We start from the raw sequence: 57,671 nt of genomic DNA on the forward strand, positions 1-57,671 counted from the left end.
CCGACGACGGCAGCACGCCGGTGGCGCGCGACCGCTATTTCGCCACCCACGGGCTGGCCAGCTTCGAGGAGCTGCTTGGGGCCTGCGTGGCGCTGGGGGCGACGGTGATGGCCTGCGAAATGGGGATCCGCGCGTTGGGCCTGCCGTCCGGCGTGTCCTTGCGCCCCGACGTGCCGGTGAAGACGGGCGGCGTCGTCACCTTCCTCAACGAGGCGCCGAAGGGCGGCGCCATGCTGTTTGTGTGACGATCCATGACGACGCTTCCGGTGGATGACACCCGCGCGATTCTCGACCTCGCCAACCAATTCGAGGCCATCGCGGCGGAGGGGTTTGAGGGACGGCCCTACCGCGACGACCTGACCGCGCTCGCCCAGCGGGTGACGGCCCAACCGGGGCTGGCCCCGCGCGTCGCCCACGCGCTGGGCATCATGATCGGCCTGATTGGCGAGAGCGACCGATCCGGGCGCTTCGCCGCCAAGATCGCCATCCTGCGCGAAGGGGCGGCGTTGCTGGAGGGATGACGCGACGAGGGCGCAACCCTGCCATGCGTCACGTTTCCGGGGGCCATCCCGTCTTGAGGGCGATCGCAACGCTTGAAGGACCGGACGCCATCATGGAAACCCGTTTCACCATCCTCGCCGACGCCCCCGCTCTCTACAAGGCGCTGGGCGCCGTCACCGCCGCGCTGGGCGCGTCGGCGCTGCCCGCCGGGTTGAAGCATTTGATCGACCTGCGGGTGTCGCAAATCAACGGCTGCGTCTTCTGCATCGGCAAGCACAGCGATGAGGCCCTGCGCGACGGCGACCGCGCCGACCGCGTGGCTGCCTTGCCCAACTGGGCCGACTCCAGCCTGTTCACCCCGGACGAGCGCGCCGCTTTGGCCTGGGCGGAAGCCCTGACCCGCAGCGAAAGCGGGCGCGTCGATGATCTGCTCCCGGAGTTGGGGCGCCATTTCAGCCGCGAGCAGATCGCCGCCCTGACCATGGCGGTGGCGACGATCAACGCTTGGAACCGCGTCGGCATCGCCCAGTTTCGCGAAGCCGTTTCGGCGGCGGCGTGACCGGGCCGATTGACGCCCTGGGCCAAACCCCGCTTGCGGTTTTCGCCGTGGAGCGGGGGCGGCTCCGCGCGCTGGCCTATCGGTTGCTGGGGTCGGTGGCCGAGGCGGACGACGTGTTGCAAGACGCGTGGCTGCGCTGGAGCGTGGTCGATTCGACCTCCGTCGGATCGGTCCCGGCGCTGTTGACCACCATCGTCACCCGGCTGGCGCTGGACCGGCTGCGCGCGGCGCGCGCGGTTCGGGAACGCTATTACGGGCTGTGGCTGCCCGAACCGCAAGTCACCGCGTGGGAGGCGGAACCGGACGAGGCCGACTCGGTTCCCATCGCGATGATGCTGCTGTTGGAACGGCTGGGGCCGGACCAGCGCGCCGTCTTCGTGCTGCGCGAAGCGATGGATCTCGATTACGCCGAGATCGCCGCCATTCTGGGAAAATCGGTGGAGGCCTGCCGCCAGATCATGCGGCGCGCCCGCGACCGGATGAGCGACTCCGCCGAGTCGGCCGCCGATCCCGCCGCCGGGCGCAAGCTGGCCGCCGCCTTCGCCGAGGCCAGCCAGCGGCGCGACTATGCGGGCATCGTCGCCCTGCTGGCCGACGACGCGTTGTGGCTGAGCGACGGCGGCGGCCTGGTGCTGACGGCGCTGAACCCGCTGCGCGGCCCCGACCGCATCGCCCGCTTCATCCTGGGCGTTCAGCGCAAGCGCGCCAAAAGCTACGGCTTCACGCCGGTGCGGGTGAATGGCGGGCCGGGCTTTCTCGTCACCTTCGGCGAGCGGTTCCACGCGGTGTGGGGGATGGAGATCGCCGAGGGGCGCATCGTCCGGCTCTATCAGGTCTCCAACCCGCACAAGCTGGGGCATGTGACTGGGCGGGAGGCGCTGGCGCAAGCGGTCAGACGGCCAGCGCGTCCAGGCAGCGGTCGAGTTGGTCGAGGTTGATTGGGCGGCGCAGGACGGGGAACGGCCCATCCTCCAACGCGCCGTCGTTGGGCGCGTCCGCGTTGGCGGTGACGATGATTTGGGTGTGCGGGTAGAGCATGGCCGCCAGCGCGGCGGCGCGCTCCCCCGAATCGTCGTTCGGGGCGCGTTGCAGCAGGGCGAAGCGGGGCGCTTCGGTCCCAATGATGGTCAACGCGTCCATGCCGTCGCGGGCCTGGGAGACGCGGTAGCCCCGTTGCGTCAAATGCCGGGTCAACGCGTCGCGCTGGGCGGGGTCGTCGTCGGCGACTAGGGCGCGGCGTCCGCCGGTGTCGGGCGCGTGGATGTCGGCGTCGATGCTGAACACCGCGCGTCTCCCTCTGGCTTTGGTTTCCGAAGGCCGCTCATCAGGCTTTGATGATAGGGGGGCGGGTTATGGTTGTAAATCAGACGAGCGTCGGCGCCGACCTCGGCCAATCGTCACCACCTCGCCTTGCTGCATCAGCGCCAGCATGGGAAGGTCGCTGGGCCGGTTGCCATAGCCCCAGGTGGTTCCAATCGGGCCATGCTGGTCCAGCCAAGCGCGCACCCGGTCGGCCTTGTCGCGCCGCACGCAATTGCCGGTCCTGAGCCGCCCGGTCAGCAAACCGTCTTCCGCCTCCATGCCCGTGGCCAGCAGATCATCCACCTCCAGCCCGCGCAGCAGGGCGGGCATGTAAAGGTCGAGCGCCCCGGTGGCGACGACGATTCGGCGGCCATGGCGGCGGTGGGTTTTCAGAATCTCCACCAGCGGCGCGTGCCAGCGGATGCGGGGGATCATCCGCTCGGCGGCGGCCAATGCGTCGGCCAGCGGCACGCCGCGCAGGGTGCGTTTCAGATAGACCGCCTTGACCGATCCGGGAAAATCAACGCCCGGCCCACGCCCGCGCGCATGGCGGTGCAGACAGGAACGGATGGCGTCGGCCAACGCCAGCGCGGCGCGGCGCTGGCCGATCACCTCGCCGACGAACATCGGCAGGCTGTCGCCGTGAATCAGCGTGCCGTCGAAATCGAAAAACGCCACGCCGGGCGCGTCATGGTCGATGCCGGACGGCGGGGTGGTGGGGATTGGCGCGGCGGTGGTCTGCATGGCCCGGTTATCACGCTGGGCGACGGATCAGGGCAAGCGGTTTCGCGCTCACGCCCCGCCGCTCGGCTCGCCGCGCCGGTTGCGCGGGACGCCGTACAATTCCAGACGGTGGCCGATCAGGTCATAACCCAGCTCGCGGGCGATGGCCTCCTTCAGCCGTTCCATCTCCTCGTTGGTGAATTCGATCACCTCGCCGGAATCGACGTCGATCAGATGGTGGTGGTGGTCGGTGCGGGTGCCTTCGTAACGCGCCCGCCCGTCGCCGAAATCCAGCCGGTCGATGACGTGGGCCTCCTCGAACAGCCGCATCGTCCGGTAGACCGTGGCGATGGAGATGCGGTGGTCGATGGCGGCGGCGCGGCGGTGCACCTCCTCCACATCGGGGTGGTCGGCGGCGTTCGACAGCACGCGTGAAATCACGCGGCGCTGGTCGGTCATCTTCAACCCCTTTTGAACGCACAGATCTTCAAGGCGCGACGGCATGACAATCCCCTGTGATGGTCGGCGGCGGCGGCCTTGACGCCCGCGCCATCGTCCGAATACCCGACCATCATACTGTGTTTCGTTCCAATTCTCAAACCTGGACCGTGGTCGGCAGCAGGGGAGGGGAAGCCCTTATTGGGGTTTGGCGGGGTGGTTGGGTATAGTTCGACTGACACACAGTTTGAAACCAATTGCTCATAATCGGCTGCTACCGTTTCCGACAGGCTCCAACGCCGGGATGACCGGCCCGGCGCCGTCAACGATGTTCGGGAGGCAAAGACCGCCGTGACGCCACCCCCTTCGATCAGCCGCGCCCCGATCCAGGGCGACGAGGAGGCGGTCTACACGGCTGCCGGGCTGGCCGTGCCGGTGGCTCCGCTTGCGGTTGGCGGCTCCTGCGCCGAAGCCTGCGACCGTTTTTCCCGCAAGGCGGATCTGTGGGCGCTGGCGGTGGTGGAGCGCGATGGCCGCCCGGTCGGGTTGGTCGAGCGCCACAATGTGATGGGGCGTTGCGCCGCGTCGGCGGAGACGGCGGCGCTGCCGCTCGCCCAGGTGATGGATCCGGCTCCCCTGCTGATTGAGGCCAGCGTCGGCTTGAGCGAGATCGGGCGGCGGCTGGCCCGGCTGAAGCCGCCGACGCCGCAAAGCAGCTTCATCGTGGTGGAGGATGGGCGCTATCGCGGGTTGGGCGCGGTGGCCGACCTGATGCTGCTGTCCATTGAGCAGTCCGACCTGCGCGCCCGCCAGTTGGAAGCGGCCAAACGGCAGGCCGACCAAGCCAACCGGGCCAAGAGCGCCTTTCTCGCCAACATGAGCCACGAGATCCGCACGCCGTTGAACGCGATGATGGGCTTCGCCGAAATCCTGGAGCAAGAGGTGCTCGGCGCCCACGCCATTCCGTTGTATGGCGAATACGCCCGCGACATCGCCGACAGCGGGCGGCATCTGATGGATCTCATCAACGATCTTCTGGATCTGTCGAAGGCCGAGGCGATGCGGCTGGAGCTGAGCGAGGTTCTGATCGACGTGTCGCGGGTCGTGTCGAGCGGCGCGCGGCTGCTGTCCGAACGGGCGTCGCGCAACGGCGTGCGCATCATCAGCGCGGTGCCGCCCAGCTTGCCGCCGCTGCGGGCGGACGAACGCAAGCTGCGGCAGATGCTGCTGAACCTGCTGTCCAACGCGGTGAAATTCACCCCGTCCGACGGGGTGGTGACGGTGGGCGGTCACGTCGCCGGAAACGGCGCCCTGTGGCTGTCGGTGCACGACACCGGCATCGGCATGTCGGGGGAGGATTTGGCCAAGGCGATGGAGCCATGGGGCCAGATCGACAACGCGCTGGGCCGGGGCCATGTCGGCACCGGGCTTGGTCTGCCGTTGACCAAATGCCTGATCGAACTGCATGGCGGGCGTCTGGACGTGGTCAGCACGCCCGACCGTGGCACGACGATGGCCCTGGTTTTCCCGGCGGCGCGGGTGGAGCCAAGGTAAAGCAAGAAACCAGCGGGACGGCGGCGTTGTATCCGCCGCCCCGCCTGCGCTGGGTTACGCCAGCCCCTTTTCCATCGCGCTCGCCAGACGGCGGGCGAAGGCGGCGGGGTCGGGCAGGCTTTCGCCTTCGACGATGCGGGCCTGGTCGAGCAGCAGCCACGCCGCGTCTTCCAGCGCCGTCGCCGCGCCCTCAATTTTCGCCCGGTCGGCCAGACGCTTGATGAGCGGGTGGGACGGGTTGATTTCCAGAATGCGCCTGGCCCCGGCGGCGTCGGCCCCAAGCTGCTTGTGCTGCTTGAGCAGGCGTTCCAGATGCATGTCCATGTCGTTGTCGTCGGACACCAGACAGACCGCGCTGTTGGTCAGCCGTTCGGATTTGCGGACGTCCTTCACCGCCTCGCCCAGCGTCAGCTTCAGCAGGGCCAGCAGATCGACCAACTCGCCTTCCGGCGCCTTTTCCTCGGGCTTGTCTTCGCCGCCCTGGATCTTGCCGAGATCGGCGCCGCCGCGCGTCACCGACTTGAAGGGCTTGGTCTCGTAGACGCCGACCGACGGCACCCAGAATTCATCCACCGGGTCGGTCAGCAGCAGAACCTCGACGCCCTTGGCCTTGAAGCCTTCCAACTGCGGGCTGCGCAGCAGGCTGTCCACATCGTCGCCGGAGATGGTGAAGATGGTGTCCTGGCCCTCTTTCATCCGCGCGACATACTCGTCGAGCGAGACCAGACCGTCACCGGCGGTGGTGCGGAAGCGCAGCAGCTTCAGCAACTCGTCGCGGTGCTCGTAATCCTCGTACAGGCCTTCCTTCAGGACGGCGCCGAAATTCTCCCAGAAGGTCGCGTATTCGGCGGCGTTCTCGGTGTCCTTGGCCTTCTTGTTCAGCTCCGACAGGATGCGGCGGGTCAGACCGGCGCGGATCTTGGCCAGCATCGGGTTGTGCTGGAGCATCTCGCGGCTGATGTTCAGCGGCAGATCCTCGCTGTCCACCACGCCGCGCACGAAGCGCAGATAGGGCGGGATCAAGCCTTCCGCCGCGTCGGTGATGAACACGCGCTTGACGTACAGCTTCACCCGGTGGGCGCGCTTGGGATCGAACAGATCGAACGGCTTGGCCGAGGGCACGAACAGCAGGTTGGTGTATTCCAACGCGCCTTCCGCCCGCCAATGCAGGGTCAGCCACGGATCATCGAAGGCGTGGCCGACATGGTGGTAGAATTCCTTGTACTGGTCCGCCGTGATCTCGTTTTTCGAGCGGGTCCACAGGGCCGACGCGCTGTTCAGCGATTTGGCGTCTTCGCCGTCGCCAAAGAGGATCGGGATGGCGATGTGGTCGGAGTATTTGCGGACGATGGCGCCCAGGCGGTTCTCTTCGAGATACTCGTCATCCCCCTCGCGCAGATGCAGGATGATCTTGGCGCCGCGCGGCAGGTTGTCGACCTGGCTGATGGTGAACTCGCCCTTGCCGTCGGACAGCCAGCGCCAGCCCTGGCTTTCCCCGGCCTTGCGGGTCAGAACCTCCACCCGGTCGGCGGCCATGAAGGCGGAATAGAAGCCGACGCCGAACTGGCCGATCAGGTTGACGTCCTTCTTGCCCTCGCCGCTTTCGGTCTTGAGGGAATTCATGAAGGCGGCGGTGCCCGACCGCGCGATGGTGCCGAGATTTTCGACCAGATCCTCGCGGTTCATGCCGATGCCGTTGTCGACGACGGTCAGGGTCCGCGCCTCTTTGTCGGTCAGCAGGCGGACCTTCAGATCGGGGTCGTCGGACGAGAGTTCGGGCTGGGTCAGCGCGGCGTAGCGCAGACGGTCGCAAGAGTCGGACGCGTTCGACACCAGTTCGCGCAGGAAAACTTCCTTCTCGCTGTAGAGCGAGTGGGCGACGATGTCGAGCAGACGGCTGACCTCGGCCTGAAAACTGAGCCGTTCCTCGGTCATGTTGGCACCTTCATCCGTATCATGTGGTGGGTGGTTTGGTGGAACGGCGGAGATATGTGAAAGCGGCCCCGCCATTCAAGAGGCAAGCGCGCAAAGACACGCCGGATTGAGGGGGGATCCTCAACCCGGCGTGGTCACGAGCGGTGATGGAAAAGCTTACTTCTTGGGCTTCTTGCCCGCGTCGGCGGGCGGAGCCGCCGGTTCGCCGCCGCCGCCCAGCAGCGGGGCCATGTCGGCGCCGTTCAGCAAAAGCTGGCCGCTGTCGGTCATCTCGATCTTGTAGCTGCGGATTTCGGCGCCGCTCTCGTCCTTGCTGATTTGGCCCATCGCCTGAAGCATGCCGATCATGCCCAGCGCGTCCTGGGCGTCCTTGTCCGGTTTCGCGCCGGGGGCGGGCTGCATCGCCTTGGCCGCCGCGTCCAGACCCTTCAGCAGAATGGTGGTGGCGCCGGTGACGCCGAAGGCCGATTGCGCGGCGACCCGCATCGCCCCGGTGGCGGTGGCGGTGGTGGCCGGAGCCTCCACCTTCAGCGCGTCGAGCCGCAACTCGGCTCCGGCCTCGACCAGGGCCGCCATCGTCTTGGCGATGATCGCGTCGGGGGTGGCCAGCGGGGTCGCGGGCGCCGGAGCGGCCTTGGCCTTGCTGTCCTTCTTGGCGGATTTGGCGGCCTTGGCCTTTTCCTCGGCTTCGGTGGCGAGCGCCAGATCGCTCAGACCCTGCCACAGCGCGGCGTTCGGCAGCTTGGCCACCGACAGGCCGAATTCAACCGTTTTCGGCGTGAAGGCCGTCGGCGCGACCGAGGGGGTGATGGCGAAATCACGGGCCGCCATGCCAAGGCTGATGGTCGAAAAATCCTGATCGAGGTCGGTGACGCCGCCGGTGACGGTCAGTTGGCCAAGATCGACCTTGGACCCGTCGGCGCTGTCGCTTCCGCTCAAGCCGGTCAGGCTCATGCGGGTGGTGAAGCCGCCGATGACGCCGCGCAGGGTCGGCAGAACATCCGCCACGCTGGGCGGTTTGCCGGTGGCGGTGACGCGCTGGGCCATCGCTTGCAGGGCGCTGATCTTGGTGAAATCGGCGCGGCTGTAGGCGTTCTCCACCGACAGCCCGGCGATCTTGAAGGCTTCACGCTTCTTCTCGTCCAGGGCGGCGACGTTGCTGATCGTGATGGCCGAGGGGCCGGACCAGGTGGTGGGGCCGTCGGCCTTCAGATCCTGTTTCAGCGTCACCGCCCCGATGGTGACGGCGCCCTTGCCGTCCGGGCTGGTGATGGCGATGTCGTTGAACGCGCCATCCATCGTCAGCAGGGTTTCCAGCGGGGCCGACCAGGTCCCGGTGAAGGTCTGGCGACCCAGCGCGATGGAGGCGGAGTCCTTGTAATCCTCCCCCTCGTCATCCAGGCTTTGGACGGCGATCTTGCCGGGCAGGGTGACGCTGACGCCGAACAGGCCGCCGTCGCGCGGGGTGACGCTGAGCAGCACGGTGCCGACCTCGATCCGCACGCCGTCGGCGCCTTCCGCCGCCAAACGGGGCAGGGCGATGTCGTAATGGTCGCCTGAGGCCTTGACCGTCGGTTCGCCGTCCCATTCAAAGCCGAAGCCTTCGCTGTCGTCGCTGGCGGGGGGCATCCAGCGGGTCAGACCGCTTTTCAACGTGGTGGCCAGCGCGCGGGCGCCCGCGTCATCGACCACAGGCACGTCGGCCCGCGCGGGCGACCACGCGGCGGCGACCAGCGCGAACAGGCCGCCAGCCAACAGGCCGGGCGCAACAGAACGGACAGACGGACGACGCATCGGGGTGTCTCCCTTTGGGAATGGTTTGAACCAGTTAAGCCTGATATTCGGCGCTGGTCCACCCCTGTCCGCTGGGCGCCGTCAGCGCGGCGGCGTTGGCGGTGGTTGGTCCGCCCTGTCTGCGTCGTCGGTCAGGTTGCGCGCGGCGCGGCGATTCAACAGGAAGACGTCGCGCGCCGGGCGGTGGCCGAATTCGATGTAGCGGTAGCTGAGCGCCGACAAAAAAAGCAAAAAGCCGAGATACACCGGCATCATGGAGAGAATATACGGCATGTGCTCCAGAGTCGGTTCGCGAAAAGGGGCTGAGGGACGAAACAGAACAAGCCGCTTCAACAGCACGATATGCCAAATATAGATGCTGTAGCTCATGGCGCCGATGATCCGCACCGGCCACAGCCGCAGCAGCGCGTTGAGCGGGTTGGGGTGGGTCAACAGGAATCCCACTCCGAACAGAAACCCCACGTCGAGCAGCAGAGGGGGAAAGGCTCCCGCCGAGATCGGCAGGGCCTTGATGAAGTAGAAATGCCACACGGCCATCCCGGCGAAGGCGCCGCCAACCCCCAGCACCAGGAAACTGACCGGATTGAACAGGCGGGAGCGGGCCAGCGCCAGATCAACAGCCAGCATGCCGAACAGGAAATCGGGCAGCCGACCAAGCAGGCCGTCACCCGCCCAATGCAACACCGAGTAGGCGGGCGGGGTCGCCACCCACAAGCGCACACCCACCGCGATCGCCACAGCGGCCAGCAACAGCGGAGTCCGGTGACGGGCGTAGAGCCACAGCAGCAGCGGGAACAGCAGGCTGAACGCGAACTCGACGCCCAGGGACCAGAGCACGTAATTGTGTCTTGGGACAAAGGTGAAGGGAGTCAGGGTGAAACTGGCGGTCAGAAAGGCCGCCACATTGAGCCAACTGCGCCACAAGGTGGGATCGAAGGGGATTGAAAGGCCAAAGGCCAAGGTGATGGCGCCGGACAGATAGTAGAGCGGCATCAACCGCCGCGCCCGACGGCGCAGGAACGCCCAGGCGTCGGTCCATCCCGCCATACGGCGCTCACCCCGCGCGTAGGGAAGATAGAGCACCAAACCGGACAGGAAAAACAACAGGTTGACGCCAAGCCAACCACTTTCCAGAACGAGACGCAGGGGCAACCACCAGTCGGCGATCGGCGAGTCAAGCGTGAACGGCGCCAGGGACGGCCATGTGCAATGCACAAAGACCACGCCGATGATGGCGAGCGCGCGCAAGCCGTCGATTTCTGGAATCTGGTGACGGCTGACGGTTGGGGGCGGGGACGGTCGGGGGGGAAGCACGGCGTCCGGGGATGTCTGGTTGGCTTGGGAAACGGACCGTTAGAAATCCAGATCGGCGTAATGGCGGGGCGGCGGGCAGCCGGTGATGTTGTCGGCCAGGATGGCGCGGAAGCTGGGGCGGGACTTGATGCGCGCGTACCAGTCTTTGGCCTCCGGGTTTTTGTCCCACGGCACGTTGTCGATGTAGTCCAGGCAGGAGAGCGAGGCCGCCGCCGCGATGTCGGCCAACGAGAAGGTCGGCCCGGCCAGCCAGGGGCGGCGTTCCGACAGAAAGGCGATGTAGTCGAGGTGATAGTGGATGTTGGCCAACCCGGCGCGAATCGCCGGGGCGAAAGGGTGGCCCTGGCCCGACAACCGCTTGATGAGCTTCTCGCCCACCAGATTTTCCGTCACCTCGCGCTCGAACTTGAACAGGAACCAGTCGGCGATCCGCCGCACCTCGGCCCGGCGGGCGACCTCGCGCGGCAGCAAGGGGGTGTCGGGGTAGGCCTCTTCCAGATACTCGATCAGCGCCAAGCCACCGGCGACGACGACTCCGTCTTCCTCCACCAGCACCGGGACGTCTCCGGCGGGGGTCAGGCGCATGAACGCGTCGCGCCGTTCCCACGGCTTTTCGATCACCGATTCGAAGGGGATGGCCTTCTCGGCGAGCATGACGCGGGCGACGCGCGACAGGGCGTGCAGGGGGTGATGGTGCAGGATCCTCATGGCGGCGCGACTTTAACGCAATGCAGCAGGGGAAAACAGCCCGCGCGTGAGGGATCGGCGTGACTTGTTTGGGAAATATTAACCGACCGGCTCCATCCGGTAGAGCACCAGCGGGTCAGGCGGATCGTATGGCCGGTGGACCGGAGTCCACCCCTTGTGCTCGTAAAAGGCGCGGGCCGCCGCGTTGCGCGCGGCGCAGGCCAGCAGGGCCGATCCGTGCAACCGCTCCACCGCAGCGCGCAGCAGGGCCGAGCCGATGCCCCGGTTGTGCCACGCCGCATCGATGAACAGATTGTGGATGAAGCCCGCCGTCGCGTCGATGGAGACGAAGCCCACGACGCCGTTCTGCGTTTCGGCCACCAGAACGGCGTCCTCTTGGACGCAGTCGTAATAGTCATCCAAACCGAAACGGTCGGCGGGGTGCCAGGAAAAGGCGTTGCGGCGGCCATGCAGGAAGATCTCGGCGCAACGCGGCGCGTCATCGGCGTCGGCGCTGCGGATCGCGATGCGAAAGCGGTCGCCTGTCGGCATGCGCCCTCCCGTCTCTTCGGAACCTGCGGTTCGTTTCTTTTCCGAACCCATGGTTCGGTGGCCGATGGAATGGCCGATGGATGGGCGGTCTGTCCGTCCAGGTTACGGTTTCAAGACTAATCTGGAATTTGGTCAGAGGGGAACGGTCCATTGGTCGCAAATTGGACGAATCGGCAAAAAGAAACGGCGGCCCGGTGTCTCTCCGGGCCGCCGTTCTTTGAACGAACGTTCAATCTTGCCTTATTCGGCGGGGATCGCCTTGGGCAGCGTCACCGGAACGGACAGACGGTTCAGCATCTCCTTCGGCACGATCTGCCAGAACTTGGCCAGCTCGCGTTCCCAATCATTGAGGATCTCGGCGGCGAAGCGGCTTTGCGTTTCGGCGACATGCTCCTCGATCAGGCCGCGAAGCTGGGCTTCGTAATGGCTGACCTCGACGCGCTGGAAGATGACGCTTTCATCGTTGATGTAGAGCGGCAACTGATCGTCGGCGTCGTAGATGTAGGCCATGCCCCCGGTCATGCCGGCGCCGAAATTGTCGCCGACCGTGCCCAGGATGACCGCCGTGCCGCCGGTCATGTACTCGCAGCCGTTGGAACCGCAACCCTCGACCACCACGGTGGCGCCGGAGTTGCGCACCGCGAAGCGTTCACCGGCCTGACCGGCGGCGAACAGCTTGCCCGCCGTTGCCCCGTACAGCACCGTGTTGCCGATGATCGTGTTCTTGTTCGACTCCAGCACGCTGTTGCTGGGCGGACGGACGACGATCATGCCGCCCGACAGGCCCTTGCCGACGTAATCGTTGGCGTCGCCCATCACCTCCAGCTTGATGCCCTGGACCGCGAAGGCGCCCAGCGACTGACCGGCGGTGCCGCGCAGACGGACGGTGATGTGGCCGGGCTGAAGCCCGAACATCCCGAACTTCCGGGTGATCATCGACGACAGCCGCGTGCCGATGGCGCGCTGCGTGTTCCGCGCGTTGTAGGCGAGCTGCATCTTCTCGCCCTCTTCGAACAGCGGGCGGGCGTCGGCGACGATGCGGGCGTCGAGCGTGTCCGGCACCTCGTTGCGACCCTGGAGCGTGCAGTAGCGGGCGTTTTCGCCGGGATCGACCTGGGCCAGCAGCGGGTTGAGGTCGAGATCGTCGAGATGCTCGGCGCCCCGGCTGACCTGATGCAGCAGATCGGTGCGGCCGATCACTTCGTTCAGGTTGCGGAAGCCCAGCTTGGCCAGGATTTCGCGGACCTCTTCGGCCAGGAAGGTGAAGAGGTTGACGACCTTCTCCGGCGAGCCGACGAACTTCTGACGCAGCGCCTCATCCTGCACGCAGACGCCGACCGGGCAGGTGTTGGAATGGCACTGGCGGACCATGATGCAGCCCATGGCGATCAGGCTGGCCGTTCCGATGCCGTATTCTTCCGCGCCCAGCATGGCGGCGATGACGATGTCGCGGCCCGTCTTCAGGCCGCCGTCGGTGCGCAGCCGCACGCGGTGGCGCAGACGGTTCAGCGTCAGCACCTGATGGACCTCCGACAGGCCCATTTCCCACGGCAGACCGGCGAACTTGATCGAGGTCTGCGGGCTGGCGCCGGTGCCGCCGGAATGGCCGGAAATCAGAATGATGTCGGCGTTGGCCTTGGCCACGCCCGCCGCAATCGTTCCGATACCGGAACGGCTGACCAGCTTCACGGTCACTTTCGCATCCGGATTGATCTGCTTCAGGTCATAGATGAGCTGGGCCAGATCCTCGATGGAATAGATGTCGTGGTGCGGCGGCGGGCTGATGAGCATCACGCCGGGGGTGGCGTGGCGCAGCTTGGCGATCATCTCCGTCACCTTGAAGCCGGGCAACTGCCCGCCCTCGCCGGGCTTGGCGCCCTGGGCGACCTTGATCTCCAGCTCGCGGCACTGGTTCAGATACTCGGCGGTGACGCCGAAGCGGCCCGAGGCCACCTGCTTGATGGCGGAGTTCCAGTTGTCGCCGTTCTTGTCGGGACGGAAGCGCGCCGGATCCTCGCCGCCCTCGCCCGAGTCGGACTTGGCGCCGATGCGGTTCATCGCAACGTTCAGCGTGCCGTGCGCCTCGGGCGACAGCGCGCCCATCGACATGCCCGGCGTGATGAAGCGCTTGCGGATCGCGGTGATGCTCTCGACCTCGTCCACCGGCACGGCGGCCTTGGTGGAGCGGAACTCCAGCAGGTCGCGCAACTGCATCGGCGGGCGGTTGTTCACCTGCTCCGAATATTTCTTGAAGGTCGTGTAGCTGTCGTTGGTGACGGCCTGTTGCAGGGTGTGGATGACGCCGCCTTCCCAGCCATGGCGGTCGCCCGACTTGCGGAAGCGGTAGAAGCCGCCGACCGGCAGGGCCACGACCTCGTTGTCATAGGCGACGCTGTGCTGCTCCAGCACCTTCTTCTGGATGCCGGTCAGGCCGATGCCGGAAATCCGGCTGACCATCGCCGGGAAATGCTCGGCGACCAGCGCGCGGGACAGGCCGATGGCCTCGAAATTGCCGCCGCCGCGATAGCTGCTGATGACCGAGATGCCCATCTTGGACATGATCTTCAGCAGCCCGTCGTCGATGGACTTCTTGAAGTTGCCCATCGCCTTTTCCAGCGGCAGCGACCCCAGCAGGCCGCGACGGTGACGCTCGGCCACCGCCTCTTGCGCCAGATAGGCGTTGACCGTGGTGGCGCCGACGCCGATCAGAACCGCGAAATAATGCGTGTCCAGGCACTCCGCCGAACGGACGTTCAGCGAGGTGAAGGTGCGCAGGTTGCTGCGGATCAGATGGGTGTGGACGGCGGCGGTGGCGAGGATCGCCGGGATGGCGGCGCGCTCCGGCCCCATCGCCTCGTCGGTCAGCACGACATGGCTGGCCCCGCCGCGCACGGCGTCTTCGGCCTCCAGACGGATGCGGCGCAGGGCGTCGCGCAGGGCGTCGGGTCCGCCATCCACCGGGAAGGTGGCGTCGATCTGCGCCAGCGTGTCGCCCATATAGGCGCGCATGGCGCGGAATTCGGCGGTGGTCAGAACCGGGCTGTCGAGCTGCAACAGGCGGGTCTGGGTTTCATCCTCGTCCAGGATGTTGCCGAGATTGCCAAGCCGCGTCTTCAGGCTCATCACGCGGCGTTCGCGCAAGCTGTCGATGGGCGGGTTCGTGACCTGGGAGAAGTTCTGACGGAAGAAGTGATGCAGGCCGCGATATTTGTCGGACAGAACGGCGATGGGGCTGTCGTCGCCCATCGAGCCGATGGCCTCCTTGCCGTCCTCGGCCATCGGGTGGAGGATCAGCTCCATGTCTTCCATGGCCAGACCAAAGGCCATCTGCCGCTTGCGCAGTTCGGCCTTGTCCAGTTCCGACGGCTCGCCCTTTTCCGACGCGGTCTTGACCAGCTCGTCGAGATGGGTGGTGTTCTTGACCCACTGGCCCCACGGCTTTTGCGCCGACAGGTGATCCTTGAGTTCGCGGTCGTGGTAGAGCTTGCCCGCCACCAGATCGACGGCGATCATTTCCCCCGGCCCCAGGCGGCCCTTTTCGATGACCAGCGCCTCGTCGATCTTCACCATGCCGGTTTCCGACCCGCCGATGATGAGGCCGTCGGTGGTGATGGTGTAGCGCATCGGGCGCAGACCGTTGCGGTCCATGCCGCCGACGACCCAACGGCCATCGGTCATCGCCAGCGCGGCGGGGCCGTCCCACGGCTCCATCACGGAGTTGCAATAGGCGATCAGCGCCTTGTGGTTGTCGGGCGTGGTCTTGGAGCTGGTCAGCGCTTGCGGCACCAGCATCATCTTGACCATCGGCGCGGTGCGGCCAGCGCGGACCATCACCTCGAACACCGAGTCGAAGGCACCCGAATCGGACAGGCCGACGCCGATGATGGGCTTGAGATCCTGCATGTAGGGGCCGAAGGCCGCATGCTCCATGCGGGTTTCGTGCGCCTTCATCCAGTTGACGTTGCCCTTCAGCGTGTTGATCTCGCCGTTGTGGGCGAGCATGCGGAAGGGCTGGGCCAGCGGCCAGGTCGGGAAGGTGTTGGTCGAATAGCGCTGGTGGTAGATGGCGAAGCTCGACTCGAACCGCTCATCCGTCAGATCGGGGTAGAAGGTGGTGAGCTGTTCGGCCAGGAACATGCCCTTGTAGATCAGCGAGCGGGCCGACAGCGAGCAGATGTAGAAATCGTTGATCTGCTCCCCGCGCACCGCCTTTTCGATGCGGCGGCGGATGATGTAGAGGTCCAGCTCGAACTGTTCGTCCGACACGCCCTTGGTGTTGCCGATGATGATCTGTTCGATCTCGGGCCGGGTGGCGTTGGCCTTCTCGCCGATGATGTCGACGTTGATCGGCACCTGACGCCAGCCATAGATGTAATAGCCGAAGGCCAGGATCTCGGTCTCGACGACGCAGCGGCAGGCCTCCTGCGCGTCCAGGCTGACGCGCGGCAGGAAGACTTGGCCGACCGCCAGATTGTTGTCCGGCGCGCGGTGGCCGATGATCCGCACATGGTCCTTGAAGAACTTCTGCGGCACCTGGACGTGGATGCCCGCGCCGTCGCCGGTCTTGCCGTCGGCGTCCACCGCGCCGCGATGCCAGACCGCCTTCAGCGCCTCGATGCCTTTTTCGACCACCGAACGGCGGGGCTTGCCGTCAATCGCGGCGATGAAGCCGACGCCGCAGGCGTCATGCTCATCCTCCGGGTTGTAGGCGTTGGCAGTGGTCAGCGCCGCTGCGTTGGCGCGGAACTCTTCGACGAACTGCTCACCCTGGTTCAACTCGGTGGTCATGGAACGACCCTTTCACAGTCTTGACGTTGACCTGAGGGGGGATGGCCCCCTTGGGGTAGACGGTGGTGGTAGGCGATGAGCGGGCGCAAGCGGCCCCCTCCCTAACCCTCCCCCGCCGTTGGCGGTGGAGGGGACTGCCGCCGCTTCGCCGCTCACTCCCTCTCCCGCGAAGCGGGGGCGGGGCGGGGCATGGGAACCAAACGGCGTGGGCGGTTTTACTCCGCCGCGAGCGCCAGCGATTCCGCCTTCACGGACTGCGCGTAGGCGTGCATGGAGTCCGCCGCGTCGCGCCCGTCGCGGATGGCCCAGACCACCAGTGAGGCGCCGCGCACGATGTCGCCCGCGCCAAAGACGCCGTCCAGGCTGCTCATCTTGGTGCGGTGATCGACCAGCAGCGTGCCCCAGCGCGTGACCGTCAGGTCGGGCGAGCCGAAGGCGCCCGGCAGATCTTCCGGCTCGAAGCCCAGCGCCTTGATGACCAGATCGGCGGGTTCGGTGAACTCCGAGTCTTCGATCACCTGCGGGGTCTGGCGGCCCGTGGCGTCGGCCACGCCCAGATGGATGCGGACGGCGCGGACCCCGGTGACGACGTCGTCACCCGTAAAGCCTTCCGGGGCGACCTGCCAGACGAACTCCACGCCCTCTTCCTCGGCGTGCGCCACTTCGCGCTGCGAGCCGGGCATGTTCTTGCGGTCGCGGCGGTAGAGGCACTTGACCGACGTGGCGCCCTGGCGGATCGCCGTGCGGACGCAATCCATCGCGGTGTCGCCGCCGCCCAGAACCACCACCTTCTTGCCCTTGGCGTTCAGCGAGCCGTCGTCATACGCCGCCACCGAGTCGCCCAGGCCGACCTTGTTGGAGGTGGTCAGGTAATCCAGCGCGGGCACGATGTTCTTCAGGCCGCAGCCCGGCGCCTTGATGTCGCGGGCCTTGTAGACGCCGGTGGCGATCAGGATGGCGACATGCTTTTGGCGCAGGTCGGCGAGGCTGGCGTCGCGGCCAACCTCGAAATTCGGGTGGAAAACGACGCCCGCGTCGGCCAGCAGCTTGACCCGGCGACCGACGACGTCCTTTTCCAGCTTGAAGCCGGGGATGCCATAGACCAGCAGGCCGCCCATGCGGTCGTGACGGTCATAGACATGGACGGCGTAGCCCTTGGCGCGCAGCTCTTCGGCGGCGGCCAGCCCAGCGGGGCCGGCGCCGATGATTCCGACCGACTGGCCGTTTTCACGGGCGGGCGTGCGCGGCTTGACCCAGCCTTGCTCCCACGCGGTGTCGTTGATGTATTTCTCGACCGAACCGATGGTGACGGCGCCGTGGGTCGATTGCTCGATCACGCAATTGCCTTCGCACAGGCGATCCTGCGGGCAGATGCGGCCGCAGATTTCCGGGAAATTGTTGGTGGCCTGGCTGACCTCATAGGCCTCTTCCAAGCGGCCTTCGGCGGTCAGCTTCAGCCAATCCGGGATGTTGTTGGAAACCGGGCAATGCACCTGGCAGAAGGGAACGCCGCACTGCGAGCAGCGGCTGGCCTGTTCGTCGGCGCGTTCGGTGGAGAAACGGGCGTAGATCTCGTTGAAGTCCTGGCGACGCTCCCCAGCGGAGCGTTTGTCGGGCATCGCCTGCGCGGTGTGCACGAAGCCCAACATCTTTTGGTTCGCCATGACCTCTGCTCCTGTTGCGTGGCGCCTCGCGCTTGCGGGCGGTCGCCTGACCGGGCGGCGTCGGGCATGCCGGTGCGCCGTCGGTTGGGTTGAAACCGAACACCCGCGTTTGGGCGGGTCATCGTCATATAACGCATACCGCGCTGCGGCGGAAGCACAAAAAAGACGATAGGTATCGTTTGTTGACCTTTTCATACGCAAGCGGGTGCAAGCTTGGCTGTTTCCTCGATAAGAGGTAGGGATTGAAAGAAAATTAGTCTCAAATCGGACCTATAACCAAAAAGAGCCAGGAAACGCCGCGCGGTCGCCAAGTTTGCCCGCGCCTGCTATAAGCCGCCGCAAGCCCCGCCCACCGCTCTCAAGGCGATTTGCCGCATGCTGATCGATCAATATCTCGACGCCATCCTGCTTGGCCTCGTCGAAGGCGTGACCGAGTTTCTGCCGGTCTCCTCCACCGGCCATCTGATCCTGCTGGACGAGCTGCTGGGCTTCAATGGCCCGCCCGGCAAAGTGTTCGAGGTGGTGATCCAGCTCGGCGCCATCCTGGCGATCTGCGTCGTCTATTTCTCCCGCCTGTGGAGCGTCGCCACCGGGCTGAGGAACGATCCCGCCGCCCGCCGATTCGTCGTGGCGGTGCTGCTGGCCTTTCTGCCCGCCATGGCGCTGGGGGCTGGGCTGCACGGCTACATCAAGAGCGTGCTGTTCAACCCGACCATCGTCAGTCTGGCGCTGATTGTCGGCGGCGTGGCGATTTTGCTGGTCGAGCGGGTGATCCCCCCGGCGCGTTACCACGCGATCGAGAGCTTTCCGGCGCCGCTGGCCCTGAAAATTGGGCTGTGCCAGTGTCTGGCGCTGATTCCCGGCGTGTCGCGGTCGGGGGCGAGCATCTTGGGCGCGCTGCTGATGGGGGTGGACCGCAAGGTGGCCGCCGAATTCTCTTTCTTCCTGGCGGTGCCGACCATGGCCGGGGCGACGGCCTATGACCTCTACAAGAATTGGCGGGGCATGAGCATTGACGATGGGGCCTTGATCGTCGTCGGTTTCGTCGTCGCCTTCGTCGCGGCGGCGCTGGTGGTCAAGACGCTGGTCGATTTCGTCGGGCGCTACGGCTTTGCGCCGTTCGGCTGGTATCGGATCGTCGTCGGCGTGGCGATGCTGGCGCTGCTGTATCTGTGACCGCGCCGCTCATCCGGCGCGGAAACGAAAAAGCCCCGGTCGCGCGACCGGGGCTTTTTTCATGGGAACGAGGAGGGGCGACAAGCCTCAGTGCGCGCCGCCGGGAACCGTCGGGTTGCGGCCGCCGACGATGAAGCGGGCGAGGTAGGTCGGGACGATGACCTCGCAAGACGACAGGGCGGTGATGCCCAGATCGGCGAAACCGGCGGCGGTTGGCGACACCACATTGTCGCGCTTGAGCAGCTCGACCTGATCGCGGGTCAGCGCCGGGGCCAGGACCGGAACCTTTTCCAGGATGCCGCCCAGCGTTTCGGCGACGTTCCAGGGAACGGGCACAAGGCAGCGGCTGCGGTGAATCTCTTTCAGGGTCAGCTCCAGCAGCTCCTTGAAGCTGTAGGCGCGCGGGCCGCCCAGCTCGAAGGCGTGGCCCTTGGCGCTGTCGAGGTCGAGCGCGGCCATGATGGCGTCGGCGACGTCGCCGACATAGACCGGCTGGAAGCGGGTCTTGCCGCCGCCAATCAGCGGCAGGGCCGGGGCGATCTGCGCCATCGCGGCGAACTTGTTGAAGAAGCCGTCCTCGGGGCCGAAGACGATGCTGGGGCGCAGGATCGTCGCGGTGGGGAAGGCGGCCAGCACGGCCTGCTCCCCCGCCGCCTTGGAGCGGGCGTAGGAGGACGGCGATTTGGCGTCGGCCCCCAGCGCTGAGATCTGCACCAGACGCCCCACGCCGTTGGCGGCGGCCAAACGGGCGATGCGCCCGGCGGTGTCGACATGGGCGGCTTGGAAGGTCTGGCGGCCCCGCTCATAGAGGACGCCGATCAGGTTGATGGCGACGTCGGCGCCCTGCAAGGCGCGGGCGACCGATTCATCCTTGGATGTGTCGGTGGCGAAGGGAACGATCTGGCCGACCGCGCCCGCCGTCTTCAGAAACGCCGCCTTGCCGGGGTTGCGGGTGGCGATGCGGACGATGGCGCCCGTCTTGGCGAGCCGCCGGATCAGGTGGCGGCCAATGAAGCCAGAGCCGCCGAACACCGTGATAACCTGAGTGCGAAAGGACATCGACCGTCTCCCCGTGCTGATGGCGTCTTGCTGATGGCGTCTTGCGGATCGCAGGGCCACACGACCACGCGCCGACCAGCGTGCTGCGCCATGAATTCCGCGCATGCTTATAACGAAAGCCCCGGCGCGAGGCTAGCCCTCCCGCCAGTGGGGGAAACGGGATGTTCCGGCGGCGGGGCGGGCGGATTGTCGCGGCGTCCTCTGTGTCGCGCGCCGCGCGGGGTGTTCCAAGAGGTCGTTCGGAAAAATGCGACGCCGATCAAAATAGATGTTGACGTCCCCCGGCCCGGCCATTAGAAAACCGCCCACACCGAACACCGAAGCCCAGGTGGCGGAATTGGTAGACGCGCAGGTTTCAGGTACCTGTGGCAGAAATGTCGTGGAAGTTCGAGTCTTCTCCTGGGCACCATTTCTTGATACCCGGCTGCGCCGCATGCACAACGTCTTCTTCGGAAGGCAACGTGCAGAGCGGCGTTCGTCGTTTCTAGGGTCCGTGGCCGGGGGCCTTACCCTTCCGGGAAGCGACCATGTCCATTGATCTTCACGTCGGCGATCTGCCGGACGGCCTTGACCTCGCCGCTGTGGCGCGCGACCACGCCATCGCCATCGACACCGAGACGATGGGGCTGAACCCCCACCGTGACCGGCTCTGTCTGGTCCAGCTCTCGACCGGCGAGGGCGACGCTCATCTGGTCCAGTTCCGCAAGGGCGAGTATGACGCGCCGAATCTGAAGCGCCTGCTGACCAACCCGAACGTCACCAAGCTGTTCCACTTCGCCCGCTTCGACGTGGCGGTGATGAAGGCTTATCTGGGCATCACCTGCCAGCCGGTCTATTGCACCAAGGTCGCCTCCAAGCTGGTGCGCACCTTCACCGACCGCCATGGTCTGAAGGATCTGAGCAAGGATCTGCTGGGCGTCGAGATGTCCAAGCAGCAGCAATCCTCCGACTGGGGCGCGGATGAGTTGAACGCCGAGCAGATGAAGTACGCCGCGTCGGACGTTCTCCACCTGCATGATCTGAAGGCCAAACTGGACGTCATGCTGGCGCGCGAAGGCCGCACCCATCTGGCCAAGGCCTGCTTTGACTTCCTGCCCGCGCGCGGCGAGCTGGATCTGGGCGGCTGGGAAATCCCGGACATTTTGGCGCACTGACCCTTACGCTTTTTGCGCTTTGCGCGCAGGGACGGGAGCGCGGCAACGTATCGCTCGGGGCTGGGTTTGACCCAGCGCCCGACGGTGGGCATACTGCCCGCGCGGAGCTTGCCGGGATTGCTCCCGGCCTCCGCCGCCTGCGTTCCTTTGCCGAAGGCCTTGCGCGTCCATGACCAGCCTGATGAATGAGGTCGCGGAGTTGACCACCGATTTGACCAGCCGCCTTGCCGATCCGGCGTCCACGGGCCAAGCGTCCACGGACCAAGCCTCTTTGAACGCCAGCCCGCGCAGCCCCGCCGAGGATCTCGCCTGCGCCGCCCGCGTGTTGCGAACGGAGGCCGAGGCGCTGACCGCGCTGGCCGATGGATTGAACGGCGCGTTCCTCCAGGCGCTCGACCTCATCACCGGCATCCAGGGCCGGGTGATCGTCACCGGCATGGGCAAATCGGGCCATGTCGCCCGCAAGATCGCGGCGACGCTGGCCTCGACCGGCACCCCGGCTTTCTTCGTCCATCCTGGCGAGGCCAGCCACGGCGATCTCGGCATGATCGCCAAGATCGACGCGGTGGTGGCGCTGTCCAACTCCGGCGACACGCACGAGCTGTCGGACATCATCGCCTACACCCGCCGTTTCGACATTCCGCTCATCGGCATGACGCGCAAAGAAAGCTCAGCGCTGGCCGAACAGTCGGACGTCGCGCTGATTCTGCCACCTGTGCCGGAAGCCTGCCCGCTGGGGCTGGCGCCGACCACCTCGACCACCATGATGCTGGCGCTGGGCGACGCTCTGGCGGTGGCCTTGCTGGAGCGTCGCGGCTTCTCCGCCGCTGATTTCCGTGAGTTCCATCCCGGCGGGCAGCTTGGCCGCGCGCTGCTGAAGGTGACGGACGTCATGCACAAGGGCGACGGGCTGCCGCTGTGCCGCCTTGATTCGCCGCTGTCCGACGTCATCTTTGAGATGACGGCCAAAAGGCTGGGCTGCGTCGGCGTCACCGACGAGGCGGGGGCGTTGGTCGGCATCATCACCGATGGCGATGTGCGCCGCCATCTGGCCCCCGAACTGCTGGCCGAACGCGCCGACAGCATCATGTCGCCCCGACCCAAGACGATCCGCCCAAAGGCGCTGATCGTCGAGGCGCTGCGGGTGATGAACGAGAAACAGATCACCACCTTGTTCGTGATCGAGGCCGACCGGCCGCTGGGGATCGTGCACATTCACGATTGCCTGCGGATGGGCGCGGCCTGACCCGCTGGAACAGGAAGGCCCCCGCATGACCACCGACGATCCAGGGACCGGCGACCGCCACAGCGCCGAACGCGTCGGCCCGGTCCTGGCCGCCGCCAAGCGGGTCCATCGCCGCCGCGACACCCGCCCGGTCAGTCGCATGTACAGTCGTTTCGTCACCGGAATGAAGTTTTTCCTGCCGGTCGCGGCCTTGTCTTTGGTGGCGGTTCTGGCGGCGTGGCCATCGTTGAACAACGTGCCGACTCCGCGCATCGCCGCCGACAAAGGGCAGACGGAAATGCTCAAGCCGCGCTATTTCAGCGTGGACGAGCACAACCAACCCTTTTCCCTGGTCGCCAAACAGGCCGACAAATCCGCCGACCAGCCCGACATCGTGCTGCTCGATTTGCCGGAAGCCGAATTGACGGAGACTGGGGGCACTTGGGTGACGATCCGCTCCGACAAGGGGTGGTACAATCAGGTGACGGGCATCCTGCTGATGCGCGGCCATGTCCGCTTCATGCGCGACGATGGCAGCGAGTTCACGACGGAAGAGGCGGAAACCGACATCCGCAAGGGCGACGCCTGGGGGCAGGCCCACGTCGTCGGGCAGGGGCCGCAGGGCGAAATCAACGCCAAGGGCTTTCGCATGACCGACCATGGCAAAACCGTGGTCTTCCTCAATCAGTCCAAGGCCGAGGTTCAGGCGGCAGAGCGTCCGGGAGGAACGAAGCGGTGATGCAGCGATGGGGCAAACCGGGGGCGGGTGACGCCGGACGGGGCAAGGCGGATGGTTTCGCGCGCGCTCTTCGCGCCGCCGGGCTGGTCTTGGGTCTTGGGGCCGGGCTGGTCGGCGGCGGCGTGTCCGCTCTGGCCCAGGGGCTGCCGGGCATGACGGCGGGCAAAACGCCGGTCGAGGTCAACGCCGATCAGGCCATCGAATGGCACCAGGACGTCCGCGCCTATGTGGCGCGCGGCAACGCCTCGGCCAAGCGCGGCGAGTCGACGGTGTTCGCCGACGTGCTGACCGCCTATTACCGCGAGGTTCCCGGCAAGGGCAACGAGGTCTTCCAACTGGTCGCCGAAGGATCGGTGCGCGTGGTCAGCCCGACCCAGCAGGTGTTTGGCGATCACGGCGTCTATGACATTGACCGGCAGATCGCCGTCGTCACCGGCAAGGCGCTGAAGCTCATCACCACCAAGGACGTCGTCACCGCCCGCGACAGCCTGGAATATTACGAGGCGCGGGAACTGACGGTGGCGCGCGGCGACGCGGTGGCGGTGCGTGGCGCCGACCGCATGCGCGCCGACGTGCTGATCGGCCAGTTGAAGAAAATGCCCGACGGCTCGACCCAGATGGAACGCATCGACGGATCGGGCAACGTCGTGGTGACGACCACCACCGACGTCGCGGTGTCGGACAAGCTGGTCTATTCGATCGCCGACAACGTCGCGGTGCTGATCGGCAACGTGAAGATCACGCGCGGCGAAAACCAGATCAACGGCGAATCCGCCGAAATGAACATGACCACCAAGGTCAACCGCGTCATCGCCGGCCCCAGCGCCGGGCGGGTCAATGGTCTGCTGGTTTCCGGGCAGAAGCCGGACGCCGATGGCGGCAAGACTCCCCCGAAGCCCGCAGACGGTAAAAAGCCGTGACCCAACCGACCCGCAACGCCCCCAGCGCGCCTGCGCCGGGGGAGGGATTGATCGCCCACCATCTCGGCAAATCCTTTAAGAAGCGGCCCGTCGTCCGCGACGTGTCAATCAGCGTCCAGCGTGGCGAGGCGGTGGGGTTGCTTGGCCCCAACGGGGCGGGCAAGACGACCTGTTTCTATATGATTACAGGCCTGATCGCCGCCGATTCCGGCTCCATCACCTTGGATGGGCAGGACATCACGGCGCTGCCGATGTACCGCCGCGCCCGTCTGGGCATCGGCTATCTGCCGCAAGAGGCCTCGATCTTTCGCGGCATGACGGTGGAGAACAACATCCGCTCGGTGCTGGAGGTGGTGGAGAGCGACCGCGACGCCCGCGAGGCGATGCTGGACGAGCTGCTGGCCGAATTCTCCGTCACCCACCTGCGCCGCGCCCCAGCGCTGGCCCTGTCGGGCGGCGAGCGGCGGCGTGTGGAGATCGCCCGCGCGCTGGCCGGTCAGCCGCATTTCATCCTGCTGGACGAGCCGCTGGCGGGCATCGACCCCATCGCCGTCAACGACATCCGCGAGTTGGTCGGGCATCTGCGCGACCGGGGCATCGGCGTGCTCATCACCGATCACAACGTGCGTGAGACATTGGATCTTGTGGATCGGGCATACATCTTGCACGATGGTGTGGTACTAATGGAAGGCGGGCCGGCGGAGATTGTGGCGCACGAGGATGTGCGCCGGGTCTACCTCGGCGACCGATTCAGCCTCTAGCCTTCGGTTTCTCCCCCATGGCGCTCGCACAACGGCTCGATCTTCGACAAGCTCAAACCCTGGTGATGACGCCGCAGTTGCAGCAGGCGATCAAGCTGCTGCAACTGTCGAACATCGAGCTGTCGGACTTCGTGGACCGTGAGATCGAGCAGAACCCCCTGCTGGAACGGGAAACCGGCCCGACCGACGGCGGCAGCGATCCCGTGTCGAACGGCGAGTCTCCCGGCGGTCTGGACGGGCCGGGCGGTGGGCCGGGTGGCGGATCTGGGGATGGTCTGGAGTTTGGCGGCACGCTGGCCGAAAGCCTGAACGGACGCGACGACGGGCCGGGCCTGCCGCCGTCCGATGGGCGGACCCGCGACACGGTGGAGATGACCTCGTCGGACACGATGGGGTCGCCGTCGGAGTCGCCGCTCGACACCGATTTCGAGAATGTCTATGCCGACGACCGCTTTTCCGACGGTTCGGACGGCGGCAACGAGGTCTATGGCTCCTACAACGATCGCGGCGGGCGCAGCGGCTTCGAGGACGACGACTCGAATCTGGAAGCGACTCTGACCGGCGAAAAGAGCCTGCGCGAGCATCTGACCGAACAGCTCAAGATTGATTTGCCCGACCATGGCGACCAGCTCATCGGGCTGGCGCTGATCGACATGCTGGATGGGGCGGGCTGGCTGGTCGGCTTCGACGCCGGGATCCTGGCCGAACAGCTTGGCTGCACCGTGGAGCGGGTGGAGCGGGTGCTGGCGGCCTGCCAGCGCTTCGACCCGGCGGGCATCTTCGCCCGCTCGCTGAAGGAATGTCTGGCGATCCAACTCCGCGAAAAGAACCGGCTGGATCCGGCGATGGAAGCGCTGCTCGACAATCTGGACCTGCTGGCCGCGCGCAACCTCGCCGCCATCATGAAGGTCTGCGGGGTGGACGCCGAGGATGTCGCCGACATGGTGTCGGACATCCGCAAGCTGAACCCAAAACCGGCGATGCTGTTCGACCACACGCCCGCCCAGTTGGTGACGCCCGACATCCTGATGCGGGCCAACCCCGGCGGCGGCTGGCTGATTGATCTCAACCCCGACACGCTGCCGCGCGTGCTGGTCAACCACCGCTATTTCGCCAAGATCTCCACCGTCGCCAAGAACAAGACCGACAAGGAATATCTGACCGAGAAATTCCAATCGGCCAACTGGCTGGTCAAATCGCTGCACCAGCGCGCCACCACCATCCTGAAGGTGGCCAGCGAGATCATCCGCCAGCAGGACGCCTTTTTCATCCATGGCGTCTCGCATCTGAAGCCGCTGATCCTGCGCGACATCGCCGAGGCCATCGGCATGCACGAAAGCACGGTCAGTCGGGTGACGACCAACAAGTTCATGGCGACCCAGCGCGGCGTGTTCGAGCTGAAGTATTTCTTCACCTCCTCCATCCAGGGCGCCGATGGTCAGGCGGCCCATTCCGCAGAAGCGGTTCGGCACCGCATCAAAACCATGATCGACGCCGAAAAGGCCGAAGACGTTCTGTCGGACGACAAACTCGTCGATATCCTCCGCGCGGAGGGGATCGACATTGCGCGAAGGACCGTCGCGAAGTATCGTGAAGCTATGAAAATACCGTCATCGGTGCAGAGACGGCGTGCCAAGATGTCACGCATGTAGCCAGACCTTGGAATTGTGGGGTTTGTTGACAGCCCAAACATCCATCACTATGGTCCCGCCCCGCACGTGGCGGCCCGCCGTCTTTACACCGTCCCCAGCGGACCAATTTTTTGGAAACGTTCCAACATGCAACTGACCGTCAAAGGCAAGCAGCTTGACGTGGGCGACGCCCTGCGCACCCATGTGGCCGATAGCCTGAACGCCGTGGTCGGCAAGTACTTCAACAAGCCGATCGAAGCGAACGTCGTCCTGACCAAGGACGCGCATCTGTACAAGGCCGACATCCAGGTCCATGTGGGCCGTGGCATCGTCCTGCAAAGCGCGTCCGACGCGACGGAGCCGTATCCGGCGTTCGACACCGCGTGCGACAAGCTGGCCAAGCGCCTGCGCCGCTACAAGAGCCGCCTGCGCGACCACCACACCGACAACGGCGCCGCCGAGGTCATCCCCGCCCGCTACCAGATCCTGGAAGCCGAGGCCGAGGATCACCAGGAAGAGGCTCCGGCCGACGCGGCCCCGCAGCCGATGGTCGTCGCCGAGATGGAAACCACCATCGCCACCCTGTCGGTCAGCGAGGCGGTGATGCGCCTTGAGCTGGCCCAGGCCCCGGCGCTGATGTTCCACAACGGCGCGCATGGCCGCCTGAACATGGTCTACCGTCGCGCCGACGGCAACATCGGCTGGGTCGACCCGGCGGAGAAGGCCGGCGCCTGACCCCAGGCGCTGACCCCCGGCTCGAAGCGTCATGCTCGATCTCATCACGGCGCACGCCATTCTCCCGCACCTCAAGGCCGGCAACAAAAAGCAGGCCTTGCAGGAGCTGGCGCGCAAAGCGTCCGAGCTGACCGGACAGCCCGAACGGCTGATTTTCGACGTCCTTCTGGACCGCGAGCGGCTGGGCACGACCGGCGTGGGGCATGGCATCGCCATTCCCCACGGCAAACTGTCCAGCCTCGACCGCGTCCATGGCGTCTTCGCCCGTTTGGAACGGCCCATCGATTTTGACGCCATCGATGAGCAGCCGGTCGATCTGATTTTCCTTCTTCTCGCCCCCGACCAGTCGGGCGCGGACCATCTGAAGGCGCTGGCCCGCGTGTCGCGCCTGCTGCGCGATCAAGCCGTGTGTGAAAAACTGCGCGGCGCGCAATCGGGCGACGCGATTTTCGCCCTGCTGACTCAGAACGAGGCCAGCCCCGCCGCCTAACGGGCGCTCTCCCCACCGGAATTCCGTCAAAGGGCCGCCGCATCCGTCGCGCGGCCTTTTTCTTTGGGCGCGGTGGCGCGGGGCGCTGACGTGGGTTAGACTGCGGGGCATGACGAACGCGCTCCGCAAGTTTTGGATCTCTCCAGACGAGTATCTGGCCGCCGAACAGCGGGCGGAGGTTCGCCACGAGTATGTCGATGGCGAGGTCTTCGCCATGGTCGGGGCGAGTTTGCGGCACGCGCGGATCGTGGCGCGTTTCGGCCACGCCATCCGACAAGCCGCGCTGCGTCGTGGGTGCGATGCCTTTTACAACGACGTGAAGGTTCGCGTCGATGCGGCGAACGCCTATTATTACCCCGACGTGGTGGCGACCTGCGCGGCGGATGAGGATCCTTACGTGGTCAAGGATCCGGTCCTGATCGTCGAGGTGCTGTCCGACAGCACAGAGGCCATCGACCGCCGGGAAAAGCGCGCCAACTATCAGAAAATCCCCAGCCTGCGGGAAATTGTTCTGGTGGCGCAGGACGACCATCGGGTCGAGATTTACCGACGAGACGGCGCCCATTGGGTGGCCGACATCGTGACCGAGGGCGACGTCGCGCTGACCTCGCTGGACCTCGCCCTGCCGCTGGACGCGCTTTACGAGGATTGAGCGCAGCGCGCGCGCTTACCGTCCGAGTACCCGCGTGATGAAAGCGGCGGCGGCGTCGCGGGATTGGGGGCTGTTCAGGATCGTGTGCTTGTCGGACGACAGGGCGATGATCGTCGCGTCCTTGTGCGCCTTCAGCGCCTCGCCGCAAGTGCCCTTGACCGGGTAGGGGGCGTTCCACGGGTTTTCCGGCGAAAAATAGGGGTCGCGGGTGGCGATCACGCTCAGCACCGGGGTGTCGGTTGGCACCGCCGTTTTCGGGGCCTCGACGAAATAATTGGCTTCGCAGCTCCAGGAATAGATCAGGCGGGCCAGCGGCTGCGGATCGCTCAGCCGGGCGACCGGCACCGCGCCTTCGCTGGTTCCGGCGATCAGGATCCGCGCCGGATCGACCCAGGGCAGCGCCTTGGCCTGGGCCAGCGCGTGCTCCAACTCGGCCAGGCGCAGGCTGTGCACTCGCTCATACACCGCGACGTCGATGGGGGAGCTGTAGGTCAGGCGGTTGGGGATGGCCAGGCTGTCGGGGGCGATGGAGGGCAAGCCCAGACGCTCCGCCAGCCAGCGTTGATGCTCGCCGACGAAGGGGGCCAAGCCGCTGGACCCGTGCATCAGGATGACCAGGGGCGACCGCGCCGCCGCTGTCGCGCCGATGGCGGACGGGGCGTCGCGCAGCGCGCCTTGCCACAGCGCCCCGCCGGTCAGCGCGGGCGGCAGAACCAGACTGGCCCCGGCCCAACTGCGGGCCAGATTGTCGGGGCTGGGCGACAATTCGGACCCCTGGATTTTGCCCTGGGGCTGCTGCGCCCCCGCCGGAACCCCGCCCGCCAGCCACAAAGCCAACCCAACCAACCCGACAACCGCTAGTCTCCGCATGATGACGCTCCTTCCGATGACGCTTCGCCGCCGCTCAGCATCCCTGGTCGGAACCGCATCGACAACGCTCAAATCAATGCGTTATTGTTGTTGAATCAGCCGCCAACCGCCGCAAACCAGCCAGGAGCGCGCGCGATGCGCAACCGCCGCCCGACCCTGGTCGAACTGGAAGCCCTGCGGGCGACCATCGCCAACGGCACCACCGCCGGGGCGGCCCAGCGGCTGGGCTGTTCGCAATCCTCGGTCAGCCGCGCCTTGGCCCTGCTGGAGGCGCGGTTGGGCGTGCCGCTGTTCGAGCGGGCCGGACGCCTGATTCGCCCAACCGCCGAGGCGCTGGCGATCAACGACGAGTTGGACGACGTGTTCCACGCGCTGGACCGCGTCGCCTCGGGCCTTGCGGCGGGTCCGGCGGCGGGGCGCTTGACGGTGGCGGCCCCGCCCGCCTTCGCCCTGGCGCTGCTCAGCCGCGCCGCCGCCCGCTTCCGCGCCGTCCACCCCCAGATTGTCCTTCAGGTCGAGGTGGTCGGCTCCGACGCCGTCGTCGCGCTGGTGGCGGAGGGGCGGGCCGATCTGGGCGTGACCGACAGCGCGCCGCTGCATTCCGGCGTCCGGCTGGAGCCGTTCCGCCTGTCCGCCCTGGCCTGCGTTCTGCCGTCCGGCCACCCGCTGGCGGAATCGCCGGTGCTGCGGCCCGCCGATCTGGCGGACACGCCCGCCATCGCCCTGACGCGCCGCCATTCCATGCGCGCGCGGATCGACCGCCTGTTCGCCGAGGCGGGCGTCGAACGCCCGCTGGCGGCGGAAACCTCCACGGCGATTTCCGCCCTGGAGCTGGTCCGCGCCGGGCTGGGCGTGGCGGTGATGAACCCCTTCCCGCTGGCCGACGACGCCGACCCAACCCTGCGCTGGCGCCCGTTTGAACCGACCCTGGAGTACCGAAGCTGCTGCGTCCTGCCCGCCGCCGCTCCCCCCACCCCGAACGCCCGCCGCTTCCAAAAACTGCTGAACGGCCTGACCCGCGCCGACCGCTGGTCCCGCCCGGCGTGAGGGGCGCGCCGATGCGATCACGCGGGGCGTGTCGGTCCTTTATCCGATTGTGGGCGCGCAGCGCGTGGTGGGGCGGCTGGGGGGACCGGGGGCGGCGCGCTGGGGGGCGGGACTGTGCCGGAACGAAGCATATCCAGCGAATCTGTAACCCGTTCCAGTTCTGAAAAATAACGAACTATTTCCCGGATTGTGCCGTAGTTGGTGACGTACAGGGCCGCAACGGCTGTTGTGCTTACAGCGGTTACAAAAATCCATTTCGCAACAAGCTTTGCCGCTTCAGGTCGTATATTCCCACACACTTCCTGTGTAAATTTGATCAACTCTTTGGCAAAAGACTGTGTTGTATCGGCGGTTTTGGCGGTTGCTGATGATGTCCATTTCTGCACGCGCAGGAGAGCGTTGAGAAAATTGCGAACGGTCACACCGTACAAAGCGATCTTGTGTCTTTGCAGATCGTCGTCTGCCGGTTCTGCGCACTCTTCATGCAGAGTATCAAACGCAGCTTGAGCGCCTGGACCGATGAACTTCGCGTCCCTGATCCCATCGCGCAGAGCGTTCAGGTTCGTCAAAAAATCAACGGCGCTGTTTTCGGTAAGAGCATCCGCAAGTTTTCTTACATTTTCCTTGGACAGTTCCGGGAGGTTGTCGCAGAGAAGACGTGCGGTTTCAGCGAGATCATCCACATCTGACAAGAGGAGTGACGACAACTCTTCTCGATCCCGTGGGTTGTCGAGCCATTTTGCGAGGCGCTCAACAGCGATGGTGCGGGAGTTGACGATCTCGGGAATCAGATCGGCGGCTTGATCGGTTAGAACGCTCCGAAGTCTCTCTACTTTGCGCGCGATGCCCGGGTCGCAATTGCTGCGCGCCAAAGTGTCAAGAAGGCTGTCCGCCTTGTCGCGCGTCTCATCCAGATATCTCTGAGCCGAAATCCCTCCGTTGGGCAGAGCGCCGGGTGGCAGAACCTCTATGCGTCCGTCGCGCCAGCCGAACTGATAGGGGGCGGGTTGCTGGCCGGGGAGTTGGTCGAGGGCTTCGGTGAGTTGGGCGGGGAGATCCGGGAGGAGGGGCGGTGGTATGGGTGGGGGAGGGGCCTCCTCCTCCAGCCAACGCATAATGTCGCTGTTGATCTCAAGGGCAGGACGTTCCCACCAATCATTCGATTTGGCTGCGATGCGCCGTGTCAGATCGTCACTAAAAAAATCACGGGTCGGGGTTTTCGCGTCAAAGGGGGCGACTGCTTCATACCACCGGATCCAAGGCATATAGCCGTAATCTATAGCGAAAGTGCTGTGTTTGAAGCTCGACCAATCAGCTTGAAGCGATTGCGGAGCGTCCCGATGCCAGAGTGGATGCTCTTCTAACAGAAATTTCCCACTAATATTTTCTCCATCATTATTTGTTTTTAACAAAAATATGTCGTGTATAATTTCCGTCCACAGGCGATTCCCATAGAAATTCTTGACTGAACGAGCTGCATAGGCAGCAGAGCCTGCCGCATCGACTGCACGGGCAGTGTCAACTGCCGCCGCAGCAGCAGCGGATGCGGTTTTCCCAGCACCGCCGACTGTCGCAGCAGCCCTAATTGAAGCCGCCATAATATCGAATGGTAGGAAATTTCGAGCAATCCAGGATAGGTAGCAAGCTCGGAAAACTGCGGTGACGTGAGAGGTTCCCTCGTGCTCATTCCATGAAATGTCTAGACGCTTTATATGATTTCCGATCGTCGGCAACATGCGTAACGCAATGCGTATGGCGATTATGTGTGACCATGCGGTGGGCTTGTCTTTCAGCCAATCCCTTAACTCTTCAGGATTTTCCAGCGTCAGTTCTTTGGCCATGCATCGTCCGCCACAATCGCCGCTACAGGCTTTGCGGTTGTGGCGCGCGTCAGCCCCAGGCGGCGCGTGCGTCATTTCACAAAGCGACGCTCGGAAAATAGCAAATTGCCACAGTGAACTCTACCGAGAAAGGTAGGGTGATAGCGTGCGCGGATGATCGCCCTCTCCCGTCTTGGGGGAGGGAGGGGACCCACGACGTAGGGAGGGTGAGGGGTTGCCCGAAAGGCCAGAACCGCATGGTTCCTTGGATCACCCCTCACCCTTCCCTCTCCCGTTCCGGGCTACGGCATTCACACATCTTTGGCTTAGGCAAGTCATTGGAAGAAAAAAACTTTCCTCCGTCATTCCCGCGAAGGTGGGAATCCAGACTTATCCATAAGGTTCGTCTGGCAAACTCTGGATCCCCGCCTTCGCGGGGATGGCGGGAAAGTCATTTTGCTTCAATTGGTTGCGGTAAGAAAAAGATGTGTGAATGCTGTAACCCGTTCCGGGAGAGGGCGATAACGCCCCCCTCAAACCCGCTCCGCCCACCCCATGTAATTCACCCCCAAATCCCGTGCGTTCAGCTTGAATTCGTCGGTCAGCGGGTTGTAGGTCACGCCGGTCAGGTGGCGCATGTTCAGGCCGTGGGCGCGGACGGCGGCGGTCAGTTCGGAGGGGCGGAGGAATTGCCGCCAATTGTGGGTGCCGCGCGGCAGCCAGCGCAACACATACTCCGCCCCGACGATGGCCATGGCGAAGCTTTTCGGCGTGCGGTTCAGGGTGGCCAGGAACAGAACGCCGCCCGGCGCCAGCAGGTCGGCGCAGGATTGGACGAACAGGTTCACGTCGGCGACATGCTCGATCACCTCCATCGCCAGAACCACGTCGAACCGCTCGCCCGACGCGGCGAGGCTTTCCGCCGTGGTGGCGCGGTAATCGACCGTCGCGCCGCTTTCGGCGGCGTGGGTGGCGGCGGTCTTGATGTTCTTCTCCGACGCGTCCACCCCGACCACGCTCGCGCCCATGCGGGCGAAGGGTTCCGACAGCAGGCCGCCGCCGCAACCGATGTCCACCACCCGCAACCCGTTCAGCGGGCTGGGGGCCAGCGGGTCGCGGCCCAGACGCTGGCACACCGCGTCGCGGATGTAGGTCAGGCGCAGCGGGTTCAGCCGGTGCAGCGGGCGGAATTTGCCGGTGGGATCCCACCATTCGGCGGCGATGGCGGAAAAGCGGGCGACGTCCGCCGGATCAACCGTGCTGGCGCCCACCTTGTTTGCGCCGGGCGTGCTGGCGGGGGCTGGCGTCGTTGGCGTGGTTCCGGCGGTCGCGGTCATTGGTTGAGGATTCCATAACAGAGGGACGGTTGGCATGCGGGGCAACCTTGCCTCGCTGTGAGCGAGAGAGTATGGATACGCCGCCCCGCGCCGGCAACGGTAGAGCGGGGGTGCCGCACGCCGCCTTTTTCCACGCGCCATGACAACGCGATGGGGGCGGCCAGAGATTGGTGTGAGGTATGGCGCGGATCGTCCTGAAATTCGGAGGCACGTCGGTCGGCGACATCGACCGCATCAAAAACGTGGCTCGCAAGGTGGAGCAGGAAGTCAAGGCGGGCCATCAGGTGGCCGTCGTCGTGTCGGCGATGTCCGGCGTGACCAACCAGCTCGTCAAATATTGCAACGAGATCGACAAGCTGCACGACGCCCGCGAATATGACGCGGTGGTCGCCTCGGGCGAGCAAGTGACCTCGGGTCTGCTGGCCATCGCCTTGCAGTCCATCGGCATTCCGGCGCGCTCCTGGGCGGGCTGGCAGATTCCGATCTACGCCGACGACACGCACAGCAAGGCGCGCATCGTCTCCATCGACACCACCCAGATGGAAAAATCCATGCAGACCGGCGAAGTCGCCGTGGTCGCCGGATTCCAGGGCGTGACGAAGGACGGCCGCATCGCCACCTTGGGCCGTGGCGGCTCCGACACCTCGGCGGTGGCGCTGGCGGCGGCGGTGAAGGCCGACCGTTGCGACATCTACACCGACGTGGACGGCGTCTACACCACCGACCCGCGCATCGTGACCAAGGCCAGGAAGCTCAACAAGATCACCTATGAGGAGATGTTGGAGCTGGCCTCGCAAGGCGCGAAGGTGCTTCAGACGCGCTCGGTCGAGATGGCGATGAACCACCGCGTGCGCGTGCAGGTGCTGTCGAGCTTTGAGGCGGCTGCGGGCAGCTCGCTTCCCGGAACCCTGGTTGTTGACGAGGACGAGATCGTGGAAAAGGAAGTTGTGAGCGGCATCGCCTACAGCCGCGACGAGGCGAAGATCACGTTGGTCGGCGTCGCCGATCAACCCGGCGTCGCCGCCAGCATCTTCGGCCCGCTGACCGACGCCGCCGTCAACGTCGACATGATCGTGCAGAACGTGTCGGAAGACGGCAAATCCACCGACATGACCTTCACCGTCGGGAAGGCCGACATCGCCCGCGCCGTCAAGGTGCTGGAGGATGAGCAGGCGACGCTGAAGTACAAGCGCATCGCGTCGGACGCCAACGTCGTCAAGGTGTCGGTGATCGGCGTCGGCATGCGCAGCCATGCGGGCGTCGCCCAACGCATGTTCAAGGCGCTGGCCGACAAGGGCATCAACATTCAGGTCATTTCCACCTCGGAGATCAAGATCTCGGTCCTGATCGCCGAGGAGTACGCGGAGCTGGCGCTGCGCGCCCTGCACACCGCCTATGGCCTGGACGCCGCCTGATCGCGGCGTCGAGGAAGAGAGAGGATTTGAGTCGGCCATGACCGAAACGACGGCGCGGGCGCGGCTCGATCAGCTTTGGGCGCGCGGCTGCGCCTTTCTCGGCACGCGCACCGCCGTGATGGGCGGGGCGATGAGCTGGGTGTCGGAACGCCATCTGGTGGCGGCGATTTCCAACGCGGGCGGGTTCGGGGTGTTGGCCTGCGGGTCGATGCCGCCGGACGCGCTGGCGGCGGAGATCGCGGCCACCAAGGCGCTGACCGACAAGCCGTTCGGCGTGAACCTCATCAACATGCACCCAGACCTGAACCGGCTGCTCGACGTCTGTCGGGAACAGGCGGTCGGTCATGTCGTCATCGCCGGGGGCTTTCCGTCCAGCGCCACGCTGGCCCGCATCAAGGATGGCGGGGCCAAGGCGATGGCCTTCGCCCCGACGCTGGCCAGCGGGCGGCGCATGGTCAAGCTGGGGGCCGACGCCCTGGTGATCGAGGGGACGGAGGCGGGCGGCCACATCGGCCCGGTCTCCACCACCGTGTTGGCGCAAGAGATTTTGCCTGACCTGCGCGAGGCCCCGGTGTTCGTCGCGGGCGGCATCGGGCGCGGCGAGGCGATCGTCGCCTATCTGGAATTGGGCGCGTCGGGGGTGCAGGTCGGCACCCGTTTCGTCTGCGCCACCGAATCCATCGCGCACCCCAATTTCAAGAAATCCTTCATCCGCGCCTCGGCCCGCGACGCCCAGGCGTCGGTGCAACTCGACCCGCGATTCCCGGTGATTCCGGTGCGCGCGCTGGCCAACGCGGGCAGCGCGGCTTTTCTGGAATTCCAGCGCACGGTGATCGCCCGCGTCGATGGCGGCGAGTTGACGCGCGACGAAGGCTTGCTGGAGATCGAACATTTCTGGGCGGGCGCGCTGCGCCGCGCGGTGATCGACGGCGACGTGGAGTTTGGCTCCCTGATGGCCGGGCAGAGCGTCGGCCTCGTCACCCGCGAACAGCCGGTCGCCGACATCCTGGCCGAATTGATCGCCCAGGCCGAAACGGCGCTGGCGGGGCGCCATGGGCTTGGGGCATCGTTGAATTCTTCGGTCCCGGATCGGGCGATGGCCTCGCCCTCGGTTCTGGGAGCGGTGTGACGATGAGCAGCGGCTTCGACACGGCAGCCGGAGGGTAGAGGGATGGGCGGGATATTCGACGGCGCCTCGTCGCGGCGTTTGCTGGCCTCTTTGCGCGACATCATGGCCGGGTCGGGAACCGGGCAGGAGCGGCTTGACAAGATCGTCTCGCTGATCGCGGCGGAGATGAAGGCCGACGTCTGTTCCTGCTACGTCATGCGCGCGGGCGAGGTGCTGGAGCTGTTCTCGACCGAGGGGCTGAACAAAACCGCCGTCCACAACACCCGCCTGCGGGTCGGCGAGGGCATCGTCGGCTACATCGCCAGCCACGCCCGCCCGGTGGCGCTCGACAACGCCCCCTCGCACCCCAGCTTCGCCTACCGCCCGGAAACCGGCGAGGATCCCTTCCTGTCGCTGGCGGGCGTGCCGATCCTGCGCGGCAGCAAGGTGCGCGGCGTGCTGGTGATCCAGCACAAGGATCGCCGGGGCTATGTCGAGGAGGAGGTCGAAACCCTCCAGACCATCGCCATGGTGGTGGCCGAGCTGGTCGCCCAAAGCGAGCTGGTCAGCCCGTCGGAGGTCTCGACCACCGGCGACCCGGTGCTGCTGCCCGCCCGCCTGTCCGGCACGGCGATGAGCGCCGGTCTGGCGATGGGGCTGGCGGTGATCCACCGCCCGCAACTGACCATCCGTCAGATGGTCGCCGAAGACGCCGAAGCGGAGCTGGAGCGCTTCAACGCCGCGCTCATCACCATGCACAGCGCCATCGACGATCTGTTGGAGGCGGCGACGCTGGCGGGCTTGGGCGAGCCGCGCGACATTCTGGAAACCTACCGGATGTTCGCCGAGGATCGCGGCTGGCTGTCGCGCATCCGCGAGGCGATTCGCGTCGGCCTGACGGCGGAGGCGGCGGTGCAGCAGGTGCAGAACGACACCCGCGCCCGCATGAGCCATCTGACCGATCCTTACATCCGCGAACGGCTGCTGGATCTGGAGGATCTGACCAACCGGCTGATGCAGCATCTGGCGGGCAAGACCTCCGGCGCCGACGGCGCCACCCAGCCCGACGACATGATCCTCGTCGCCCGCTCCATGGGACCGGCGGAGCTTCTGGATTACGACCGTTCGCGCCTGCGCGGGCTGTTGCTGGAGGAGGGTACGCCGTCCAGCCATGTCTGCATCGTCGCCCGCGCGCTGAACATCCCGGTCGTCCAGGCCGCCGACGCGCTGAACCGCATCGAGCCGCTCGACCAGCTCATCATTGACGGCGACCATGGCCAGGTCTTCATCCGGCCCGCCGAAGACATCCAGATGGCCTTCTCCGAAGCGGTGGCGTTGCAGCACCGCAAGGAGCAGATGTACGCGGAAATCCGCAACCAACCGTCGGTGACGCGCGACGGGGTGCCGATCTCCATCCAACTGAATTGCGGCCTGCTGATCGACCTGCCGCATCTGAAGGCCAGCGGGGCGGAGGGCATCGGCCTGTACCGCACCGAAATTCCCTTCATGGTGCGCTCCTCCTACCCCGACGTGCAGGCGCAGACGGAGCTTTACGCCCGCATCATCGACGAGGCGGGCGACAAGCCGGTGATTTTCCGCACGTTGGACGTCGGCGGCGACAAGATGCTGCCCTACATGAGCGGCGGGGCGGAGGAAAATCCGGCGCTGGGCTGGCGCGCCGTGCGCATCGGGCTGGACCATCCGTCCCTGCTGCGCCAGCAACTGCGCGCGCTGCTGCTGGCCGCCGCCGGGCGTCCGCTGTCGGTGATGTTCCCGATGATCGCCGAAGTGGCCGAATTCGACGGCGCCCGCCGCCTGCTGGATCTGGAACTCAAGCGTCTGGCCGCCCAGGGGGTGGAGGCGCCGAGCCGCCTGCGCGTCGGCACGATGATCGAGGTGCCGTCCCTGCTCTGGCAGTTGCCCGCCCTGCTGCCGAAGCTGGACTTTCTGTCGGTCGGCTCCAACGACTTGACGCAATATCTGTTCGCGGCGGATCGCGGCAACCCGCGCACCTCGACCCGCTACGACTCGCTGTCGCCGCCGATGCTGTGCGTGCTGCGGCGGTTGGTGGACGAATGCGCCAAGCACCGTGTGTCGCTGAGCCTGTGCGGCGAGATGGCCGGGCGGCCGCTTGACGCCATGGCGTTGATCGGCGTCGGTTTCCGCACCTTGTCGATGTCGCCGCCGTCGGTCGGGCCGGTCAAGACGATGCTGCGCTCGCTCGACGTCGCGGCGTTGCGGGGGTATATGTCGGGCCTGTATCTGGGCGGCGATCACAGCCTGCGCGACAAGCTGAAGAGTTTCGGCAAGGACCACGGCGTCATCTTCTGACCCGGCTTCGGGCAGGAAGGCGGGCGACGCGCGGTCATTCCGGTTGCGCCGCAGGGGCGCCTTGTCGTACCCATTTCGCAAAGGCGTCCCATGGCGGGGCCTGAGGCGAGCAAACGGCGATTCCATGGCCAAGCGCAAGGTTTTCGACAGCTTCGATTCGACCCCGACCGGCCCCACCGTGGCGCAGACGTTGCGCGAGGCGCGTGAGGCCATGGGCCATGAACTGCGCGACGTCGCGACGATGCTGCGCATCCGCTATCCTTACCTGCAAGCCATCGAGGGCGGGCAGTATCAGGATCTGCCGGGCGCGGCCTACGCCGCCGGTTTCCTGCGCTCCTACGCCGAATATCTCGGGCTGGATCCGGTGGACATCGTCGCCCGCTACAAGGCGGAGGCGGTGGGCGCGCTGCGCGAGCAGGAGCTGTATCTGCCGACCCCGGCGACGGAGGAGCGGGTGCCGGGCGGCACGCTGCTGCTGGTCACGCTGGTGCTGGCGGGCCTCGTCTATGGCGGCTGGTATTATCTGTCGGCCACGGATCGCTCGATGGCCGATCTGGTGCCGCGCCTGCCCGACCGTCTGGTCTCGCTGCTCGACGCCTTGCCGATGAAGAGCGGCGCGCCGCCGTCGGCGCCCGAGGCCGCGACGCCCGTCGCCCCGATCATCGCCGCCTTGCCGACCACCGCCGCCCCGACGCCGTCGGCCCTGTCGGCCCCGCTGGTGGTCAGCCCCAGCGCCAGCGCGCCCACCCCGGCGGCTCCGTCGGCGCCCGCCGCTCCGACGCCCGCTGCGGCGTCCACGGCCTCTTCCACGGCGACGCCGATCATTCTGCCGCCGCTGCCGACGACCAAGCCGACTCCGGCCCCGGTGGTCGCTGCCGTGCCGCCGACGGACGAGGATGATTCGGAAAGCTCGCCGCAGGAGCCGACTCCGCTGGCGGCGCAGACCGCTGCGGCGCAAGCGGCGGCTCAGGCCGCCGCCGCCCAGGCCGCCGCCGCCGCCGCCGCCCGCCCGGCGGATCCGACGCCCGCCAACCCCAACGCCAAAATCTATGGGATGCAGAACCAGAATCCCAAGCTGGTGTTGAAGGCGACTCAGGAAAGCTGGCTGCAAATCCGCGACGGCAGCGACATCGTGTTCACCCGCGTGCTGAAGCCGGGCGACACCTACCGCGTGCCCGACAAGGCGGGCGTGCGCATCCGCACCGGCAATGCCGGCGGGCTGGTGGTTGTCGCCGACGGGGCGGAAAGCCCGCCGCTGGGATCGGTCGGCATGGTGCTGCGCGACGTTCCCATCGACGCCCATGGCGTGGTGAAGAACCGCTGAGGCTCGCGCCGCCCGCTTGAAACCGTCGCGCCAGGCCGTATGTCTGGCGTGACGCCGTTTGTCCTGAGGTTCCCGCCATGACCGTTCGCGCCTATCGTCAGATCATCCGCCGCAAGTCCCGTCAGATCCGGGTGGGCAATGTGTTGGTCGGCGGCGACGCGCCGATTTCGGTCCAGACCATGACCAACACGCCGACCACCGACGTCAAGGCGACGGTCGAGCAGATCCAGGCGGCGGAACGGGTGGGGGTGGACATCGTCCGCGTGTCCTGCCCCGACCGCGAATCGTCGCTGGCGCTCAAAGACATCGTCCGCCAAGTGTCGGTCCCGGTCGTCGCCGACATTCATTTCCACTACAAGCGCGCCATCGAGGCGGCGGAGAGCGGGGCGGCCTGCCTGCGCATCAACCCCGGCAACATCGGCTCGGCGGAACGGGTGCGCGAGGTGGTGAAGGCCGCCAAGGATCACGGCTGTTCGATGCGCATCGGCGTCAACGCCGGGTCGCTGGAGCAGGATTTGCTGGAAAAATACGGCGAACCCTGCCCGGAGGCGATGGTCGAAAGCGCGCTGAACCACGCGAGGATCCTGGAAGACAATGATTTCCGCGAGTTCAAGATTTCGGTGAAGGCGTCGGACGCTTTTCTGGCCGTCGCCGCCTATCAGGGCTTGGCCGAGGCCTGCGATTATCCCCTGCACATCGGCATCACCGAGGCGGGGGGGCTGCGGGCTGGAACGGTGAAATCGTCCATCGGCCTTGGCATGCTGCTGTGGTCGGGCATCGGCGACACGCTGCGTGTCTCCCTGTCCGCCGATCCGGCGGAAGAGGTCCAGGTCGGCTATGAAATGCTGAAGTCGCTGGGCCTGCGGCGGCGCGGCGTGACGGTGATTTCCTGCCCAAGCTGCGCCCGCCAGAATTTCAACGTCATCAAGACGGTGGAGCTTCTGGAAACCCGTCTGGCCCACATCACCACGCCCTTGACCCTGTCGGTGATCGGCTGCGTGGTGAACGGCCCCGGCGAAGCGCGGGAAACCGACATCGGCCTGACCGGCGGCGGCAACAACACCCACCAAATCTACCTGTCCGGCATCACCGACCACCGCCTGAAAGACCAGGACATCGTCGAGCATCTCGTCGGCTTGGTCGAGAAAAAGGCGGCGGAGATTGAGGCGGCTGAGAAGGTGGCTGCGGTGGCGGAGTGAGTTTTTGACACCGATGAACACAGATAAACACAGATGAAAGACACAGACAGAAAATTTTGATGATCGTGTGAGCGTCGCGGCTCCGAATCGACCGCAGACAACCATGATAGAAAAAATCTGTGTTTATCTGTGTTCATCGGTGTCTCAAATAACTTCTCACATCAAGCGCCCCCGCAACCGGCAGGAACGAAACGACCCCCGGCGTGACCACCGCATCCTATCTTGTCATCGGCGCCAGCCATCGGACCTGTTCCGGGGTGATCCGTGATCGCCTTGCGACCGATGACGCGGAGGTTCCGGGCGTGCTGGAGCGGTTGCGCGCCGTCGGGGTGACGCAAGCGCTGTGGTTGAGCACCTGCGACCGGGTGGAGGTTCAGGCCGTCCACCCCCGCCCGAACGAGGCCGCGCTCGCCATCGCGGCGGTGATGGCGGAGCGGGTCGGCATGGCGACCGCCGATTTCTCCGACCAGCTTTACACCCGCGCCGGGCCGGACGCGATCCGCCACCTGTTCGCGGTCGCCTGCTCCCTGGACAGCCAGATCATCGGCGAGCCGCACATCCTGGGCCAGCTCAAGGCCGCCCATCGCGGCGCGGCGACGCTGGGTCTGACCGGGCCGGAGCTGGAGGCGGTGTTGCAAGCCGCCTACGCCGCCGCCAAGCGGGTGCGCAGCGAAACCCCGATCGCCGAGGGGGCGACCTCGCTCGCCGCCGCCGCCATCCAGGTGGCGCGCGACCTGCACGGCGATCTGAAGCGCTGTTCGGCCCTGCTGATCGGGCTGGGCGACATGGGAACGCTGGTGCTGGATGGCTTGCGCGAGGCGGGTTTGCCGCGTCTGACCATCGCCGCGCCGGTGGATCGCCGGGCGGAAGCGGCGGCGCGGCGGCTGTCGGGCCATTTCGCGCCTTGGGCCGATCTCGATTCCGCGCTGGCCGGGGCCGATATCGTCGTGACCGCGACCGGGTTGGGGCGCTATATCCTGTCCACGGCGATGATGGAGGCGGCGTTGAAGCGCCGCCGCCGCCGCCCGATCTTCGTGGTGGACGCGGCGATTCCGTCGGACGTCGATCCGGCGGTGGCCGGGATGGATGGCGCCTTCGTCTATGATCTGGCCGATCTGGAGCGGGTGGCGCTGCAAGGCCGGGTGGGGCGGGAGGCGGCGACGCAAGCCGCCTGGAGCATCGTGGACGAGGCGGTGGCCGCCTTTGCCCGCGACCGTGCCGAACGCGCCGCCGTGCCCGCCGTGGCGGCGCTGCGGGCGCATTTCGAGCGGGAGCGGCGGCGTCTGCTGGCCGATCACAGCGGGCTGGACGCCGGGTCGGCCACCCGGCTGCTGGTCAACCGGCTGCTGCACCACCCGTCGGAGGCGTTGCGGGAGATGGCGGCGGATCAGGACGGGGTGGGGTTGGCCGAGCGGGCGGCGGCGGAACGGCTGCTGTTCCGGTTGTTCCGTCTGGACGGAACGGCGGCGGAAGAGCGGGCCGCTGATGAACGGGCCGCTGATGAACGGGATGAGGACGAGCGACGTGAATCTGGACGACACCTTCAATAAGGTCGTGGCGCGCCACGACGAGTTGCGCGACGCGCTCGCCGCCGGTCTGGCGGATTCGGGCGAATTCGCCCGGCTGTCCAAGGAATACGCCGACCTGACCCCCATCGCCGAAGCCATCGGCGAGCTGAAAAAGGCCAAGGCCGAGGCCATCGATCTGGCGCAAATGATCGCCGATCCCGACGGCGATCCCGAAATGAAGGCGATGGCGGAGGAGGAATTCCGCGATCTGTCCAAGCGCATCCCGGATTTCGAGCGGCGGGTCCAAGTCTCCCTGCTGCCCAAGGACGAGGCGGACGAGAAGAACGCCATCCTGGAGGTGCGCGCCGGAACCGGCGGCGACGAGGCCGGGCTGTTCGCCGCCGAACTGTTCGAGATGTACCGCCGTTACGCCGGCCTGCGCGGCTGGCGGTTCGAGGCGATGGACGTCAGCGAAACCGCCGTCGGTGGCTACAAGGAGGCCACGGCCAACATCACCGGGCGCAACGTGTTCGCCCGGCTGAAGTTTGAATCCGGCGTCCACCGCGTGCAGCGGGTTCCGGCGACCGAGGCGCAGGGCCGCATCCACACCTCCGCCGCCACCGTCGCCGTTCTGCCGGAAGCCGAAGAGGTGGACATCCACATCGACGACAAGGATCTGCGGATCGACGTCTTCCGCTCCTCCGGCCCCGGCGGCCAGTCGGTCAACACCACCGACAGCGCCGTGCGCATCACCCATCTGCCGACCGGGCTGGTGGTGATCCAGCAGGATGAAAAATCCCAGCACAAGAACAAGGCCAAGGCGCTGAAGGTGCTACGCGCCCGGTTGTACGACCGTGAACGCGCCGAAAAGGACGCGGTTCGCGCCGCTGACCGCAAGAATCAGGTGGGCAGCGGCGACCGTTCCGAACGCATCCGCACCTACAATTTCCCGCAAGGCCGCGTCACCGACCACCGCATCAACCTGACGCTCTACAAGATCGACAAAATGATGTCGGGCGAGGCGCTCGACGAGTTTGTCGACGCCCTGGTGTCGGAGGACGAAGCCGCCCGGCTGGCCGAAATGGGGTGAGAGTGGCGGAGCGCTTCCGCTATTCTTCTCCCTCCCCCGCCGAAGGCGGGGGAGGGTCGGGGAGGGGGCCGAGGGCTTCCCAAATCATGCGCGTCACACCCTCTGAATGACGCAGCGCATCGTTGTTCCAGAAGCGCAAAATACGCCAACCTTGCGCCTTCAGCCGTTCGTCGCGCCGCGCGTCATGCGTGGAGTCCGCATGCTGGCCGCCATCCGCTTCAACGATCAGGCGGGCTTCGACGCAGGCGAAATCGGCGATGTAGGGAGGAATGGCGTGCTGCCGTCGGAAGTACCAGCCGCCCAACTGCCGACGCCGCAGGAGGCTCCAGAGCTTGCGCTCCGCGTCGGTCGGAATGTGACGCATGCCACGGGCTTGTGTCTTTGTTGATTTGGGAATGCGCGGCATGGTCGATGTGCGGTTGCCCCCTCCCTAACCCTCCCCCGCTTCGCGGGAGAGGGGATAGTCCTCGAGTTGTGTTCGATGTTTCGCTCGGGAAAATGTGAGGAAAGATTTCGGAAATGACAACCCTCAACACCCTGCGGCGCCATGCCGAATCCCGTTTGCGCGAGGCGGGCGTCGACACGCCGGAGTTGGACGTCCGCTATCTGCTGGAAGACGCCCTTGGCCTCACCCGCATGGATTTCATTGCGAAATCGGAACAAATGATCTCCGAAACGGACGCCGCCCGCGCGCTGGCGTTGATCGAGCGGCGGGCGGCGCGGGAGCCGGTGGGGCGGATCCTGGGCCATCGGGAGTTCTGGACCCTGGATCTGGCGCTGAACCCCGACACGCTGGAACCCCGCCCCGACACCGAAACGGTGGTGGACGCGGCGCTCGCCGCGATTCCAGACAAAAAAGCGGCTCTCGACCTGATTGATCTCGGGACCGGAACGGGCTGCATCCTGTTGGCGCTGCTCGCCGAGCTGCCCAACGCGCGCGGTCTGGGCGTCGATCTCAGCCCCTTGGCGGTGGAGGCGGCGGCCGGCAACGCCCGGCGCAACGGGCTGGAGGCGCGCGCGCGCTTCCAAACCGGCGATTGGGCGCATGGAATCAAGGATCGTTTCGACATCGTTGTCTCAAACCCGCCCTACATCCCCAGCGCCGACATCGCCACGCTGGCCCCGGAGGTGCGCGAGCATGACCCGCTGCGCGCGCTGGATGGCGGGCCGGATGGGCTGGCCCCCTACCGCGTCATCACCGCCCAGCTTCCGGGGCTGCTGACGCCCGGCGGGCTGGTCGTTTTCGAGGTCGGGCAGGGGCAGGCGGCCGACGTGGCGGCGCTGCTCGACGGGCAGGGCTTCGTTGAAACCACGCTGTTGCGCGATCTGGGCGGGGTCGAGCGCTGCGTCCGGGCGCGAAACGCTCGGCCATCCGGCCATTAGCCAAAAAAAGGGTTGGATTGCCGGGCTGTGGCGGATACTGTGCGGTGTACGACCGTGATCGTGGTGTGTGCGGACTTTTGTGTCTCGGATTGGTTGAAGTGCCGAGCGTCGCCCGCAAAAGGCGACCGCATCCACCGTTGGCGTGTCGTTTGATCCCCGTGACCCATCCGTGGACTGTCCATGGCGGGCTTGGCGGCCGGGCCGAACAGGCCGAATGAGCCGCTGGAGCGTTCCGGGGAATGCGCTTCTCTTGTATGGGGCCTTAAGAGCCGAATGAGACAGGGACCGAACTCCAGGCGTTCGCGTGGCCGTGGCAACAATGGCCCCGGTGGCGGCGGTGGTGGCGGCGGCGGAAACGGTGGTGGTGGCGGCGGAAACGCCGGACGCCGCCAGAACGTGCCGTTGCGTCACCAGAACTTCGACAGCAACGGGCCGGACGTGCGCATTCGCGGCAACGCGTGGCAAGTGAACGAGAAGTATCAGACGCTGGCGCGCGACGCGATGACCTCCGGCGACCGGGTGCAGGCTGAAAACTATCTTCAGCACGCGGAGCATTACCTCCGCATCATCAACCAGATCCAGGAATCGGAAAATCGCCAACGCGGCGGCGCTCCGGCGCCGGGCCACGCTCAGCAGCAAACCGGCCCGTTGACGTCGATGGACGACGACGAGGACGAGCAGGGCGACGAGGAATCCGGCAACGCCGAAGAGCGCGCGACGGTCAACGCCTGACCGCCGCGCCCGTTCTGGCGCGTTTTGTCCGGCTTAGTCGGCGGTCTCAGTCGGCGTTTGGTGAAACCGGGTCGCCCAGCGCGATCCGGCCACCGGCGATCACCTGGGCGCGGATGGCGATGTGGGTGTGGCCGAAGCCGCGCTCCATGATCGGCAGCAGGTTGAGGTCGGTCGCGCCGTTGTCCGGGTTCACGTCGTTGGCCGGGCGGCAATCGACCGCCCCGGTGACGCGCAGAACCGCCCCGCCGATCGTCAGAGTCTGGCCGATCCAGGCCTGTTCCGCCCAGGGGGCCAAGCCGTCCAGCAGCAGATTGGCGCGCAGACGGCGCGGATCGACCGGCTTTTTGGCGATCCGCTCCTCCACGTCGCGCAGGCTGGCGAGGTTGACCAGCACCAGCGACGGCTCTTCCGTGTCGCCGAAGGATCCCGCCTTGGCGTCCACCAGACGCGGCATGCCGGGGACGATGCCCGCCAGATAGGCGGCGAAAAACTGCTCCAACAGCGTCCGGCCCATCGGCTGGTCCAGCCGCCCGCGCGACACCTGCCGCCCGCCGCGCCGGACGATCAACGCTTGCGTCTCGTCATCGAACAGGGTGTCGAGCGCCGCCAGCTTTTCCGTGCGGTCCAGCGTGAAGAAATCTGACGGCAGCCGCCAGCCGTCGGAATCGGTGTCCAGCGCCGCCGGGCCGTGCAGCAGCCCGTAACGACGGTCGAGCGGGATCGCCTGTCCGGCGGTCAAATCGACGGCGGGCAGGTCCTGACCGCTCAGCCCCTTGACGGGGTAGCGGCGAATGGCGGCGATGGTCGTGTTCATTGCACTGCACAATGAAAGCGCGGAACCGGATCTGTCAACCACGGCGATGGTCGAAACCCCGCGCGTTGCTGGGGCATTCCGGGCGTTCAGCCACCGATATGGCGCAATTTTCCCGGCCTCAGGGGCGGCGCGCCGGGAAAATCGGAATTGGTGACGTGCGGGGCGTTCATGCCCCCGCTTTCAGGATGGTCTTGGCGCCCCGCCGCGCCGTTCCTACATCTGCTCCAGCATCCTTGTGGATCGCACATCGCGTGGATCAAAACGACCGGGCTGCCGCGCGGACGGTCGATGGAAAGGGGAGTCGCCTCATGGACTTTGAGAAATACACCGAACGCAGCCGTGGCTTTGTCCAGGCGGCGCAGACCCTGGCGACTCGCCGGGGGCATCAGCGTTTGACGCCCGAGCATCTGCTGAAAACCCTGCTCGACGACAAGGAGGGCTTGGCCGCCAACCTGATCCGCGCCGCTGGCGGCGATCCGGTGATGGCGCTGGCCGCCGTGGACGCCGAGCTGGACAAGCAGCCGAAGATTGAGGGCAGCGGCGCCGGGCAGCTTTTCCTGTCCCCCGAACTGTCGCGCGTGTTCGAGCAGGCGGAGAAAATCTCGGAAAAGGCGGGCGACAGCTTCGTCACCGCCGAACGCATCCTGCTGGCCCTGACCATGGCCGACGGCACGCCCTCGGCCAAGCTGCTGAAGGCGGCGGGCCTCACGCCGCAGGGGCTGAACACGGCGATCAACGAGGTCCGCAAGGGCCGCACCGCCGACAGCGCCAGCGCCGAGCAGGGCTATGACGCGCTGAAGAAATACGCCCGCGATCTGACCGAAGCGGCGCGGGACGGCAAGCTGGACCCGGTGATCGGGCGCGACGAGGAAATCCGCCGCACCATCCAGGTTCTGGCCCGCCGGACCAAGAACAACCCCGTCCTGATTGGCGAACCCGGCGTCGGCAAGACCGCCATCGTCGAGGGGCTGGCCCAACGCATCGTCAAGGGCGACGTGCCGGAAGGGCTGAAGAACAAGCGTCTGCTGGCGCTGGATCTCGCCGGGATGGTGGCCGGGGCCAAATACCGTGGCGAGTTCGAGGAGCGGCTGAAGGCCGTGCTGTCGGAAATCCAGGCGGCGGCGGGCGAAATCATCGTCTTCATCGACGAGCTGCACACGCTGGTCGGCGCGGGCAAGGCGGACGGGGCGATGGACGCCTCCAACATGCTGAAACCGGCGTTGGCGCGCGGCGAGCTGCATTGCGTCGGCGCCACCACGCTGGACGAATACCGCAAGCACATCGAAAAGGACGCGGCGCTGGCCCGGCGCTTCCAATCGGTCTTCGTGCCGGAGCCGACGGTGGAGGACACCATCTCCATCCTGCGCGGCCTGAAGGAGCGTTACGAGGTCCATCACGGCGTGCGCATCACCGACAGCGCCATCGTCGCGGCGGCGACTTTGTCCAACCGCTACATCACCGACCGTTTCCTGCCCGACAAGGCCATTGACCTGATCGACGAGGCGGCGAGCCGCCTGCGCATGGCGGTGGACACCAAGCCGGAGAACATCGACGAACTCGACCGCCGCATCATCCAGTTGAAGATCGAGCGCGAGGCGCTGAAGCGCGAATCCGATCAAGGATCGCGCGACCGTTTCGCCAATCTGGAACGCGAGCTGGCCGATCTGGAGCAGGAATCCGCCGAACTCACCGCCAAATGGCAGGCGGAGAAGGACCAGCTTCAGGGCGCGCAGAAGATCAAGGAGGATCTGGAAAAGGCGCGGACCGAGCTGGACACGGCCCAGCGCGCGGGCAATTGGGGCCGGGCGGGCGAATTGACCTACAGCGTCATCCCCGGCCTGGAAACCGCCCTGAAAACCGCCGAAGAGCACGCGTCCAACCGCATGCTGAACGAGGAGGTGCGCGACAGCGACATCGCCGGGGTGGTCAGCCGCTGGACCGGCGTGCCGGTGGACAAGATGCTGGCGGGCGAGCGGGAAAAGCTGCTGGCGATGGAAAGCCGCCTGCGCGGTCGGGTCATCGGCCAGGAGGAGGCGATCGTCGCCGTGTCCAACGCCGTCCGCCGGTCGCGGGCGGGCTTGCAGGATCCCAACCGGCCCATCGGCTCCTTCCTGTTCCTCGGGCCGACCGGCGTCGGCAAGACGGAACTGACCAAGGCGCTGGCGGAGTTCCTGTTCGATGACGAGACCGCCATGGTTCGGCTCGACATGTCGGAATATATGGAAAAGCACTCCGTCGCCCGCATGATCGGCGCGCCTCCGGGCTATGTCGGCTATGAGGAGGGCGGGGCGCTGACCGAGGCGGTGCGCCGTCGGCCCTATCAGGTCGTGCTGTTCGACGAGGTGGAAAAGGCCCACCCGGACGTCTTCAACGTGCTGCTTCAGGTGCTCGACGACGGGCGCTTGACCGACGGGCAGGGGCGGACGGTGGATTTCCGCAACGTCGTCATCATCATGACGTCGAATCTCGGCTCGCAGGCTTTGGCCGAACAGCCGGAAGGCGAGGACAGCGGCGCGGTGCGCGGCGAGGTGATGGAGGCGGTGCGGGCGCATTTCCGCCCCGAATTCCTCAACCGGCTGGACGAGATCCTGCTGTTCCACCGGCTCGACCGTCGGCACATGGGCGGCATCGTCACCATCCAGCTTGGCCGCTTGGTCAAGATGCTGGCCGACCGCGACATCACGCTGGAGGTGGACGGGGCGGCGAACCAGTGGCTGGCCGAGGCAGGTTATGATCCCGTCTATGGCGCGCGGCCCCTGAAGCGGGTGATCCAGCGCGAGCTGCAAAACCCACTGGCGACCATGATCCTGGAGGGCCGCGTCACCGACGGCCAGACGGTCAGCGTCGGCGCGGAGGGCGGCGTTCTGACCATCGACGGCGTGGCGGTGTCGGCGACGCCGACGCCGGTCAAGACAGAGAGCGTCAAAACGGTGCATTGACCGGGCGTCGCTAACCGGGCGGCTCCGGTCAGACGCTGGGGTTCACGAGGGTGATGAACGCGACAACCGCAGTGTCGTCAAGCTGACAGGCTGGCGACACTGCGGCGTTCCGACAAGGTGGAATTTTGCGTAACGGCTTGTTGTGACTGTGCTTGTGGAAAGTGGCGCGTGAATTGCTGAACCAAGGGGCTGAACCGGCGGGACCATCCAAGGTCCCGACCCTTTTCTCTCTTGGAGCCGCGACATGCCGACCGTGACCCTGAAGCCTTCGGGCAAGACCATCGACGTGGAGGAGGGCGTGACCATCCTCCAGGCCATCCTCGCCTCGGGCGAGAAGTTCCTCAACAAGTGCGAGGGCAAGGCCACCTGCGGATCCTGCCATGTGTATGTGCCGGAAGGGCGCAAGACGCTGTCGAAGATCCAGCGGTTGGAAAACGAAAAGCTCGACACCATCGTCGGCGTCGCCACCCCGTCGCGTCTGGCCTGTCAGGCGCGCGTCGGCGTTGAGAACATCACCGTCGAGATCCTCAGCTTCGTCTGAGGCTGGGGAGGGGCTGGGTGGCGCGGATCGGGGTTTTCCCCGCCTCCGCGCCGCACAGCGCCATCGACACCAGCGCCTGAGCGCGCTAGATCAAGGTGATGACCGACACCACCCTCGCCGCTCGCGGCGTCGCGCTTGATTTGCTGCGCGACGTGCTGCGCAAATCCGTTCCCTTCGACGACGCGTTCGACGCGCACCCCGACCTTGCCGGGCTGGAGCCGCGCGACCGTGGCTTTGTCCGCATGCTGGTCGCCACGGTGCTGCGCCGATTGGGCCAGATCGACGAGCTGATCCAGACCTGTCTGGCCAAGCCGGGGCTGCCCAAGGCGGCGATCCACGACATGCTGCGGCTGGGAACGGCGCAACTGGTCTTCCTGAACACCCCCCCACACGCCGCCGTGGACACGGCGGTGGAGTTGGCGGCGCTGCGCAACGCCGCGCCCTACAAGGGCCTCATCAACGCCGTCCTGCGCCGCGTCGGGCGCGAGGGCGCGGCGCTGGCGGCCCAGCAGGACGCCGGGCGGCTGAACACGCCCGATTGGATGTGGCTGTCCTGGCGCACCGCCTACGGCACGGCGAAGGCGCGCGGCATCGTCGAAGCCCATCTGCACGAGGCCCCGCTGGATCTGACGGTGAAAAGCGACCCGTCGGTGTGGGCGGGTCGGTTGGACGCCACCGTGCTGCCGACCGGCACGCTGCGGCGGATGTCGGGCGGCTCCGTCACCGAAATGCCGGGCTTTGACGCGGGCGGCTGGTGGGTGCAGGATCTCGCGGCCTCGCTGCCCGCCACGCTGTTCGGCGATCTGCGGGGCAAGCGGGTGTTCGATCTGTGCGCCGCGCCCGGCGGCAAGACCGCGCAGTTGGCGGCGCAGGGCGCGCGCGTCGTCGCGCTCGACCGTTCGGCCAAGCGGCTGGAACGGGTGACGGAAAATCTCGCCCGCCTGAATCTGGAGGCGGAGATCATCACCACCGACGCGGCGGCGTGGGAGCCGGGCGAATTGGCCGACGCGGTGCTGCTCGACGCCCCCTGTTCGGCGACCGGCGCGGTGCGCCGCCATCCCGACATCCTGCGGGTCAAGACGCCCGAGGACATCGGCAAGCTGGCCAAGGCGCAAGGCCGCCTGCTGGCCCACGCCGTCGGTCTGGTCAAGCCGGGCGGCACGCTGATCTACTGCACCTGCTCCATCCAACCCGAAGAGGGCGAGGCGCAGATCACCCGCCTGCTGGCCCGCGACAGCCGGGTGAAGCGCTGGCCGATCACGGCGGACGAGCTTGGCGGCCTGTCGGAGATCATCACGGAGCGAGGCGAGGTGCGCTCCCTGCCCGGCATGTTGGCCGAGCATGGCGGAATCGACGGCTTCTTCGTGTCCCGGCTGCGCCGCGTTTACGAATAAATTACCAAGTTCCGGCGGCGGGCGTCTTGCGGTGGCGGCGGTGAATTGATAGGACACAGGGATGCCCTTGTCTTTGCTGCACCGCACCGCAACATGTTTGCCCGTCGGCCCCTCCCGCCGTTTGCGGATCTGAGGGGGTGGCCGCTATGGGCAAGGGCGCGGGACGACTTCGCAGCGGCATGGCGCGGCTTGCCTATGGAAACCCGCTCTATTCCCTGATGCTGGGCGGTCGCGCGCCGGGGGCGCTGGCGGTGGTGCCGCCCGATCCGTGGCCCGGCGATTCCGGCGACGGTTCCGCCCTGCTGGCTGGGGTTCTGCGTTTCGCCGGTCAGTCGGTCGCCATCGACCCCAGCGGCGAGCCGCACTGGCGCCCGCCGGGGGCAAGCCCGGTCTGGCTGCGGGCCTTGCATGGCTTTGATTGGATGCGCGATTTGCGCGCGGTCGGCGGCGACATGGCGCGGCGGCGCGCCCGCGTGCTGGTTTGGTCCTGGCTGGACCACAATGGCGGCTGGAACGCGCAAGCCTGGACGCCCGACGCGCTGGGAACCCGAGTCGCCAACTGGATTGGCCTGCATGATTTCTACTGCGCCTCGGCGGACGACGAGTTCCGGGCGCGGGTGTTCGAGAGTTTGGCCCGGCAGGTCCGCCATCTGGACCGCGTGCTGCCCGCTGGTCTCGACGGCGCGCCGCTGATCGCGGCGATCAAGGGGCTGGTCTATGGCGGCTTCTGCCTGCCCGGCCACGACAAGGCGGGCTACGACGCGCTGCGCCTGTTGGACCGCGCCTTGCCGCGCCAGATTTTGCCCGATGGCGGCCACATCGAACGCAACCCGTCCGTGCAACTGCGGGTGCTGCGCGATCTGATCGACATGCGCGCGGTGCTGCGGGTGGCCCGTGTCGACATCCCGGAATCCCTGCAACACGCGATTGACCGGATGACCCCGGCCTTGCGCTTTTTCCGCCATGGCGACGGCGGGCTGGCGCTGTTCAACGGTGGGCGCGAGGAGGAGCCAGCGCTCATCGACACCGTGCTGGCCCAGGCCGACGCGCGGGGGCGCCCGCTGAAAAGCGCGCCGCATGTCGGGTTTGAACGTCTGATGGCCTCGCGCACCTTGGTGTTGATCGACACCGGCGCGCCGCCCCCGCCGGGGTTGGACGGGTTGGCCCACGCGGGCACCTTGTCGATGGAGGTGTCGGTCAACAAGGAGCGGTTGATCGTCAATTGCGGCAGCCACCCGGCCCAGCGCGGCCCGTGGCGCGCGGCGCTGGCCGGATCGGCGGCGCATTCCACCGTCGTCGTCGCCGACATCAATTCGTCGGAGGTTCTGGACCAGGGCGGTTTGGGCCGTCGTCCGTCCCATGTCGGGTGCGAGCGGCAGGAGTCCGAAGGCGCGGTTCTGGTCGTCGCCACCCACAACGGCTACAGCAAGGGCTTCAGCCTGCTGCACCGCCGCCGCGTCTATCTGGCCGACAACGGCGAGGATCTGCGCGGCGAGGACATTTTGGAGCCGGTGATCGGCGCCCACCCGTCCGAGCAGCCCTTCGCCATCCGCTTCCATCTGCACCCGTCGGTTCAGCCGACGGTGGTCCAAGGCGGGGCGCAGGTGAATCTGCGGCTGCCCAGCGGCAACGTCTGGCGGTTGCGGGCGACCGGCGTGATGCTGGAACTGGCCGAGAGCATCTATCTTGGAACCGGCGACGAACCCCGCCGCAGCGCCCAGATCGTGATGCAGGGGCATAGCGGCCCCGACGGCGTCACCGTCAAATGGGCCTTGCGCCGCGAACGCAAGGCGGCGTAAATCCCGCCATCCGCAGTGGCCGGACCCTTTCCTGACCCGAAGGGGTATGGAAACACGGATGAACACGGATTGAGCACGGATGAACACGGATTTTCTCTATCTGTGTTTATCTGTGTTCATCGGTGTCAAATCCTCGTTGCGCACACAGGATCTGACACCGATGAACACAGATAAACACAGATGAGTTCAATGTCCGTGTTCATCCGTGCTTTTCGTCATCCGTGTTCATCCGTGTCTTCCTGACCACGCGCGGCCTGCAACAACGCCAGCCGATCAGGAACACGCCATGAGTCCGCCGAAAGCCAACCACGCCCCCGCTCCCGACAAGGTCCGCATCACCCGCGCGCTGATTTCCGTGTCCGACAAGACCGGGCTGGTGGCGCTGGGGCAGGCGCTGGCCGCGCGTGGCGTGGAGATCCTGTCCACCGGCGGGTCGGCGCAGCGTCTGGCCGAGGCTGGCGTGCCGGTGAAGGAGGTTTCCGACCACACCGGCTTCCCGGAAATCATGGATGGCCGCGTCAAAACGCTGCACCCGCGCGTCCATGGCGGCATTCTGGCCCGCCGCGACATCCACGCCGACGCGATGGCGCAGCACGACATCCCGCCGATCGATCTGGTCGTCGTCAACCTCTACCCGTTCGAGGCGACGGTCGCCCAGGGGGCCGATTACGCCAACTGCGTCGAGAACATCGACATCGGCGGCCCGGCGATGATCCGCGCCGCTGCCAAGAACCATGATTTCGTCGCCATCGTCACCGAGCCGTCGGATTACGAGGCGGTGATCGACGAGTTGGCGACCAACGACGGCTGCGTCACGCTGGGGCTGCGCCGCAAGCTGGCCCAACGCGCCTACGCCCGCACCGCCGCCTACGACGCCGCGATTTCGACCTGGCTGGCTGGGCAGTTGGGCGAGACCTTCCCGCCGCGCGTCACCCTGTCGGGCGCGTTGGCGCAAACCCTGCGCTATGGCGAGAACCCGCACCAGCAGGCTGCCTTCTACGTCACCGGCGAGCGGCGCCCCGGCGTGGCGACCGCGATCCAGCTTCAGGGCAAGGAGCTGTCCTACAACAACCTGAACGACACCGACGCCGCCTTTGAGCTGGTCGCCGAGTTCGAGCAGCCCGCCGTCGCCATCATCAAGCACGCCAACCCCTGCGGCGTGGCGCAAGGGGCCAATCTGCTCGACGCCTACCGTTCGGCCTTGCTGTGCGACCCGGTCAGCGCCTTTGGCGGCATCATCGCCGTCAACCGTTCGCTGGACGCGGCGACGGCGGAGGAAATCGCCAAGCTGTTCGCCGAGGTGGTGATCGCCCCGGACGCCGACGACGCGGCCCGCGCCCTGCTGGCGACCAAGAAGAACCTGCGCGTTCTGCTGACCAAGGACGTGCCGAACCCCGCCGCCGTCGGCATGATGGTCAAGCAATTGTCGGGCGGCTTCCTGTTGCAGAACCGCGATTCGGGCCGCGTCAACCCGGCGGAGCTGAAGGTCGTGACCAAGCGCGCGCCGACCGAACAGGAACTGGCGGATCTGTTGTTCGCCTTCCGCGTCGCCAAGCATGTGAAGTCCAACGCCATCGTCTACGCCAAGAACGGCGCGACGGTCGGCGTCGGCGCCGGGCAGATGAGCCGCGTCGATTCGGCCCGCATCGCCGCCATCAAGTCGGCGGAAGCCGCCAAGGCCGCCGGTCTGGCCGAGCCGCTGACCAAGGGATCGGTGGTGGCGTCCGACGCTTTCTTCCCCTTCGCCGACGGCCTGCTGGCGGCGGCGGAAGCGGGCGTGACGGCGGTGATCCAGCCCGGCGGTTCGATCCGCGACGCCGACGTGATCGCGGCGGCGGACGAAAAGGGTTTGGCCATGGTCCTGACCGGGATGCGCCACTTCCGCCATTGACCTCGTCCGCCGTCGGTTGACGGGCGGGTCATGAAAAAGGCCGGTCCCCAGTGTTGGGGACCGGCCTTTTCGCGTTTGGGCGTCTTGGTTTTTACGCCGCCGACGACTTGACCAGCGCCGTGTGGGCTGGGTGCAGCCCCGGCTCCATCAGCGAGACGGCGAGCGTCGGCGCCTTCCAATCCAGGCTGTCGAACGCCCCGCAATGGCCGCACAGCCCGCCCCAGGCGTGGCTGACGGCGTTGCAGGAGTCGCAGGTCCAGGCCGGATCGGCGGGGGCGGCGGCGGCCTTGGCCAGCCAATCGCGGGCGGCGGCCTCGTCGTGGCGCTCGTTGCGCTCCAACTCGGCGAGCAGGCGGAAGAGGCGGCGCGACGGCTCGATGCCCAGCGCGCGCTTCAGATGGTCGCGCGCCTCGCCCCACAGATGGGCGTCGAGCGCGACGCGGGCCAGCGCGATGTGCGATTCGACATGGTCGGGAGCCTGCGCCAGCAGCTTCTCGAACAGCTTGACGCGGGTCAGCGCGTCGTAGCCGCCGAGAATCTCGCGGTAGGTGTCGGCCAGATCGGGGTGCGGCGATTGCCGCCATGTCCGCTCCACCACCTTGGCGGCGGGCTTCAGCCGACCGGCGGCGACCAGCAGGCGGGCGAGGCGGGCCGCCGCCGGAACGAAGCCCGGCATCAGATCATGCGCCGACTGGGCGTGCGCCAGCGCGGCGTCGCCGCGCCCGCGCCGTTCCGCCTCAAAGCTGCGTTCCAGCAGCAGGACGGCGCGGTGACGGCGACCGTCCTCGGTCGGGATCGCGCCCGCCTGGATCGCCTGTTGCAACGTGCCTTCCGCCGACGCCCAATCCCCGGCGCGGGCTTCCAGATCATAGAGGGTGCCGAGCAGCCAGGGCGTGTTGGGTTGCAGGGCGCGGGCCTTGCGCGCCAGTTCCAGCGCCTCCACCCGGTCGCCGACCTTGACCGCTTGCGTCAACAGGCCGCGCAGGCCGAGAAAGGCGGTTTCCGGGCGGTCGAGCATCGCGGTGAAATACTGCTTGGCGGCGCGGTCGTCGCCCTGCAACTGGGCGGCCTGGGCCGACAGCAGCATGGTCAAGGGCGGCTCGTTCAGCAGCCCGTCGGCCTTGCGCGCCATCTTGCGCGCGGTCACGGCGTCGCCCGCCGCCACCGCGACCATGCCTTGCGTCAGCGCGCGATACCCGGCCTCACGCACCCGCGAGCGGCGGTAGCGGCGGATGGTCGTCGGCGCCCGCAGGACCGAGCGGAGCAGCCGGTAGCCCAGCGCGGCCAGCGCCAGCGCCGCCAGCCCGATCAGCAGGGCGACGGTGAAGGAGGTTTCGATGACGTAGCCCAGCCAGTTGACGCTGACCGTGCCGGGCCGTTCGACCAGCCAGACCGCCGCCGCGATGATGGCGGCCAGCTTCAGGAGGAACCAAAGGGCGCGGATCATTGGGCCGCTCCCTTCCCGCCCGACGCGGCGGTCAACAGGGCGATGGCGCGTTGGGTCAGGGCGCGTGCGGCTTGGTCGGCGGCCAGACGCGCCTTGGCGTCGGCCAGCCACGCGGCGGCGGCCCCAGCCCCGGCGCCTTGCAGGGCGGCGAGTTCCTCCACCGCCTTGCCGAGGTTGTTTTCGCCCAGCGCCGCTTCGGCGCGGGCGACGATGGCGTCGGCGCTGGATCCGACCACGCCGCCGCCCTGGCGGCGCACCGTCACCAGGGTGGAAAGCTTGCCGATCACGCTGTCGATCCAGTTGGCCCCGTCGCCGCGCTCGGCGGCGCGGACGATGTCGGAGGCCAGCGGGCGGAAACGGTCGGTGATCTGCGCCTGGGTCGGAATGCCCTTGGCGGCGAAGGGGGCGACGGCGTCAAGCGGCTGCGTCACCCCGGCGTCGCCGATGCCCAGCGCGCGGACGCTCTGCAAATCCTGCTGAAACGGCTGACCGGCGGCCAGCGTGGCGCGCAACTGCCCGGCGGCGAGGACCAGCGCTTGCGCCGCCATGCCCGAATCGCGGCGGGTTTCGACAGTCTGGCCGACGCTGGCGATTTGCTGCTTCAGCGCCTCAACCTCCTTGCCGAGATCCTGCGCGGCCTTGGCCCCGCCGCCCAGCGTGGTCAGGCGCTGTTCCAGCCCGCCCAAACGGTCGGCCAGCGCGGCGGCTCCAGCGGCGTCGGCTCCAGCGGTGTTGGCGCCGCCGGTCGCGGCGGGGCGCTTTTCCAGGCTGTCGAGGCGTTGCGTCAACTGGCTGATGGCGGCGTCCAGAGCGGCGCTGTCCCCGGCGGGGGCGGCGCTCGCCGGGCGCTGTTCCAGGCGACCGACGCGGTCGGCCAACTGCTGGACCTGCGCGCGCAGGGCGGGATCGGCGGCGGGGGCGCTGGCCCCCGAGACGCTTGCCGCCGGAACGCTGGCCCCGTTCGGCCAGCCCGACAATTGCGGACCCCACCAGGGTTCGGCCAGCGCGGCGGCGCCGACCAGCAGCGCGACGATGGACAGCGCGCTGGCGAAGCCGCTGGCGGAGCGCGGTTCGTCGAGATAGTCGGGCGCTGGCAGGCTTGGCGGCGGCTCGACGCTGGCCGCCGGGGCGGCGACCGACTCGGCGACCGGCGCTGTGATCGACGCTGTGATCGACTCGGTGGCGGGGGCGTCCGGCTTCGCCGCGTCGTCCGGCGCGGCGGCGTTCAAGGTCGCCTCGGTCTGCGGCGACTCGGGCGTGGTTGTGGGCGCTTCGGCCACAGTCGTTTCGGTCACGGGCGCGCTGTCGGCGGCGCCGCGCTCTTCCGTC

Annotated in this window: 48 protein-coding genes and 1 tRNA gene (2 of these 49 only partly in view); 31 read left to right on the forward strand and 18 right to left on the reverse strand. The window is 66.7% G+C overall.

Annotation, left to right across the window (positions count from 1 at the left end):
• From D3877_RS00280 to sigJ, 4 genes are all read left to right on the forward strand, one after another.
• Window positions 1-245, forward strand: the 3' portion of a protein-coding gene (locus D3877_RS00280) for a DsrE family protein (protein ID WP_119828820.1). Its footprint begins 235 nt before the window's first position; the window shows 245 of its 480 coding nt (coding positions 236-480); its start codon lies off the left edge, out of view; it ends in the stop codon at window positions 243-245.
• Window positions 246-251: 6 nt separating this feature from the next.
• The gene (locus D3877_RS00285) at window positions 252-521 is read left to right on the forward strand and encodes a hypothetical protein (protein WP_238474652.1); all 270 of its coding nucleotides are present in this window, start codon (window positions 252-254) and stop codon (window positions 519-521) included.
• A 92-nt stretch (window positions 522-613) separates the two neighbouring features.
• Entirely contained in the window at window positions 614-1,060 is a 447-nt protein-coding gene (locus D3877_RS00290; protein WP_119828821.1) for a carboxymuconolactone decarboxylase family protein, read from the forward strand.
• A complete protein-coding gene (gene sigJ / locus D3877_RS00295; protein WP_238474653.1) occupies window positions 1,057-1,998 on the forward strand; it encodes an RNA polymerase sigma factor SigJ in 942 nt (313 codons plus the stop codon). The genes D3877_RS00290 and sigJ overlap by 4 nt, the downstream gene beginning before the upstream one ends.
• On the opposite strand, the gene D3877_RS00300 is transcribed toward sigJ, so the two are convergent.
• The 3 genes from D3877_RS00300 to D3877_RS00310 form a co-directional block, all read right to left on the reverse strand.
• Window positions 1,952-2,344 (reverse strand): response regulator, encoded by a 393-nt coding sequence (locus tag D3877_RS00300; RefSeq protein ID WP_119828822.1) that lies wholly within the window; start codon window positions 2,342-2,344, stop codon window positions 1,952-1,954. The genes sigJ and D3877_RS00300 overlap by 47 nt on opposite strands.
• A gap of 66 nt (window positions 2,345-2,410) precedes the next feature.
• The gene (locus tag D3877_RS00305) at window positions 2,411-3,106 is read right to left on the reverse strand and encodes an HAD family hydrolase (protein WP_119828823.1); all 696 of its coding nucleotides are present in this window, start codon (window positions 3,104-3,106) and stop codon (window positions 2,411-2,413) included.
• A gap of 48 nt (window positions 3,107-3,154) precedes the next feature.
• Entirely contained in the window at window positions 3,155-3,589 is a 435-nt protein-coding gene (locus tag D3877_RS00310) for a Fur family transcriptional regulator (RefSeq protein ID WP_119828824.1), read from the reverse strand.
• Window positions 3,590-3,874: 285 nt separating this feature from the next.
• Here D3877_RS00310 and D3877_RS00315 point away from each other — a divergent pair, with 285 nt between their 5' ends.
• Window positions 3,875-5,077: a sensor histidine kinase gene (locus D3877_RS00315; RefSeq protein WP_119828825.1), complete on the forward strand. Its 1,203-nt coding sequence runs from the start codon at window positions 3,875-3,877 to the stop codon at window positions 5,075-5,077.
• A 54-nt stretch (window positions 5,078-5,131) separates the two neighbouring features.
• Here D3877_RS00315 and htpG read toward each other — a convergent pair whose 3' ends face one another.
• The 7 genes from htpG to D3877_RS00350 all read right to left on the reverse strand — a co-directional run bounded on the left by htpG (window position 5,132) and on the right by D3877_RS00350 (window position 17,811).
• Entirely contained in the window at window positions 5,132-7,012 is a 1,881-nt protein-coding gene (gene htpG, locus D3877_RS00320) for a molecular chaperone HtpG (protein ID WP_119828826.1), read from the reverse strand.
• A gap of 156 nt (window positions 7,013-7,168) precedes the next feature.
• On the reverse strand, window positions 7,169-8,806 hold the full coding sequence (locus tag D3877_RS00325) for a hypothetical protein (protein WP_119828827.1): 1,638 nt from the start codon (window positions 8,804-8,806) through the stop codon (window positions 7,169-7,171).
• An 81-nt stretch (window positions 8,807-8,887) separates the two neighbouring features.
• Window positions 8,888-10,120: an acyltransferase family protein gene (locus D3877_RS00330; RefSeq protein ID WP_119828828.1), complete on the reverse strand. Its 1,233-nt coding sequence runs from the start codon at window positions 10,118-10,120 to the stop codon at window positions 8,888-8,890.
• A 39-nt stretch (window positions 10,121-10,159) separates the two neighbouring features.
• Entirely contained in the window at window positions 10,160-10,828 is a 669-nt protein-coding gene (locus D3877_RS00335; protein WP_119828829.1) for a glutathione S-transferase family protein, read from the reverse strand.
• A gap of 78 nt (window positions 10,829-10,906) precedes the next feature.
• Window positions 10,907-11,359, reverse strand: a complete 453-nt coding sequence (locus D3877_RS00340; protein ID WP_119828830.1) for a GNAT family N-acetyltransferase — start codon at window positions 11,357-11,359, stop codon at window positions 10,907-10,909.
• 240 nt (window positions 11,360-11,599) lie between these two features.
• Window positions 11,600-16,147 (reverse strand): glutamate synthase large subunit, encoded by a 4,548-nt coding sequence (gene gltB, locus D3877_RS00345; RefSeq protein WP_119828831.1) that lies wholly within the window; start codon window positions 16,145-16,147, stop codon window positions 11,600-11,602.
• A 215-nt stretch (window positions 16,148-16,362) separates the two neighbouring features.
• Window positions 16,363-17,811, reverse strand: a complete 1,449-nt coding sequence (locus D3877_RS00350) for an NAD(P)-dependent oxidoreductase (protein ID WP_119828832.1) — start codon at window positions 17,809-17,811, stop codon at window positions 16,363-16,365.
• A 375-nt stretch (window positions 17,812-18,186) separates the two neighbouring features.
• On the opposite strand from D3877_RS00350, the gene D3877_RS00355 reads away from it, so the two are divergent.
• Complete coding sequence (locus D3877_RS00355; protein ID WP_119828833.1) at window positions 18,187-18,987, forward strand: undecaprenyl-diphosphate phosphatase; 801 nt, start codon at window positions 18,187-18,189, stop codon at window positions 18,985-18,987.
• An 87-nt stretch (window positions 18,988-19,074) separates the two neighbouring features.
• On the opposite strand, the gene D3877_RS00360 is transcribed toward D3877_RS00355, so the two are convergent.
• A complete protein-coding gene (locus tag D3877_RS00360) occupies window positions 19,075-20,046 on the reverse strand; it encodes a complex I NDUFA9 subunit family protein (protein WP_119828834.1) in 972 nt (323 codons plus the stop codon).
• Between the two features lie 322 nt (window positions 20,047-20,368).
• Here D3877_RS00360 and D3877_RS00365 point away from each other — a divergent pair.
• The 10 genes from D3877_RS00365 to D3877_RS00410 all read left to right on the forward strand — a co-directional run bounded on the left by D3877_RS00365 (window position 20,369) and on the right by D3877_RS00410 (window position 28,353).
• Window positions 20,369-20,455 (forward strand) — tRNA-Leu (locus D3877_RS00365).
• A gap of 118 nt (window positions 20,456-20,573) precedes the next feature.
• The gene (locus D3877_RS00370) at window positions 20,574-21,200 is read left to right on the forward strand and encodes a ribonuclease D (RefSeq protein WP_119828835.1); all 627 of its coding nucleotides are present in this window, start codon (window positions 20,574-20,576) and stop codon (window positions 21,198-21,200) included.
• 169 nt (window positions 21,201-21,369) lie between these two features.
• Window positions 21,370-22,446, forward strand: a complete 1,077-nt coding sequence (locus D3877_RS00375; protein WP_238474654.1) for a KpsF/GutQ family sugar-phosphate isomerase — start codon at window positions 21,370-21,372, stop codon at window positions 22,444-22,446.
• 25 nt (window positions 22,447-22,471) lie between these two features.
• Window positions 22,472-23,164 carry an LPS export ABC transporter periplasmic protein LptC gene (lptC, locus tag D3877_RS00380; RefSeq protein ID WP_119828836.1) on the forward strand — a complete coding sequence of 231 codons (693 nt, stop codon included), beginning with the start codon at window positions 22,472-22,474 and terminating at the stop codon, window positions 23,162-23,164.
• Window positions 23,164-24,084, forward strand: a complete 921-nt coding sequence (locus tag D3877_RS00385; RefSeq protein WP_119828837.1) for an LptA/OstA family protein — start codon at window positions 23,164-23,166, stop codon at window positions 24,082-24,084. Before lptC ends, D3877_RS00385 begins: the two co-directional genes overlap by 1 nt.
• A complete protein-coding gene (lptB, locus tag D3877_RS00390; protein WP_119828838.1) occupies window positions 24,081-24,845 on the forward strand; it encodes an LPS export ABC transporter ATP-binding protein in 765 nt (254 codons plus the stop codon). Before D3877_RS00385 ends, lptB begins: the two co-directional genes overlap by 4 nt.
• A 17-nt stretch (window positions 24,846-24,862) precedes the next feature.
• Window positions 24,863-26,497, forward strand: a complete 1,635-nt coding sequence (gene rpoN / locus D3877_RS00395; RefSeq protein ID WP_119828839.1) for an RNA polymerase factor sigma-54 — start codon at window positions 24,863-24,865, stop codon at window positions 26,495-26,497.
• Window positions 26,498-26,623: 126 nt separating this feature from the next.
• The gene (gene hpf / locus D3877_RS00400; RefSeq protein WP_119830693.1) at window positions 26,624-27,211 is read left to right on the forward strand and encodes a ribosome hibernation-promoting factor, HPF/YfiA family; all 588 of its coding nucleotides are present in this window, start codon (window positions 26,624-26,626) and stop codon (window positions 27,209-27,211) included.
• 31 nt (window positions 27,212-27,242) lie between these two features.
• Window positions 27,243-27,701 carry a PTS IIA-like nitrogen regulatory protein PtsN gene (ptsN, locus tag D3877_RS00405; RefSeq protein ID WP_119828840.1) on the forward strand — a complete coding sequence of 153 codons (459 nt, stop codon included), beginning with the start codon at window positions 27,243-27,245 and terminating at the stop codon, window positions 27,699-27,701.
• A gap of 109 nt (window positions 27,702-27,810) precedes the next feature.
• Complete coding sequence (locus D3877_RS00410) at window positions 27,811-28,353, forward strand: Uma2 family endonuclease (RefSeq protein WP_119828841.1); 543 nt, start codon at window positions 27,811-27,813, stop codon at window positions 28,351-28,353.
• Window positions 28,354-28,368: 15 nt separating this feature from the next.
• On the opposite strand, the gene D3877_RS00415 is transcribed toward D3877_RS00410, so the two are convergent.
• A complete protein-coding gene (locus D3877_RS00415) occupies window positions 28,369-29,223 on the reverse strand; it encodes a dienelactone hydrolase family protein (protein ID WP_119828842.1) in 855 nt (284 codons plus the stop codon).
• Between the two features lie 135 nt (window positions 29,224-29,358).
• Here D3877_RS00415 and D3877_RS00420 point away from each other — a divergent pair, with 135 nt between their 5' ends.
• Window positions 29,359-30,270 carry a LysR substrate-binding domain-containing protein gene (locus D3877_RS00420; RefSeq protein ID WP_119828843.1) on the forward strand — a complete coding sequence of 304 codons (912 nt, stop codon included), beginning with the start codon at window positions 29,359-29,361 and terminating at the stop codon, window positions 30,268-30,270.
• 17 nt (window positions 30,271-30,287) lie between these two features.
• Here D3877_RS00420 and D3877_RS29260 read toward each other — a convergent pair whose 3' ends face one another.
• Window positions 30,288-32,111, reverse strand: a complete 1,824-nt coding sequence (locus D3877_RS29260; protein WP_147395065.1) for a hypothetical protein — start codon at window positions 32,109-32,111, stop codon at window positions 30,288-30,290.
• Window positions 32,112-32,623: 512 nt separating this feature from the next.
• On the reverse strand, window positions 32,624-33,427 hold the full coding sequence (gene ubiG / locus D3877_RS00435; RefSeq protein WP_119828846.1) for a bifunctional 2-polyprenyl-6-hydroxyphenol methylase/3-demethylubiquinol 3-O-methyltransferase UbiG: 804 nt from the start codon (window positions 33,425-33,427) through the stop codon (window positions 32,624-32,626).
• Between the two features lie 179 nt (window positions 33,428-33,606).
• Between ubiG and D3877_RS00440 the strand changes: the two genes are divergently transcribed.
• The 7 genes from D3877_RS00440 (at window position 33,607) to prfA (ending at window position 43,402) form a co-directional block, all read left to right on the forward strand.
• On the forward strand, window positions 33,607-34,842 hold the full coding sequence (locus D3877_RS00440; RefSeq protein ID WP_119828847.1) for an aspartate kinase: 1,236 nt from the start codon (window positions 33,607-33,609) through the stop codon (window positions 34,840-34,842).
• A 37-nt stretch (window positions 34,843-34,879) separates the two neighbouring features.
• Window positions 34,880-35,971 (forward strand): NAD(P)H-dependent flavin oxidoreductase, encoded by a 1,092-nt coding sequence (locus D3877_RS00445; protein ID WP_119828848.1) that lies wholly within the window; start codon window positions 34,880-34,882, stop codon window positions 35,969-35,971.
• Between the two features lie 42 nt (window positions 35,972-36,013).
• On the forward strand, window positions 36,014-38,281 hold the full coding sequence (gene ptsP / locus D3877_RS00450) for a phosphoenolpyruvate--protein phosphotransferase (RefSeq protein WP_119828849.1): 2,268 nt from the start codon (window positions 36,014-36,016) through the stop codon (window positions 38,279-38,281).
• A 124-nt stretch (window positions 38,282-38,405) separates the two neighbouring features.
• Window positions 38,406-39,605: a helix-turn-helix domain-containing protein gene (locus D3877_RS00455; protein ID WP_119828850.1), complete on the forward strand. Its 1,200-nt coding sequence runs from the start codon at window positions 38,406-38,408 to the stop codon at window positions 39,603-39,605.
• Between the two features lie 77 nt (window positions 39,606-39,682).
• A complete protein-coding gene (gene ispG / locus D3877_RS00460; protein WP_119828851.1) occupies window positions 39,683-40,804 on the forward strand; it encodes a flavodoxin-dependent (E)-4-hydroxy-3-methylbut-2-enyl-diphosphate synthase in 1,122 nt (373 codons plus the stop codon).
• 203 nt (window positions 40,805-41,007) lie between these two features.
• Window positions 41,008-42,354 (forward strand): glutamyl-tRNA reductase, encoded by a 1,347-nt coding sequence (hemA, locus tag D3877_RS00465; protein WP_119828852.1) that lies wholly within the window; start codon window positions 41,008-41,010, stop codon window positions 42,352-42,354.
• Complete coding sequence (gene prfA / locus D3877_RS00470) at window positions 42,329-43,402, forward strand: peptide chain release factor 1 (protein WP_119828853.1); 1,074 nt, start codon at window positions 42,329-42,331, stop codon at window positions 43,400-43,402. The genes hemA and prfA overlap by 26 nt, the downstream gene beginning before the upstream one ends.
• 19 nt (window positions 43,403-43,421) lie before the next feature.
• On the opposite strand, the gene D3877_RS00475 is transcribed toward prfA, so the two are convergent.
• Entirely contained in the window at window positions 43,422-43,808 is a 387-nt protein-coding gene (locus D3877_RS00475; RefSeq protein WP_119828854.1) for an endonuclease domain-containing protein, read from the reverse strand.
• Between the two features lie 113 nt (window positions 43,809-43,921).
• Between D3877_RS00475 and prmC the strand changes: the two genes are divergently transcribed.
• Together prmC and D3877_RS00485 are read left to right on the forward strand one after the other, a co-directional pair.
• Window positions 43,922-44,785, forward strand: a complete 864-nt coding sequence (gene prmC / locus D3877_RS00480) for a peptide chain release factor N(5)-glutamine methyltransferase (RefSeq protein ID WP_119828855.1) — start codon at window positions 43,922-43,924, stop codon at window positions 44,783-44,785.
• Between the two features lie 273 nt (window positions 44,786-45,058).
• Window positions 45,059-45,517, forward strand: a complete 459-nt coding sequence (locus tag D3877_RS00485; RefSeq protein WP_119828856.1) for a DUF4167 domain-containing protein — start codon at window positions 45,059-45,061, stop codon at window positions 45,515-45,517.
• A gap of 46 nt (window positions 45,518-45,563) precedes the next feature.
• Here the strand turns inward: D3877_RS00485 and D3877_RS00490 are convergent, their stop codons facing one another.
• Window positions 45,564-46,331, reverse strand: coding sequence for an MOSC domain-containing protein (locus D3877_RS00490; RefSeq protein ID WP_119828857.1), 768 nt, complete (start codon window positions 46,329-46,331; stop codon window positions 45,564-45,566).
• Window positions 46,332-46,639: 308 nt separating this feature from the next.
• Here D3877_RS00490 and clpB point away from each other — a divergent pair, with 308 nt between their 5' ends.
• The 5 genes from clpB to purH all read left to right on the forward strand — a co-directional run bounded on the left by clpB (window position 46,640) and on the right by purH (window position 54,895).
• On the forward strand, window positions 46,640-49,270 hold the full coding sequence (gene clpB, locus D3877_RS00495; RefSeq protein WP_119828858.1) for an ATP-dependent chaperone ClpB: 2,631 nt from the start codon (window positions 46,640-46,642) through the stop codon (window positions 49,268-49,270).
• 244 nt (window positions 49,271-49,514) lie between these two features.
• Window positions 49,515-49,811: a 2Fe-2S iron-sulfur cluster-binding protein gene (locus D3877_RS00500; RefSeq protein WP_119828859.1), complete on the forward strand. Its 297-nt coding sequence runs from the start codon at window positions 49,515-49,517 to the stop codon at window positions 49,809-49,811.
• 98 nt (window positions 49,812-49,909) lie between these two features.
• Complete coding sequence (locus tag D3877_RS00505) at window positions 49,910-51,205, forward strand: RsmB/NOP family class I SAM-dependent RNA methyltransferase (protein WP_119828860.1); 1,296 nt, start codon at window positions 49,910-49,912, stop codon at window positions 51,203-51,205.
• Between the two features lie 146 nt (window positions 51,206-51,351).
• The gene (locus D3877_RS00510) at window positions 51,352-53,004 is read left to right on the forward strand and encodes a heparinase II/III family protein (protein WP_119828861.1); all 1,653 of its coding nucleotides are present in this window, start codon (window positions 51,352-51,354) and stop codon (window positions 53,002-53,004) included.
• 286 nt (window positions 53,005-53,290) lie between these two features.
• On the forward strand, window positions 53,291-54,895 hold the full coding sequence (gene purH / locus D3877_RS00515; RefSeq protein ID WP_119828862.1) for a bifunctional phosphoribosylaminoimidazolecarboxamide formyltransferase/IMP cyclohydrolase: 1,605 nt from the start codon (window positions 53,291-53,293) through the stop codon (window positions 54,893-54,895).
• 91 nt (window positions 54,896-54,986) lie between these two features.
• On the opposite strand, the gene D3877_RS00520 is transcribed toward purH, so the two are convergent.
• Window positions 54,987-56,342, reverse strand: coding sequence for a heme biosynthesis protein HemY (locus D3877_RS00520; RefSeq protein ID WP_119828863.1), 1,356 nt, complete (start codon window positions 56,340-56,342; stop codon window positions 54,987-54,989).
• Window positions 56,339-57,671, reverse strand: the 3' portion of a protein-coding gene (locus D3877_RS00525; protein WP_119828864.1) for a carph-isopro domain-containing protein. 332 nt of this gene lie beyond the right edge of the window; only the last 1,333 of its 1,665 coding nucleotides appear in the window; its start codon lies off the right edge, out of view — the gene reads right to left on this strand; it ends in the stop codon at window positions 56,339-56,341. The genes D3877_RS00520 and D3877_RS00525 overlap by 4 nt, the downstream gene beginning before the upstream one ends.

The organism is Azospirillum cavernae (assembly GCF_003590795.1).
GTDB classification, from domain to species: domain Bacteria; phylum Pseudomonadota; class Alphaproteobacteria; order Azospirillales; family Azospirillaceae; genus Azospirillum; species Azospirillum cavernae.

Coding starts and splice junctions, on each gene's coding strand:
- prmC (WP_119828855.1), top strand. CDS start 43,922: ATGACAACCCTCAACACCCTGCGGCGCCATGCCGAATCCCGTTTGCGC.
- D3877_RS00415 (WP_119828842.1), bottom strand. CDS start 29,223: ATGCGGAGACTAGCGGTTGTCGGGTTGGTTGGGTTGGCTTTGTGGCTG.
- D3877_RS00510 (WP_119828861.1), top strand. CDS start 51,352: ATGGGCAAGGGCGCGGGACGACTTCGCAGCGGCATGGCGCGGCTTGCC.
- ispG (WP_119828851.1), top strand. CDS start 39,683: ATGACCGTTCGCGCCTATCGTCAGATCATCCGCCGCAAGTCCCGTCAG.
- D3877_RS00360 (WP_119828834.1), bottom strand. CDS start 20,046: ATGTCCTTTCGCACTCAGGTTATCACGGTGTTCGGCGGCTCTGGCTTC.
- D3877_RS00440 (WP_119828847.1), top strand. CDS start 33,607: ATGGCGCGGATCGTCCTGAAATTCGGAGGCACGTCGGTCGGCGACATC.
- D3877_RS00490 (WP_119828857.1), bottom strand. CDS start 46,331: ATGAACACGACCATCGCCGCCATTCGCCGCTACCCCGTCAAGGGGCTG.
- ptsP (WP_119828849.1), top strand. CDS start 36,014: ATGGGCGGGATATTCGACGGCGCCTCGTCGCGGCGTTTGCTGGCCTCT.
- clpB (WP_119828858.1), top strand. CDS start 46,640: ATGGACTTTGAGAAATACACCGAACGCAGCCGTGGCTTTGTCCAGGCG.
- htpG (WP_119828826.1), bottom strand. CDS start 7,012: ATGACCGAGGAACGGCTCAGTTTTCAGGCCGAGGTCAGCCGTCTGCTC.
- ubiG (WP_119828846.1), bottom strand. CDS start 33,427: ATGACCGCGACCGCCGGAACCACGCCAACGACGCCAGCCCCCGCCAGC.
- D3877_RS00370 (WP_119828835.1), top strand. CDS start 20,574: ATGTCCATTGATCTTCACGTCGGCGATCTGCCGGACGGCCTTGACCTC.
- D3877_RS00485 (WP_119828856.1), top strand. CDS start 45,059: ATGAGACAGGGACCGAACTCCAGGCGTTCGCGTGGCCGTGGCAACAAT.
- D3877_RS00350 (WP_119828832.1), bottom strand. CDS start 17,811: ATGGCGAACCAAAAGATGTTGGGCTTCGTGCACACCGCGCAGGCGATG.
- D3877_RS00290 (WP_119828821.1), top strand. CDS start 614: ATGGAAACCCGTTTCACCATCCTCGCCGACGCCCCCGCTCTCTACAAG.
- D3877_RS00375 (WP_238474654.1), top strand. CDS start 21,370: ATGACCAGCCTGATGAATGAGGTCGCGGAGTTGACCACCGATTTGACC.
- D3877_RS29260 (WP_147395065.1), bottom strand. CDS start 32,111: ATGGCCAAAGAACTGACGCTGGAAAATCCTGAAGAGTTAAGGGATTGG.
- hpf (WP_119830693.1), top strand. CDS start 26,624: ATGCAACTGACCGTCAAAGGCAAGCAGCTTGACGTGGGCGACGCCCTG.
- D3877_RS00420 (WP_119828843.1), top strand. CDS start 29,359: ATGCGCAACCGCCGCCCGACCCTGGTCGAACTGGAAGCCCTGCGGGCG.
- D3877_RS00310 (WP_119828824.1), bottom strand. CDS start 3,589: ATGCCGTCGCGCCTTGAAGATCTGTGCGTTCAAAAGGGGTTGAAGATG.
- D3877_RS00520 (WP_119828863.1), bottom strand. CDS start 56,342: ATGATCCGCGCCCTTTGGTTCCTCCTGAAGCTGGCCGCCATCATCGCG.
- gltB (WP_119828831.1), bottom strand. CDS start 16,147: ATGACCACCGAGTTGAACCAGGGTGAGCAGTTCGTCGAAGAGTTCCGC.
- D3877_RS00305 (WP_119828823.1), bottom strand. CDS start 3,106: ATGCAGACCACCGCCGCGCCAATCCCCACCACCCCGCCGTCCGGCATC.
- D3877_RS00445 (WP_119828848.1), top strand. CDS start 34,880: ATGACCGAAACGACGGCGCGGGCGCGGCTCGATCAGCTTTGGGCGCGC.
- D3877_RS00285 (WP_238474652.1), top strand. CDS start 252: ATGACGACGCTTCCGGTGGATGACACCCGCGCGATTCTCGACCTCGCC.
- D3877_RS00475 (WP_119828854.1), bottom strand. CDS start 43,808: ATGCCGCGCATTCCCAAATCAACAAAGACACAAGCCCGTGGCATGCGT.
- D3877_RS00340 (WP_119828830.1), bottom strand. CDS start 11,359: ATGCCGACAGGCGACCGCTTTCGCATCGCGATCCGCAGCGCCGACGCC.
- D3877_RS00410 (WP_119828841.1), top strand. CDS start 27,811: ATGACGAACGCGCTCCGCAAGTTTTGGATCTCTCCAGACGAGTATCTG.
- D3877_RS00385 (WP_119828837.1), top strand. CDS start 23,164: ATGCAGCGATGGGGCAAACCGGGGGCGGGTGACGCCGGACGGGGCAAG.
- lptC (WP_119828836.1), top strand. CDS start 22,472: ATGACCACCGACGATCCAGGGACCGGCGACCGCCACAGCGCCGAACGC.
- D3877_RS00455 (WP_119828850.1), top strand. CDS start 38,406: ATGGCCAAGCGCAAGGTTTTCGACAGCTTCGATTCGACCCCGACCGGC.
- rpoN (WP_119828839.1), top strand. CDS start 24,863: ATGGCGCTCGCACAACGGCTCGATCTTCGACAAGCTCAAACCCTGGTG.
- ptsN (WP_119828840.1), top strand. CDS start 27,243: ATGCTCGATCTCATCACGGCGCACGCCATTCTCCCGCACCTCAAGGCC.
- D3877_RS00355 (WP_119828833.1), top strand. CDS start 18,187: ATGCTGATCGATCAATATCTCGACGCCATCCTGCTTGGCCTCGTCGAA.
- D3877_RS00325 (WP_119828827.1), bottom strand. CDS start 8,806: ATGCGTCGTCCGTCTGTCCGTTCTGTTGCGCCCGGCCTGTTGGCTGGC.
- D3877_RS00335 (WP_119828829.1), bottom strand. CDS start 10,828: ATGAGGATCCTGCACCATCACCCCCTGCACGCCCTGTCGCGCGTCGCC.
- D3877_RS00500 (WP_119828859.1), top strand. CDS start 49,515: ATGCCGACCGTGACCCTGAAGCCTTCGGGCAAGACCATCGACGTGGAG.
- D3877_RS00505 (WP_119828860.1), top strand. CDS start 49,910: ATGACCGACACCACCCTCGCCGCTCGCGGCGTCGCGCTTGATTTGCTG.
- purH (WP_119828862.1), top strand. CDS start 53,291: ATGAGTCCGCCGAAAGCCAACCACGCCCCCGCTCCCGACAAGGTCCGC.